The organism is Olsenella sp. An270 (assembly GCF_002159735.1).
In the GTDB taxonomy this organism is placed as follows: Bacteria; Actinomycetota; Coriobacteriia; order Coriobacteriales; family Atopobiaceae; genus Thermophilibacter.
Genome location: NZ_NFJF01000003.1, coordinates 1 through 56,424, shown reverse-complemented (window position 1 = coordinate 56,424; position 56,424 = coordinate 1). Strand labels below are relative to the sequence as shown.

The 56,424-nt window shown below is 67.9% G+C and carries 48 protein-coding genes and 1 tRNA gene (1 of these 49 only partly in view); 15 read left to right on the top strand and 34 right to left on the bottom strand.

Annotation, left to right across the window (positions count from 1 at the left end):
* A protein-coding gene (locus B5F73_RS04340; RefSeq protein WP_087226937.1) for an AraC family transcriptional regulator crosses the window boundary here: on the top strand, positions 1-797 show its 3' portion. Its footprint begins 280 nt before the window's first position; only the last 797 of its 1,077 coding nucleotides appear in the window; its start codon lies beyond the left edge, outside the window; it ends in the stop codon at positions 795-797.
* Here the strand turns inward: B5F73_RS04340 and B5F73_RS04335 are convergent.
* Entirely contained in the window at positions 794-2,407 is a 1,614-nt protein-coding gene (locus B5F73_RS04335) for a peptide chain release factor 3 (RefSeq protein ID WP_087226935.1), read from the bottom strand. The two genes, B5F73_RS04340 and B5F73_RS04335, sit on opposite strands and share 4 nt — an antisense overlap.
* A 385-nt stretch (positions 2,408-2,792) precedes the next feature.
* On the opposite strand from B5F73_RS04335, the gene B5F73_RS04330 reads away from it, so the two are divergent.
* Positions 2,793-3,395 carry a CBS domain-containing protein gene (locus tag B5F73_RS04330; RefSeq protein WP_087226933.1) on the top strand — a complete coding sequence of 201 codons (603 nt, stop codon included), beginning with the start codon at positions 2,793-2,795 and terminating at the stop codon, positions 3,393-3,395.
* A 120-nt stretch (positions 3,396-3,515) separates the two neighbouring features.
* On the opposite strand, the gene B5F73_RS04325 is transcribed toward B5F73_RS04330, so the two are convergent.
* The 4 genes from B5F73_RS04325 to B5F73_RS04310 all read right to left on the bottom strand — a co-directional run bounded on the left by B5F73_RS04325 (position 3,516) and on the right by B5F73_RS04310 (position 7,275).
* The gene (locus B5F73_RS04325; RefSeq protein ID WP_143803132.1) at positions 3,516-4,265 is read right to left on the bottom strand and encodes an energy-coupled thiamine transporter ThiT; all 750 of its coding nucleotides are present in this window, start codon (positions 4,263-4,265) and stop codon (positions 3,516-3,518) included.
* A gap of 9 nt (positions 4,266-4,274) precedes the next feature.
* Positions 4,275-6,137, bottom strand: a complete 1,863-nt coding sequence (locus B5F73_RS04320; protein ID WP_087226929.1) for a hypothetical protein — start codon at positions 6,135-6,137, stop codon at positions 4,275-4,277.
* Positions 6,138-6,669: 532 nt separating this feature from the next.
* A complete protein-coding gene (locus tag B5F73_RS04315) occupies positions 6,670-6,954 on the bottom strand; it encodes a leucine zipper domain-containing protein (protein WP_087226927.1) in 285 nt (94 codons plus the stop codon).
* A gap of 102 nt (positions 6,955-7,056) precedes the next feature.
* A complete protein-coding gene (locus B5F73_RS04310; protein ID WP_087226925.1) occupies positions 7,057-7,275 on the bottom strand; it encodes a hypothetical protein in 219 nt (72 codons plus the stop codon).
* On the opposite strand from B5F73_RS04310, the gene B5F73_RS04305 reads away from it, so the two are divergent.
* The 3 genes from B5F73_RS04305 (at position 7,274) to B5F73_RS04295 (ending at position 9,618) form a co-directional block, all read left to right on the top strand.
* Positions 7,274-7,483, top strand: a complete 210-nt coding sequence (locus tag B5F73_RS04305) for a hypothetical protein (protein WP_087226923.1) — start codon at positions 7,274-7,276, stop codon at positions 7,481-7,483. The two genes, B5F73_RS04310 and B5F73_RS04305, sit on opposite strands and share 2 nt — an antisense overlap.
* An 8-nt stretch (positions 7,484-7,491) precedes the next feature.
* Positions 7,492-8,838, top strand: a complete 1,347-nt coding sequence (locus B5F73_RS04300) for an ATP-binding protein (protein WP_087226921.1) — start codon at positions 7,492-7,494, stop codon at positions 8,836-8,838.
* A gap of 150 nt (positions 8,839-8,988) precedes the next feature.
* The gene (locus tag B5F73_RS04295; protein ID WP_087226919.1) at positions 8,989-9,618 is read left to right on the top strand and encodes a helix-turn-helix transcriptional regulator; all 630 of its coding nucleotides are present in this window, start codon (positions 8,989-8,991) and stop codon (positions 9,616-9,618) included.
* Between the two features lie 31 nt (positions 9,619-9,649).
* On the opposite strand, the gene B5F73_RS04290 is transcribed toward B5F73_RS04295, so the two are convergent.
* From B5F73_RS04290 to B5F73_RS04280, 3 genes are all read right to left on the bottom strand, one after another.
* On the bottom strand, positions 9,650-10,018 hold the full coding sequence (locus B5F73_RS04290; protein ID WP_087226917.1) for a PIN domain-containing protein: 369 nt from the start codon (positions 10,016-10,018) through the stop codon (positions 9,650-9,652).
* Positions 10,002-10,286, bottom strand: coding sequence for a type II toxin-antitoxin system Phd/YefM family antitoxin (locus B5F73_RS04285; RefSeq protein WP_158094760.1), 285 nt, complete (start codon positions 10,284-10,286; stop codon positions 10,002-10,004). The genes B5F73_RS04290 and B5F73_RS04285 overlap by 17 nt, the downstream gene beginning before the upstream one ends.
* Before the next feature lie 96 nt (positions 10,287-10,382).
* Positions 10,383-11,369 (bottom strand): AraC family transcriptional regulator, encoded by a 987-nt coding sequence (locus B5F73_RS04280; RefSeq protein ID WP_239379797.1) that lies wholly within the window; start codon positions 11,367-11,369, stop codon positions 10,383-10,385.
* 134 nt (positions 11,370-11,503) lie between these two features.
* On the opposite strand from B5F73_RS04280, the gene B5F73_RS04275 reads away from it, so the two are divergent.
* The 3 genes from B5F73_RS04275 to B5F73_RS04265 are packed head-to-tail and all read left to right on the top strand — an operon-like array spanning position 11,504 to position 15,764.
* Positions 11,504-13,339, top strand: a complete 1,836-nt coding sequence (locus tag B5F73_RS04275; RefSeq protein WP_204206261.1) for an ABC transporter ATP-binding protein — start codon at positions 11,504-11,506, stop codon at positions 13,337-13,339.
* The gene (locus tag B5F73_RS04270) at positions 13,340-15,073 is read left to right on the top strand and encodes an ABC transporter ATP-binding protein (protein ID WP_087226910.1); all 1,734 of its coding nucleotides are present in this window, start codon (positions 13,340-13,342) and stop codon (positions 15,071-15,073) included.
* Between the two features lie 40 nt (positions 15,074-15,113).
* Positions 15,114-15,764: a DUF6796 family protein gene (locus tag B5F73_RS04265; RefSeq protein ID WP_087226908.1), complete on the top strand. Its 651-nt coding sequence runs from the start codon at positions 15,114-15,116 to the stop codon at positions 15,762-15,764.
* 163 nt (positions 15,765-15,927) lie between these two features.
* Here the strand turns inward: B5F73_RS04265 and B5F73_RS04260 are convergent, their stop codons facing one another.
* The 5 genes from B5F73_RS04260 to B5F73_RS04240 are packed head-to-tail and all read right to left on the bottom strand — an operon-like array spanning position 15,928 to position 20,457.
* Positions 15,928-16,293 (bottom strand): heavy-metal-associated domain-containing protein, encoded by a 366-nt coding sequence (locus B5F73_RS04260; RefSeq protein ID WP_087226906.1) that lies wholly within the window; start codon positions 16,291-16,293, stop codon positions 15,928-15,930.
* 39 nt (positions 16,294-16,332) lie between these two features.
* Positions 16,333-16,719 (bottom strand): YbaN family protein, encoded by a 387-nt coding sequence (locus tag B5F73_RS04255; RefSeq protein ID WP_087226904.1) that lies wholly within the window; start codon positions 16,717-16,719, stop codon positions 16,333-16,335.
* Positions 16,716-17,081, bottom strand: coding sequence for a nitrous oxide-stimulated promoter family protein (locus B5F73_RS04250; RefSeq protein WP_087226902.1), 366 nt, complete (start codon positions 17,079-17,081; stop codon positions 16,716-16,718). The genes B5F73_RS04255 and B5F73_RS04250 overlap by 4 nt, the downstream gene beginning before the upstream one ends.
* Positions 17,081-18,721 carry a thiol reductant ABC exporter subunit CydC gene (gene cydC, locus B5F73_RS04245; protein ID WP_343224995.1) on the bottom strand — a complete coding sequence of 547 codons (1,641 nt, stop codon included), beginning with the start codon at positions 18,719-18,721 and terminating at the stop codon, positions 17,081-17,083. The genes B5F73_RS04250 and cydC overlap by 1 nt, the downstream gene beginning before the upstream one ends.
* Positions 18,718-20,457 (bottom strand): ABC transporter ATP-binding protein/permease, encoded by a 1,740-nt coding sequence (locus B5F73_RS04240; RefSeq protein WP_087226901.1) that lies wholly within the window; start codon positions 20,455-20,457, stop codon positions 18,718-18,720. Before B5F73_RS04240 ends, cydC begins: the two co-directional genes overlap by 4 nt.
* Before the next feature lie 148 nt (positions 20,458-20,605).
* On the opposite strand from B5F73_RS04240, the gene B5F73_RS04235 reads away from it, so the two are divergent.
* Entirely contained in the window at positions 20,606-21,658 is a 1,053-nt protein-coding gene (locus B5F73_RS04235; protein WP_087226899.1) for a hypothetical protein, read from the top strand.
* A gap of 23 nt (positions 21,659-21,681) precedes the next feature.
* Here B5F73_RS04235 and B5F73_RS04230 read toward each other — a convergent pair whose 3' ends face one another.
* Together B5F73_RS04230 and B5F73_RS04225 are read right to left on the bottom strand one after the other, a co-directional pair.
* Positions 21,682-22,887, bottom strand: coding sequence for an MFS transporter (locus B5F73_RS04230; RefSeq protein ID WP_087226897.1), 1,206 nt, complete (start codon positions 22,885-22,887; stop codon positions 21,682-21,684).
* 58 nt (positions 22,888-22,945) lie between these two features.
* Positions 22,946-23,515, bottom strand: a complete 570-nt coding sequence (locus tag B5F73_RS04225; protein ID WP_087226896.1) for a helix-turn-helix domain-containing protein — start codon at positions 23,513-23,515, stop codon at positions 22,946-22,948.
* A gap of 381 nt (positions 23,516-23,896) precedes the next feature.
* On the opposite strand from B5F73_RS04225, the gene B5F73_RS04220 reads away from it, so the two are divergent.
* The gene (locus B5F73_RS04220; RefSeq protein ID WP_239379796.1) at positions 23,897-25,108 is read left to right on the top strand and encodes a putative ABC transporter permease; all 1,212 of its coding nucleotides are present in this window, start codon (positions 23,897-23,899) and stop codon (positions 25,106-25,108) included.
* A 21-nt stretch (positions 25,109-25,129) separates the two neighbouring features.
* Here B5F73_RS04220 and lgt read toward each other — a convergent pair whose 3' ends face one another.
* The 4 genes from lgt to tyrS all read right to left on the bottom strand — a co-directional run bounded on the left by lgt (position 25,130) and on the right by tyrS (position 30,216).
* Positions 25,130-25,945, bottom strand: a complete 816-nt coding sequence (lgt, locus tag B5F73_RS04215; protein WP_087226892.1) for a prolipoprotein diacylglyceryl transferase — start codon at positions 25,943-25,945, stop codon at positions 25,130-25,132.
* A 16-nt stretch (positions 25,946-25,961) separates the two neighbouring features.
* Positions 25,962-26,198: a NifU family protein gene (locus B5F73_RS04210; protein ID WP_087226890.1), complete on the bottom strand. Its 237-nt coding sequence runs from the start codon at positions 26,196-26,198 to the stop codon at positions 25,962-25,964.
* 41 nt (positions 26,199-26,239) lie between these two features.
* Positions 26,240-28,765, bottom strand: coding sequence for a U32 family peptidase (locus B5F73_RS04205; protein WP_087226888.1), 2,526 nt, complete (start codon positions 28,763-28,765; stop codon positions 26,240-26,242).
* A gap of 233 nt (positions 28,766-28,998) precedes the next feature.
* The gene (tyrS, locus tag B5F73_RS04200; RefSeq protein WP_087227226.1) at positions 28,999-30,216 is read right to left on the bottom strand and encodes a tyrosine--tRNA ligase; all 1,218 of its coding nucleotides are present in this window, start codon (positions 30,214-30,216) and stop codon (positions 28,999-29,001) included.
* A 117-nt stretch (positions 30,217-30,333) separates the two neighbouring features.
* Between tyrS and B5F73_RS04195 the strand changes: the two genes are divergently transcribed.
* Both B5F73_RS04195 and B5F73_RS04190 read left to right on the top strand, forming a co-directional pair.
* Complete coding sequence (locus B5F73_RS04195; protein WP_087226885.1) at positions 30,334-32,535, top strand: PBP1A family penicillin-binding protein; 2,202 nt, start codon at positions 30,334-30,336, stop codon at positions 32,533-32,535.
* Positions 32,536-32,649: 114 nt separating this feature from the next.
* Entirely contained in the window at positions 32,650-33,741 is a 1,092-nt protein-coding gene (locus B5F73_RS04190) for a hypothetical protein (protein WP_143803131.1), read from the top strand.
* 333 nt (positions 33,742-34,074) lie between these two features.
* Here the strand turns inward: B5F73_RS04190 and B5F73_RS04185 are convergent, their stop codons facing one another.
* Positions 34,075-35,796: a phospho-sugar mutase gene (locus B5F73_RS04185; protein ID WP_087226884.1), complete on the bottom strand. Its 1,722-nt coding sequence runs from the start codon at positions 35,794-35,796 to the stop codon at positions 34,075-34,077.
* A gap of 139 nt (positions 35,797-35,935) precedes the next feature.
* Complete coding sequence (locus tag B5F73_RS04180) at positions 35,936-38,152, bottom strand: class I SAM-dependent methyltransferase (protein WP_087226882.1); 2,217 nt, start codon at positions 38,150-38,152, stop codon at positions 35,936-35,938.
* Positions 38,153-38,498: 346 nt separating this feature from the next.
* Here B5F73_RS04180 and B5F73_RS04175 point away from each other — a divergent pair, with 346 nt between their 5' ends.
* Positions 38,499-40,745 carry a KUP/HAK/KT family potassium transporter gene (locus B5F73_RS04175; RefSeq protein WP_087226879.1) on the top strand — a complete coding sequence of 749 codons (2,247 nt, stop codon included), beginning with the start codon at positions 38,499-38,501 and terminating at the stop codon, positions 40,743-40,745.
* Between the two features lie 144 nt (positions 40,746-40,889).
* Positions 40,890-44,918, top strand: a complete 4,029-nt coding sequence (locus B5F73_RS04170) for an AAA family ATPase (protein ID WP_143803130.1) — start codon at positions 40,890-40,892, stop codon at positions 44,916-44,918.
* A 47-nt stretch (positions 44,919-44,965) separates the two neighbouring features.
* On the opposite strand, the gene B5F73_RS04165 is transcribed toward B5F73_RS04170, so the two are convergent.
* The 6 genes from B5F73_RS04165 to B5F73_RS04140 all read right to left on the bottom strand — a co-directional run bounded on the left by B5F73_RS04165 (position 44,966) and on the right by B5F73_RS04140 (position 51,434).
* Complete coding sequence (locus tag B5F73_RS04165; protein WP_239379795.1) at positions 44,966-46,417, bottom strand: citrate synthase; 1,452 nt, start codon at positions 46,415-46,417, stop codon at positions 44,966-44,968.
* A gap of 45 nt (positions 46,418-46,462) precedes the next feature.
* The gene (locus tag B5F73_RS04160) at positions 46,463-46,753 is read right to left on the bottom strand and encodes an ACT domain-containing protein (protein ID WP_087226875.1); all 291 of its coding nucleotides are present in this window, start codon (positions 46,751-46,753) and stop codon (positions 46,463-46,465) included.
* A 133-nt stretch (positions 46,754-46,886) separates the two neighbouring features.
* A complete protein-coding gene (locus B5F73_RS04155) occupies positions 46,887-47,387 on the bottom strand; it encodes a CarD family transcriptional regulator (protein WP_087226873.1) in 501 nt (166 codons plus the stop codon).
* A gap of 148 nt (positions 47,388-47,535) precedes the next feature.
* On the bottom strand, positions 47,536-48,201 hold the full coding sequence (locus tag B5F73_RS04150) for a peptidylprolyl isomerase (RefSeq protein ID WP_087226871.1): 666 nt from the start codon (positions 48,199-48,201) through the stop codon (positions 47,536-47,538).
* Complete coding sequence (gene brnQ, locus B5F73_RS04145; RefSeq protein WP_087226870.1) at positions 48,198-49,526, bottom strand: branched-chain amino acid transport system II carrier protein; 1,329 nt, start codon at positions 49,524-49,526, stop codon at positions 48,198-48,200. Before brnQ ends, B5F73_RS04150 begins: the two co-directional genes overlap by 4 nt.
* A 9-nt stretch (positions 49,527-49,535) precedes the next feature.
* Positions 49,536-51,434, bottom strand: coding sequence for a subtype A tannase (locus B5F73_RS04140; RefSeq protein WP_087226868.1), 1,899 nt, complete (start codon positions 51,432-51,434; stop codon positions 49,536-49,538).
* Between the two features lie 116 nt (positions 51,435-51,550).
* Here B5F73_RS04140 and B5F73_RS04135 point away from each other — a divergent pair, with 116 nt between their 5' ends.
* The gene (locus B5F73_RS04135; RefSeq protein WP_087226866.1) at positions 51,551-51,889 is read left to right on the top strand and encodes an acylphosphatase; all 339 of its coding nucleotides are present in this window, start codon (positions 51,551-51,553) and stop codon (positions 51,887-51,889) included.
* Positions 51,890-51,951: 62 nt separating this feature from the next.
* Here the strand turns inward: B5F73_RS04135 and B5F73_RS04130 are convergent.
* The 7 genes from B5F73_RS04130 to B5F73_RS09360 all read right to left on the bottom strand — a co-directional run bounded on the left by B5F73_RS04130 (position 51,952) and on the right by B5F73_RS09360 (position 56,152).
* Positions 51,952-52,027: transfer RNA gene (locus B5F73_RS04130), tRNA-Phe, on the bottom strand.
* A 76-nt stretch (positions 52,028-52,103) separates the two neighbouring features.
* Positions 52,104-52,649: an FHA domain-containing protein gene (locus B5F73_RS04125; RefSeq protein ID WP_087227223.1), complete on the bottom strand. Its 546-nt coding sequence runs from the start codon at positions 52,647-52,649 to the stop codon at positions 52,104-52,106.
* A gap of 15 nt (positions 52,650-52,664) precedes the next feature.
* Positions 52,665-53,024: a hypothetical protein gene (locus B5F73_RS04120; RefSeq protein WP_087226864.1), complete on the bottom strand. Its 360-nt coding sequence runs from the start codon at positions 53,022-53,024 to the stop codon at positions 52,665-52,667.
* A 1-nt stretch (position 53,025) separates the two neighbouring features.
* The gene (locus tag B5F73_RS04115) at positions 53,026-53,496 is read right to left on the bottom strand and encodes a hypothetical protein (protein ID WP_239379794.1); all 471 of its coding nucleotides are present in this window, start codon (positions 53,494-53,496) and stop codon (positions 53,026-53,028) included.
* Complete coding sequence (locus B5F73_RS04110; protein WP_143803129.1) at positions 53,493-55,511, bottom strand: hypothetical protein; 2,019 nt, start codon at positions 55,509-55,511, stop codon at positions 53,493-53,495. Before B5F73_RS04110 ends, B5F73_RS04115 begins: the two co-directional genes overlap by 4 nt.
* A gap of 13 nt (positions 55,512-55,524) precedes the next feature.
* On the bottom strand, positions 55,525-55,998 hold the full coding sequence (locus tag B5F73_RS04105) for a pilus assembly protein (RefSeq protein ID WP_087226860.1): 474 nt from the start codon (positions 55,996-55,998) through the stop codon (positions 55,525-55,527).
* A 1-nt stretch (position 55,999) separates the two neighbouring features.
* Positions 56,000-56,152: a hypothetical protein gene (locus B5F73_RS09360; protein ID WP_158094759.1), complete on the bottom strand. Its 153-nt coding sequence runs from the start codon at positions 56,150-56,152 to the stop codon at positions 56,000-56,002.
* Positions 56,153-56,424 lie beyond the last annotated feature (272 nt).

Genomic DNA, 56,424 nt, shown 5'->3' with positions numbered 1-56,424 from the left:
ACTACCTGGAGCTCGTTGCCATTCTTGACGGAGAGCTCGACTTCACCGTAGAGGGCAGGCGGAGGTGCTATCGCGCCGGGGACTGCAGCATCCTCAACCAGAACGCCTGGCATGCAGAGGGAATGTCCACCTCGTATCTCGCCGCCTACTTTAGCATCAGGCCCTCCCTGCTCAAGGAGCTGATTTCCCGTGACTCCAGGTGCGACGCACTCGCGGCTTTCCTCTCCCGCAACGTCCGCGCGACTGGTGAGGTCGACTACGTCGACATAGCTCCTCGCGACCGAGAAGACAGGGTACGGGAGCTCTCGCTCCTTACCAACCACGTGATCCAGGAGCTGATAGAGCGACTGCCCGGATACCGTAGCGTCGTGCAGGGTTATCTCGAACGACTGCTGGGCACCCTCGGAGACCCGAGAGGCAGCACGCTTGACGAGACGAGGTTCTCCAGCGCCAGCTCGGACGACCTCATGGAGCACATCGTCTCCTACGTGCTTGCACAGCGACGTCGGGTCACACGCAACGAACTCTCGCGCGTATTCAGCTACAACGGGAACTACCTGAGCGATGTGTTCCGTACACGAACGGGAACGAGCCTCGCCGTCTGGTGCCGAGACGCCTGTATGCGCGAGGCCGCGCGAATGCTGCGCGACACCGACCTGCCCATCTCTGAGATAGCTCGAGCACTGGGATACCGCGGCAGGTCAAACTTCTACGCCCATTTTCGTGACAGCCACGGTATGACACCCGCCGCCTACCGCACAATGATACGAAGGGACTGTCCCTTCGTATCATCCTAGAACGTCACGTTGCCAAACTCGGAGAGCCGCAGGTCGGGGTTGCGCTCCGTGGCCCAGTCCAGGTTCCACGGGCTCGTGAACAGGAGCAGGCGCCCGCCGCGCATGTCCTCGACGCGCAGGGTGTCGCGTGTGAGGTTGAGCGAGCGCACGTCCAGCTCGTCGGGCGAGTTGTCGATCCAGCGGACCTCGGTGTAGGGCAGCGCCTGCCGGTAGACGTCCACGTGGTACTCGCTCTTGAGGCGCTGCTCGAGCACCTCGAACTGCAGCACGCCCACCACTCCCACGATCACGCTCTCCATGCCGGCGCCCAGCTCGCGGAAGATCTGGATGGCGCCCTCCTGGGCGAGCTCCTCCATGCCCTTCACGAACTGCTTGCGCTTGAGCGTGTCCACCTGCGAGACGCGCGCGAAGTGCTCCGGCGCGAAGGTGGGGATGCCGGCGTAGCGCACGCGCCGGCCGGGCACGCAGAGCGTGTCGCCGATCGAGAAGATCCCCGGGTCGAAGAGGCCCACGATGTCGCCGGCACACGCCTCGTCCACCGTAGCGCGGTCGTCGGCCATCATCGCCGTGCCCGTGGCCAGCTTGATCTTGCGGTCGCCCTGCACGTGGTAGGCGTCCATGCCGCGCTCGAAGCGCCCCGAGCACACGCGCAAAAACGCCACGCGGTCGCGGTGGTTCTTGTCCATGTTGGCCTGGATCTTGAAGACAAAGCCCGAGAAGGACGGGTCGGTCGCGGGGACCTCCTCGCCCGTGAGGGCGTCCGTGTGCGGGCCCGGAGCGGGCGCCATGCGCAGGAAGTCGCGCAGGAACGGCTCCACGCCAAAGTTGGTGAGCGCCGAGCCAAAGAAGACCGGCGTGAGCTTGCCCGTGCGCACGGCCTCGAGGTCGAACTCGTGGTCCGCGCCGTCGAGAAGCTCGATGTCGTCCATGAGGGTGCGGTGGTTCTCCTCGCCGATGAGCTCGTCGAGGGCGGCGTCGCCGAGCTCCGCCTCCACCTCGGCCACGCGCTTGGTGGCGTTGGCGCGGCCGTCGCCCTCGAAGGCGAGCACGTGGCGGCTCGCGCGGTCAAAGACGCCGCGGAACGTGCGCCCGTTGCCGATGGGCCAGTTCATGGGGTACGTCCCGATGCCCAGGACGTTCTCGATCTCCTCCATGAGGTCAAAGGGGTCGCGCGTCTCGTGGTCGAGCTTGTTCACAAAGGTGAAGATAGGGATGCCGCGCAGCGCGCACACCTTGAAGAGCTTGACGGTCTGGGCCTCCACGCCCTTGGCGCCGTCGATCACCATGACGGCGGAGTCCGCGGCCATGAGCGTGCGGTAGGTGTCCTCGGAGAAGTCCTGGTGGCCGGGGGTGTCCAGGATGTTCACGCAGTGGCCCTCGTAGGTGAACTGCAGCACGGAGGACGTGACGGAGATGCCGCGCGCCTTCTCGATGTCCATCCAGTCGGAGACCGCGTGCTTGGCGCTGGCCTTGCCCTTGACCGAGCCGGCGCTCTGGATGGTGCCGGTGTAGAGCAGGAGCTTCTCCGTGAGCGTGGTCTTGCCCGCGTCCGGGTGCGAGATGATGGCAAAGGTGCGGCGAGAAGAGATCTCCTCCTCAAGGCTTGGCATGCGTTTCCTCCGTTGCAGACGTTTGAGCCCAGCTATTGTAGCGGATGCGCACGTGGTAGCTAGCCCACTGCCTTGCCCAAAAGCGCGCAGTCAACGAAGTTCGACGCAGTAACTAGAGGGACTTCTGCCTTCTAGACCGACTTCTGAATAGTTTTCTACGCGGCATATCCCGAAGGGGCTCCATGAGACGAATCTCAACTGGGGCTTCTTTCGCCAACGAGCCACGCAGAGCTTTCTCGCTCCAGAAATCTATTCAGAAGTCGGTTTTGAAGGCAGGTCATTCCAAAATCAGTCGCAAACCCAGCTCACGGCACGACGCTGAGCTAATTCGGCGTTCAATGCGTTGCAGTGCATATACGCAGATCAGCAACCATGTAAGGAACATTTGACAGCACGACATGGCTCTGCGGGGCCCGGTGTCGCCCACCGCGGCGTCATCTACGTCGCCTACACCGAGGGCTACTACCAGCGTCAGCGCGCCCTTGCCGACGAGGCGCCCGCCGACGAGGCGTCCCTCGCCAAGTACATGGAGCGCGACGTCTTCATGCTGCCTGCAAACGCGACCGTCCGCGAGGCCCTCGCGTACTTCGCAGAGAGGAAGATCAGCGGAGCGCCCATCGTCTCCCCCGAGGGCGCCGTCGTGGGCTACCTGAGCGACGGGGACGTCATGCGCTACCTGAGGTCCGTGGGGCACAACGTGCCGGCGGTCGGGGCGCCCGCACTCCTGTTGGACTGCCTCCGCGAGAGCGGCTCGAAGTTCGAGGCGAGGCTGACGTCAATCATGGACCAGCTGGCCCTCGACGTGGGGTCCGACCACCCCGTCACCATCCCGGTCAGCACCTCGTTCGAGGACATCTGCCGGCTCCTTAGCGAGTCGGACGTGAAGAAGATCCCCGTGGTCTCCGACGGCCAGGTGGTGGGAATCGCCTCCCGCTCGGCGATCACGACCTACCTCGTGCGGCGCTTCCTCGACCAAGCCGGAATGTGATGCCGAACCCGTAGGACGGGGGCGTGTGACAGAGGGGACGGAGGCTTTTGTCACACGCCTCCGGTGTGACAAAAGCCTCCGTCCCCTTTGTCACTTTGTCACACGCCTGCCGCTCGCGAGTCAGAACGAGCGGAGGGTGGGGTCGCCCTTCTCGGTGGTGGCAACAAAGCGCAGGTAGAGTATGGCGTCAAGCATGGGCGGCAGCAACAGGAGCAGCTCGGTGAGCACCGCCTCGATGAGGAGGTAGCTCATGTCGTACGCGACGCACGCGAGGAGGTTGGGAAGCAGGCCCTCGGCCTCGGGCGGGTAGAAGAGCAGCGCCGAGACGACGTAGCACACCCCCATCGCGAGCACGCCGACGAGGTAGCCCACACGAAGGACGAGCACGTCGCCCCTAACGTCATCGTCTTCCTCGCCCTCGTCACGGGCGCCGCTTCCACGCCCCACCCCGCGCCCGCAACCGCACTCGCGGCCGCGCCTCGGCCCGAACCCGCGCAGGAGCAGGCCTCCCACCGCCACGGCCCCGCACGCGACCGGGTACTCGAGCACGATGGCGCCCGGCGAGAAGTTCACCCACTCGCCCACGCCGAAGATGACCGCAAGTCGGGTGAACCCGAAGACCGCGCCGGCCACGCAGCCATGGCGCGGGCCGTAGAAGTACGTGACGAGCCACAGCGGCAGCAGGCTCAGGAACGTGACCGAGCCGCCCTGTGGAAGCGTCACGAACCGAAACGCCGAGAGCAGCACGGACAGGGCGAGAAGCGCGACGGTCCAGAACGCGCGGTTCGCCCAGAGCCAGTCGCCCGGCTCACGCCGATAGACGCGGCGGCCGTCGCCCCGCGCGCCCCCTTTGGACCCTCGCCCTCCCATGCGCACCCCCTAGATCCGGCTTCTCTGCTGGTGCCGGCGACGCCGCTGGTTGATGACAACCACGAGCACGTAAATGGCAACCCCGCCGAACAGGCCGCAGTACGTGGTGGTCTCCGCGTATGTGGCCTCGATCCCGAGCCCCTCGTACACGTCCCGGAGGAGGTCGGCGAAGAAGGGCTGCAGCTGGATGATCGCGAGGATGACGGCGGCCACGTTGATGACCATGCCCGTGCGCCCCTCGACGATGGCGCTCTTCACCGAGACGAGGTGCTCGAGGTACTCCTGGTGCTCGGTGTAGACGTCATGCAGCTCCTGGTTGAGAAACGCCTCGCGCAGGCAGGTGGCCTCGATCTGGGACGAGAGGTACTTGAAGTTCTGCGTCTCCCAGAAGCGCACCGTCCTGCCGTACTCCCGGTCGATCGCGAGCTTGGCCTTCGGCGAGATGTCGTGGTTCGCCTCGAGGACCCTCGTCACGCGCGTGTTGACCTTCTCGAGCGCGGTGTTCTGAAAAAGGACGAGCACCACGATGAAGAGGTAGTTCGCGAAGTCGCTCACGCGGTCCATGGGGAGGTCGCGGAAGCTCTTCGCCACGTAGACGACGGCCCTGCTCGAGAGGTAGAGCTCGTAGTCGTCGAACTGCGCGCGGTTGTCGAGGCTCATCGCGCGGACCTCGGTGCTGTCGATGCGGTACTCGCGCCCGTAGTTGTCGTACGTCTCGGCGGCGAGCATGTCCTGCAGCTCGCGGTCGTTGTCCGGGCGCTCCGAGAGGAACAGCGCGCACTTCGCGCGCCCGCAGCGGTGCAGTCCGAACGTCTCGAGCAGGTAGTCGTAGAGGGAGACGAAGCGGTCGGGGCCCTCCGGGCTGCGTATCTTGAGGTAGTCGTAGGAGACCTGGTCCTCCATCTGCGTGACGGAGAAGGGATACGCCGAAAGGAGCACGGCGAGCACGAACATGTGCGTCCGGCGGTGGCAGACGAGGACGGCGTGCCCGCGCGCGGTGCCCATGACGATCTCCTCGCCGGCATCGCGCGCCGGGTAGTCGTCGGTGGTGTGGAGGAAGTCGAAGCTCCCGAGGTGGGCGAGCTCGAGGTCGCGCACCACCTCGTTGCTGCACTCGTAGGAGAGGTACTCGACGAGCTCCGAGATGACGTGCTCGGCGAGCGCGCGGTCGTCGGCGGTGGCGGGCTCGGCGGGGACGCCTCTGGCACGGTCCTCGAGCAGGTTGTCGACGCGCAGGTTCGCCTCGTGCTCGGCGAGCGGGAGCAGCAGCCAGAGGTCGCTGCGGTAGGTCGCGAAGTGGGCCCTTCCCGCGAGCAGGCGGTCGAGCCGCGGGCCGTCGCAGACGAAGACCGTGTTGCCGTCCTCCAGGTGACGGAGCTCGTGGAACAGGAGGCTGCGCAGGACCTTCGTGCCGTCGCCCGAGACGGCGGTGGCGACGACGCTCGTGACGGGCAGGCCCTCGTCGCGCAGGCGCCGCAGGTAGCCGACGAAGCCGTCGGTGAGCAGCCGGATGACCTCCCCGTCCTGATAGGCGGGGTGGACGGCGATGGAGAGCACGAAGAGGTGGTTCTCGTCGGTACGGTACTGCGCGACCTCGTCGGGGGCGATGTCGTCGTCACGGATGACGGGGCTACGCGAGACGTTGTCCTGGTGGAGGCCCAGCTCGCAGGGGAAGAAGTTGACGTAGCCGGCGAGACGCCCGCTCTCGTCGTCGACGACGAACACGAACGAGCGGCGGTTCCGCTCGTAGCGGGCGACCGTGTTGGCGGGGTCGCCCCAGTAGGCGGGCTCGTAGCAGGCGTGGTCCACGGCCACGAGGCGGTCGAGGAAGGGGACGTCGACGTCCTCCCCATAGAGCACGGTATACGTCATGGCACCCCCTCGGTCGGCCGCGCGGCAACGAGAGCATTATAGGTGCCCGGCGGCGCGCCAGCCTCGCTCGCCGCAAGCGCCCTGCCTAAAGGGCCCCTTTGCCTTGCCCAGTGGTCAGCCGAACGGGCCCCTGGGACGCGAGGCGTCAGACAGAGCCGCGTGTGTCAGATAACGGCTCCATTGTGTGGCAGGAGGGATTTAGCGCCCCTTTCACGCAACTAAAGCCGCAGGATTCGGTCACGCGTACGGGGTCCCTCCCCAATTCACCCTCCCAGACGCACACAACGGAGGCCTCATCTGCCACAGAGGGCTCTCGAATCTGCCCCACGGGAGACTCGGCTCGATTGCCTCCCGAGCGGAAGCCTATGGCGCCCTCGGGCAATCCCGAGAAGGGCCGAGGAGGCCTCGGAGTCGCCCTCCGAGACGTCGGTCGTCGCCCCGTCGCACGCGTACCCCCTCATAGGCACGGGCAGGCCCCGATGTGACACAGGGACACAGGTGGGACAAACTCCTCCGTCCCTGTGTCCCAGGGTCAGAGCTTCTTGCGGGTGACGGTCTCCCAGTGCATCGGGGCGCCCCGGCGCACGAGGCTCGCGCGCATGCGGGTCACGTCGAGGACGAAGCGCAGCACGGTGATCTCGAAGACCGAGAGGAGCACGGCCCGGGCCACGTCGGCCGCGGAGAGCCACTTGCTCGCGGTCTGCCTGCTCACGCCCATCTGGCGGGCGACGGCGGACACGCGCTCGCCCCCGGCGACCCGGGAGGCGAGCAGCTCCCGCCCCCTGGGCGTGAGCCTTGCGTTAGGATGCTGTGACATGAGAGGGCTCCCCTCGGCTGCAGATCTAGGCAATCCACAGCATGCGGGAGCCCTCCCTGTTTGTCACCCTCGGGGCGTAAACAACGTCTTGGCACTGAACAGCTAGTCCCCCACCTTGCCCAGCAGCACGACGAACCTCTTGTCAAACGTCACGACGTCGCGGCCGAGCTCCTGGCGCTCTGCGGCCAGCACGCAGTCGACGAAGTCGAACGAGCCGCCGCTGTAGAGCCCGAGCGCCGCCGCAGCCACGTTCTTGCGTCGGCACGTGACCTGGTCAAGCAGGTAGCGCAGCACGGCGTTGGCATCAAGCAGGGCTTCCATGCTTAACCTCCATCGCCCGGGCAAAGGCGCCATCCTCGAGGCCAACAAGCCCCTCGTCCGCGTACTCTGCGAGATGATACGAAGGGACTGTCCCTTCGTATCATCGTTGGCGGATGCCGACTTCGGTTTCCGCCATAAAATGGTTGATGCCGAAATCGGTTTCCGCCAAAATATGGTCGATACCGAAGTCGGTTTCCGCCAGAAATGAGGTCGGGAATGTATCGCAACGCCATGGCAAAACTCCTCTCGTGGAGCGACAGCCCCAGTCGCAAGCCGCTCATCGTCAACGGTGCCCGTCAGGTGGGAAAGACGTGGCTTGTCCTCGCGTTCGGAGAAGACCGCTACGATTCCGTGGCCCATGTCGTGTTCCTGGACAACGAGGACATGAAGCGGGCCTTCGAGGGAAGCCTTGATTCGGAGCGCCTGCTCACTATCATTGGCGCGGCAACGGGGACGAATCCCCGCGACGGCAGGACGCTGGTATTCCTCGATGAGATCCAGGAGTGCCCGCGCGCCATCACCGCCCTCAAGATGTTCTGCGAGCAGCGCCCCGACGTGCCCGTGGTCGCGGCGGGATCCCTTCTTGGCGTGGCCCTCAGCCGTAAACGCGGGAGGGACGGCACCGGCACGTCATGGCCCGTTGGGAAGGTCGACTATCTTGACCTGCACCCTCTCTCGTTTGACGAGTTCGTGCGCGAGGTTGGCAACCCGGCGCTTGCGGATGCGCTCTCCCAGGGCGACGCCGATCTCATCAGCGTCTTCTCCGAGCGCCTGACCGATCTCCTGCGCGCCTATTACTACGTGGGAGGCATGCCCGAGGCAGCGAAGCGCTACAGTGAGACCGGGGACTTTGCGGCGGCGCGGGCGGTGCAGCGGGCGCTGCTCGCGGACTACGAGCACGACTTCTCCAAGCACGTTGAAAGCTCTGCGGAAGTAGAGCGAATCCGCCAGACGTGGAGGTCGGTGCCCATCCAGCTTGCGCGGGAGAGCGACCTTCGACGGTTCAGCTACGCCTCCGTCCGGGAGGGCGGGCGCGGACGCGACTATCGGGATGCCGTCGCATGGCTTGTCGATGCGGGCCTGGTCACAAAGGTCCCTCGCGTGACCAAGCCTGGACTCCCGCTCAAAGGGTACTCCGACGAGACGTACTTCAAGCTCTACCTGCTCGACGTCGGGCTCTTGGGCGCGGCAACAGGACTTGAGCCACGCGTGCTCGTGGAGGGGGACCGTCTCTTTACCGAGTACAAGGGAGTCTATGCCGAGCAGTTCGTGTGCCAGCAGCTCGTGGCGGGCGGCCTGGTGCCGTATTACTGGTCGGCAGACGGCAAGCAGAAAAAGGGCGAGGTCGACTTCCTGCTCGAGGTTGCGGGACGCCCCATCCCCATTGAGGCCAAGGCAGACGAGAACATCGCCGGGGGAAGTCTCGCCGCGTTCGTACGCGACTATGGGCTCGAGCGTGCCGTGCGCTTCTCGCTCCGCGGGCTGAAGGAGCAGGACTGGCTGGTAAACGTACCGCTCTACGCCGCCAATGCCTTTCCGGGCATTCTTGATGAGCAATTGTAAACTCCCAGTTCAACGACACCGTCAAGACCTTTTGACAGCCGCAGGTGGCCGCCCGGGGCCCGGTGTCGCCCACCTTTGATGGTACGCTCTCCCCCGCAGTGGCACGTTCCTCTCGACAAGGGTCGAGCCAAGACGCAGGAAGGAGGCAGCATGGAGCTGGGAAGTCACATCAAGGCGCGGCGCGCGGAGCTCGGCATCTCGCAGGACGAGCTGGCGGGGCGCATCTACGTAAGCCGTCAGACGATCTCAAGCTGGGAGAACGACAAGACCTACCCCGACGTCCAGAGCCTGCTGCTCCTCTCGCAGGTCTTTGGCACGACCATCGACGAGCTTGTGAGAGGAGACGTAGACGCCATGAAAGAAACGATTGAGAAGGACGTGCAACTGCTTAAGCGGCTGAGCTACGCGATGACGGGCTTCATCGCCCTGATGGTGCTTGCCATGATCTGGTGGGTGGCACAGATGACCGTGTGGGACCTCTCAATCGTGCAGACGCTGCCGACCGCGGCGCTGGCGGTCGTGCTCTGGGGAATCGCGATGTTTGCCTCGGTGTGGGTCGACCGCATCAAGCGTGAGCACGACCTCGTCACCTACCAGGAGGTTCTCGCCTTCTGGAACGGTGAGCCCGTGGACCGCGACACCGAGCGCGGCCGCCGCGAGCGTCTCATCCCCCGCTGGATGAAGGTCATCCGCATCGTAGGCTGGGCGCTCTTTGGGATGGCAGTGAGCTTCTTCATCGGCTACGGGGTCGCATGGCTCATGGAGACGCTGCTCGGGTAAGTGATTCAAAAGGGGTCTGTCCTCTTTTGAATCACTCGACTTTGCCAAGAAGGCCAATGAGCTTTTTATCGAACGTCATGACGTCGCGGCCGAGCTCCTGACGCTCCGCGGCAAGTACGCAGTCGACGAAGTCGAACGAGCTGCCACTGTAGAGCCCGAGCGCAGCCGCCGCAACGTTCCTGCGCCGACACGTGACCTCGTCAAGCAGGATTCCGAGGCTCTCCGCGATGCGCGACCTCGGTACGTGATAGACGCCCGCGAGCACATAGACGCACTCCGCGAGAACCTCGACGGTGACCTCAGCGCCCCGCGCAATAGCCTCAGCAACCGCCTCGGCCTGCTCCTGATTGTCCTCCAATAGGTAGCGAAGCGCCGCGTTGGCATCAAGCAGGGATTCCATGCTTTGCCTCCATTGCCCGAGCGAAGGCGCCCTCTTCGAGGCAGAGAGCGGACTCATCGGCATATTCGGCCAGAATGCCTCGTGCACGGTGTTGTGCCCCTGTCGCACGCGGCAGGGGCACAACAAGCGCCGCCGGCCGCCCATAGCGTTCGAGAATCGCGGCCTCGCCGTTCTTCTCGGCACGCTCGACGATGCTACTGAGATGGGCCTTTGCCTCCGCAATGCCCATGCGCGCGGCGCCTTCAAGGTCGATGGTCAACGTTGTCATCGGGCTCGCCTCCTTCGTTGCGACAAGTATAACCAACATATTGGTCATAACCAAACAACACAGGAGTTTTCTGACCGGGCAGGCATGCCATAGCGCTCAACAAGCTGCTACACGCCCTCTCCACGCACGAGGGGACATGCCCGTGAAGTCGGAGAAGGCGTGGCAGAAGGCCGAGGGGCTTGGATAGCCGAGAAGGACGGCAATCTCGGAGACGGTACGACCCCCGTCCTCGAGGAGGCGGCACGCGTGCTCCATCCTCAGCTGGCGCGCATATGCGCCCACGCTCTGCCCCGTCTCGCGCCTGAACGCGTCACAGAGCCGCGACCGGCTCACGTAGAGCCTGCCTGCGAGCGCGTCGACGGAAGGTGGCGCGCCGCCCTCCTCGACGGCAGCCGACAGGAGCCTCCTCGCGTGACTCACCAGCGCGCCCTCGTCTTGACCGGCGCCTTTCCCGTCTGCCACCAGAGACGCCATGAGAGAGGTGACGGTCGAGAGAATCCCGAGCGACCCACCGGGGCCGAGCGGAGGACTCGCGGGTATGTTGCCGAGCGCATGACGAATCGCCCCCTTGGCCTTGGGACCCCAGGAGCCGTCAAACGCCGAGAAGAGCCCGCTGAACTCCCCCGGATAGCTACGGTCCAGCTCGTCGAAGAAGTCGGGCAGACAGATGACTGAGCGAGAGCGGTAGACGTGGCCGGCGAGCAGGCGACTTGAGAGCGAGCGGGGGCCGCGCTCGACGAACGTGGCCACTTCGTCATGCGGACGGCGCGTGCCGCCCCCGGCGCCGACGAACCTGATCGGAAGTCCGCAGTCCCGCGAGCACGAAACCGCATCGTCCCCCATCGTGCAGGCGCAGGCATACGGCCCGAGCGACCCCTCGAAGAGCGGCATGTCCTCAAGCGGAGTGACGTCGTGGCAGAGCACGAGGCAGTGCGAAACCGGTGCGCAAAGCCACATCGAGCCTGTCGCCACGGAGCCGCGCGTCTCGCCCACCCAGATGCCGCCCCGACGCTCGAGGCGCACGCCAAGCTGCTCGACCTGCGGCTCGAAGAGCGCAACGAGCTCGCGGGGAATGTCTCCCATGCCCGTCATCTTGAGGGTTCGTCCATCTCCCTTGAGGAATCGTCCAAGGTTAGTTAACCGTAGCTAACAAGTAACGACTCCCATGATACGGTGCGGCGGAATGCCAATCAAGACACGAGGGCAAGGAGGCTTCGATGTCTGACTCTCAAGCAACCAGGGCGAGCGACGCCCGCGGCAAGGGCGCCGTGAGCCGTCTGCTCGCCTTCGCCGGTCCGCGCAAGGCGCTCACGTACCTGGGCTGCACGCTCTCGGCCGTCTCTATGCTCGTGAGTTTTGGCCCGTACGTCTGCATCTGGCTCGTGGCGCGCGACCTCATCGCCGTGGCCCCCGACTGGGGCGCGGCCACCGGAATCGCCGCGTACGGCTGGTGGGCGTTCGGCCTTGCGGCCGCGAGCATCCTCATCTACTTCGCCGGCCTCATGTGCACGCACCTCGCGGCCTTCCGTTGTGCGTCCAACATGCGCAAGCGCACCACGGACCACCTCATGCACGCGAGCCTCGGCTACTTCGACACGCACGCGAGCGGCGCACTGCGCCGCGTCGTGGACGGCTGTGCCGCCGAGACCGAGGGGCTTCTCGCACATAAGCTCCCTGACACCGCAGGCAGCATTGCCATGATCGTCGGCATGCTGGTGCTGTTCTTCGTCTTTGACTGGCGACTCGGTCTCGCGTGCCTCGCGGCGGTCGTCATCTCCATTCTCTGCCTGATAAAGATGATGGGCGGGCGCGGCATGGACTTCATGACGCGCTACATGGAGTCGCTCGTCAAGATGAACAAGACCGGCACCGAGTACGTGCGTGGCATCCCTGTGGTCAAGGTGTTCCAGCAGACGGTCTACAGCTTCCGCGCGTTCCATGACGCCATCGAGGAGTTCACACGGCTCGCGCAGGACTACGCCGTCAAGTGGTGCCAGACGCCGCAGTCGCTCTCGCTCACCATCATCAACGGCGTCGCGATCTTCCTCGTGCCGGCGGCGATCCTCGTCGCGCCCGGAGAGGGGGACTTCGCGCGCTTTCTGGCCAACTTCGCGTTCTACGCGATCTTCTCGGCGGTGATCCCCACCGCCATGACCCGCGTGATGTTCATGTCCGAGGCGTTCCAGTCTGCTGCGGACGCGGTCTCGCGCGTCGAGGAGGTGCTGGCTGCGCCCGTGATCTCCGCCCCCGCCGCACCTCGCACGCCCGCGGGCAACGCCATCTGCTTCGAGGACGTGAGCTTTACCTACGAGGGCGCGGACGCTCCGGCGCTCGACCACGTGAGCTTTGAGGTGCCGGCCGGCGCGACGGTGGCGCTCGTGGGCCCCTCCGGCGGCGGTAAGACCACGGCGGCGAGCCTCGTACCTCGCTTCTGGGACGTGGACGCCGGACGCGTGACGCTCGGCGGCGTGGACGTGCGCGAGATGGACCCGCACGACCTCATGGACCGCGTGGCCTTTGTCTTCCAGGCCAACCGCCCCTTCCGCCAGACGATCCTGGAGAACGTGCGCGCCGCGCGCCCCGAGGCCACCCGCGAGGAGGCGCTCGCCGCGCTTGAGGCCGCCCAGTGCGCGGACATCCTGGAGAAGCTGCCCCAAGGCGCCGACACGCTCGTGGGGACGGGCGGCACCCACCTCTCCGGCGGCGAGGTGCAGCGCCTCATGATCGCCCGCGCGATTCTGAAGGATGCTCCGGTGGTGGTGCTCGACGAGGCGACGGCCTTTGCCGACCCCGAGAACGAGGTCAAGATCCAGGCGGCCTTCAAGCGTCTCGCCCGCGGGCGCGACGGCTCGGCGCGCACCGTCCTCATGATCGCGCACCGCCTCTCCACGGTGCGAAACGCCGACAAGATCGTGGTGCTCGACGCCGGACGCGTGGCCGAGCAGGGCACGCACGACGAGCTGCTGGCGGCGGGCGGCCTCTACGCCCGCATGTGGGCCGACTACGAGAAGTCCGTGAGCTGGCGCATCACGAGCGCCACGGAGGTGGAGTAGATGAGCATCCAAGAGAAGTACGCCCTCACCGACGAGGGCATGCGCAACGTCAAGCTCGGCGCCGTGTGGACGGCCGCCTCGAACCTCGTGGTCTTTGGCGGCGTGGGTGCCCTCTACCTGCTCATGGGCGAGCTCGTGGCGCACCTCACCGAGGGCGCGCCGCTGCCGGACCTCCTCCCGTACGCAGCGGGCCTCGCCGCCTTTGCGGTCGCGCTCTTCGTGGCGGAGTACTGGGCCTACTACTACCAGTACGGCGTCATCTACAAGGAGAGCGGTCGTCAGCGCATCGGCCTCGCCGAGCGCCTGCGCAAGCTGCCCCTGGGCTTCTTCGGCCGCCGCGACCTCGCCGACCTCACCGAGACCCTCATGACCGACGTCAAGACCACCGAGCACGCCTACAGCCACGTGCTGCCCGAGCTCTATGGCGCCTACATCACGCTCGCCGTGGCGGCCGTCTGCCTGTTCTCCTTTGACTGGCGGCTCGCGCTCGCGTCGCTCTGGAGCTGCCCGGTGGGGCTCGCGATTCTCTTCGGCGCGCGCCGCGCCCTCCAGCCCATGATGGAGGCCACGCGCATGCGCGGCCTTGCCACCTCGGAGGACATCCAGGAGGCGCTCGAGTGCGTGCGCGAGGTGCGCGCGACCAACCAGGAGGAGCGCTACCTCGAGCACATTCATGCGGACGTCGACGCCGCGGAGCGCCAGGCCGCCCGCTCGGAGATCGCCTGCGGCATCGCCGTCAACGGCGCCCAGATCGTGCTGCGCCTGGGCCTTGCCACCACGGTGCTCGTGGGCGCGGCGCTCATCCTGGAGGGCTCCTGCACGTTCATGACGCTCTTCGCCTTCCTCGTGGTGGTGAGCCGCATCTACGCGCCCTTCGACCAGTGCCTCATGCTCATCGCCGAGCTCTTCTCGGCCAAGACCGCTGCGGCGCGCATGAAGGGCTTCTACGAGGAGCCGCTCGCGCAGGGCGGCGAGAAGTACGAGCCCGTGGGGCATGACGTCGCCTTCGAGGACGTGTCCTTCTCCTACGATCGCGGCGAGAAGGTCCTGGACGGCGTGACGTTCACGGCACGCGAGGGCGAGGTCACGGCGCTCGTGGGGCCGTCCGGCTCCGGCAAGTCAACATGCGCGAGGCTGGCCGCGCGCCTGTGGGACGCCGACGCGGGGCACGTCACCGTGGGCGGCGTGGACGTGGCAGCCGTGGACCCCGAGGTCCTTCTCGGCGACTTCTCCGTGGTCTTCCAGGACGTGCTGCTCTTTGACGACACGGTGATGGGCAACATCCGCCTGGGTCGGCGCGGCGCCACCGACGAGGAGGTGCTCGCGGCGGCGCGCGCGGCCAACTGCGACGAGTTCGTGAGCCGCCTGCCGCAGGGCTACGACACGATGATCGGCGAGAACGGCGCGCGGCTCTCCGGCGGCGAGCGCCAGCGGATCTCCATCGCCCGCGCCCTGCTCAAGGACGCGCCGGTCGTGCTCCTGGACGAGGCCACGGCGTCGCTCGACGTGGAGAACGAGACGCAGGTCCAGGAGGCGCTCTCGCGCCTGCTCGCCGGCAAGACCGTCATCGTGATCGCCCACCGCATGCGCACCGTGATGAGTGCGGACAAGATCGTGGTGCTCGAGGACGGCCGCGTGGCCGAGCAAGGCTCTCCGGAAGAGCTTCTCGCCGCGGGCGGCCTCTTCGCCCGCATGGTCCACCTGCAGACCCAAAGCGCCGATTGGACTATGTGACAAAGGGACAGTCCCTTTGTCACGTTGGATGGGAGGCGTCATGCCGTTGACACTCGTTCTTCTCGCCCTGGGGCTCCTGGGCTCGATTCTCATGTTTGCCGGGGACATGCTGCTCTACTTCACGTCCGGCGCCTACGACATGGACGGCACGCTCAGGCCGTACATGCGCATCATGCGCGACGTGCCCTCCGGCCGCGTACGGGTTGGGGGCGCGCTCGGTCCGGTCGCCGCGTTCTTCTATGTGCCCGGATTTGCGGGGCTTACGCTCACGGCGCGCGGCGAGATGGACTGGCTCGTCTGGCTTGCCGCGGCACTGCTCGCCCTTGCCCTCATCTGCGGCGGCGCCTACCACGCCCAGTACGTCTATCTCTCCGTCATCGCCAAGGCAGAGCGAGAAGAACTGTACGACGAGGTCGCGGACAACATCATGTTTGTCATGCGGTTTGCCACCGTGCCCATGTACCTGGGCTTTGTTGTTCTCGGCGTTGCCATAGTGTTGGGACAGACGGTCTTTCCCACATGGTTTGTCGTCCTCACGCCGCTGGTCACGTCGTTTCTCGGCCTCGTGTGGATGCGCGTGCCGCAGCCGGCGCGCTGCGCCCTCTTTGGCGGGTGGAGCAACCTCGTCTTCACGATCATGTTCGCCGCGATGCTCGTCTGCCTGCACTCCGAGGCGCTTGCAATGGCCTAAAGCCACGTCCTCCAACATCCGTGACATCGAGTGTGCACCAATCGAGAAAGCCGCGCTTTGAAGAGTCATTGATCTCGATTGGTGCACACTCAATATGCCTTAGCAATAGAAACAAGCCCTCGAAAACTCGTTCGCAAATAACACGATCAGATGTCGGCGATGCCTAACCCACCACGCGGTAGCCGGCAGACTCCACCGCGGCGGCGAGCGCGGCGCGATCGATCGGGTCCTTGGAGAGCACGCGCACGCGGTCGGGCAGGGTCGCGCGCGCCCACACGCCGCCGATGCCGTCGAGCGCGGTCTCCACGGCGGCGAGGCAGTGCTCGCAGTGCATCCCCTCGACGGTGAGGTCTGCCGCGTAGGGGTAGTGCGCCTCGTTGGTGTCGGCGACCTGCGGGCGCGCGACGTGGGACTCTCCCCCGCCGGAGCACCCGCACCCGCAGCCGCCCCGGCGCAGCGTCCGCAGGTAGCGACGGGCGGCGAGAAGGACGACCGCCACCACGGCCAGGACGATAATGACGTTAATCATGGCAACCTCCCTACGAGCTCGCGTTCTTCTCGCCGTCGCTCACACCTCAGCCGGCACGCGACAGGTCTTTACGCCGAAGCAGAAGTACAGGATGTGGAACACCCACACGCACGCGAGGACGATCTGGCCCACGCGCACCGCGCGCATCATGACAAAGCCGATGGACATGAGCACGGTCACCGTGACCATCACGCGGATCTTGGTTGCCCAGTCCATGCCCTGGCCGCTCACGTAGCTCTCGAGGTTCTTCTTGTAGAGCTTGGTGCCCGTGAACCACACGTGCAGCCGCTCGGAGCTCTTGGCAAAGCAGAACGCCGCGAGCATCAGAAACGGAAACGCCGGCAGCAGCGGGACCACAGCTCCCACAGCCCCCAGAGCAAGTCCCACGCAGCCTAGCGCAACGAGCAGCACCTTCTTCACTTTCATGCGTCCTCCCTGGACAGTCGCCTCTTCTCGGCCTTGGTTTCGATAACGTGACGAATCGCCGCCACGGGGTGATGGAAGATCATGCGCGGGCCCGAGAAGCGCATGACCTCGCGGATCTTCTCGCGCATCTCAGGCTTGTAGCAGTGCACGCGGCAGTTGGAGCAGAAGGTCTTGGTCTCCATGAAGGGACAGCGGTCGCTGCGCTGCCGCGCGTACTCCGCGAGCTCGGCGCACTCCGGGCAAAGCTCGCCGCCGCGCGTGCCGTGACGCTTGCGGCAGTAGAGCGCGATCATCTCGGAGACCATGCGCTTCTCGCGCTCACGCTTGGCCGCCACGCGCGCGGTGTCGGGCGTGCGCGCCATCAGCTGACCCTCCCGTTCTCAACGCTGACCACGGTGTCGGCGATGCGCATCGTGGACGGCCTATGGGAGACGAGAAGAACCGTCCGCCCGGCGCGCTCCTCGGCAATGGAGCGCAGGATGACGGCCTCGTTCAGGCTGTCGAGGTTGCTCGTGGGCTCGTCGAGCAGCATGAACGGGGCGTCATGCAGGAAGGCGCGCGCAAGCCCTAGGCGCTGGCGCTCGCCGCCGGAGAGGGTGTCGCCGAGCTCTCCGACCGGCGTGTCGTAGCCCTGGGGCAGGCCCATCACAAAGTCGTGGACCGAGGCCTTGCGGCATGCCGCCTCGATCTCTTCATCCGTGGCGTCGAGCCGCGCGATGCGCAGGTTGTTGCGGATGCTGTCGTGGAAGAGGTGGGTCTCCTGCGTGACGAGGGACTCCAGCTCGCGCAGGTTGGCCGTGTCCACGCGCCGCACGTCGCGCCCGGAGACGGAGACGCTCCCCTCGCCCGTGTCCCAGAACCGCATGAAGAGGCGCAGCAGGGTGGACTTGCCGGAGCCGGAGCGCCCGGTGATGCCCACGATTCTGCCGGCGGGAGCCTCGAGCGAGACGTCCGTGAGCACGCGCTCGTCTCCGTAGGAGAAGCTCACGCGGCTGGCTGCGGCGCCGTCAAAGTCCACGTGCTCCTGACCCGCGACCTCCGGCGTCACCGGCTCCTCATCCAGGATGGCGAGCACGCGCTCCCCCGCCGCGAGGGTGGGCTGCAGCGTGGAGCCCAGGTTCGCGAGCGCCACCACCGGGCCGAACGAGCTCATGAGCGCGAGCACGGGGATGAGCACCCCGTCAAAGCCCACGGCACCGGCGCGGTGAAGCGCCGCCACCACGAGAAGCATGACCAGGTCGCAGGTAAGAATGACCGTGTTGGTGAGCGCCGTCGCACGACCGGTGGCGCGCTTCATGCACTCCTCGTCCGCGGCGAGCGCGCGGGACCGCTCGTCCATCTGGGACAGGCGCTCCGCACCCGCACCGTACTGCAGGATCTCGTCCAGGCCGCGCAGGCTCTCCAGTACGAAGCTCGAGAGCTCGCCCGCACCGGCGCGGAAGCGCGCGCCGGCGTCCCCGGCCAGGCGCGCCGCGACCAGCGGGCACGCCACGCCCACGGCGAGATACGACGCTGCGGCCACAACGGCGAGCGCGGGGTGGAAGCTCCCGATGAAGGCGCAGGCACCCGCGCAGAAGAGCAGCGCAATCGCCGTCGGCGAGATGGTGTGCGCATAGAAGACCTCGAGAAGCTCGATGTCCGAGGTGATGAGCGAGATGAGGTCGCCACGGTCGCGCCCCTCGAGCTTGGCCGGGGCAAGCCGGCGCAGCGCCCGGAACACGCGGTCGCGGACGAGCGCGAGCAGCTTGAACGCGATGAAGTGGTTGCACGCCTGCTCGCCGTAGCGCAAAAGCCCGCGCGCCACGGCGCAGACCGCCATCGCCGCGATGAGGCCGGCGAGCGGGGCCGCCGCGCCGTCCGCAAGCACCGCGAGCACGCCGTAACCGCCGGACACCGTGATCGCCGCCGCGCAGACGTGACCGAGAAGCCCCATGAGGATGGCAAGCACCATGAATCCCATGAGCGGGCGCACCAGCCCCACGAGCCGCCGCATCACCCTCATGCGACCACCCCCTTCGTCGTGCCGAATTCCTCGAGCTCGCGCTGGGCGCGCCAGAGTGTTGCGTAGCGACCGCCTGCAGTGACCAGCTCGTCGTGGCGCCCGTGCTCCACCACGCATCCGCCGTCGAGCACGAAGATCTCGTCGGCCCCCACCACGTTTGCCAGACGGTGCGAGATGAGGATCACCGTCACGCGGCCAGCCAGCCCGCGAACGGCGTCCATGATGACGTCCTCGCTCTCCGCGTCCACGTTGGAGGTGGCCTCGTCAAAGACGTAGACCGGCGTCTCATGCAAGAGGGCGCGGGCGATTGCCAGACGCTGGCGCTGACCACCGGAGAGGTTGGAGCCGCGCTCCGCGAGCATCGTGTCCAACCCGTCCTCGCCGCGAAGGAAGGGCGCCAGGCGCGTGGCCTCGAGTGCGACCCAGAGCGCATCGTCGCTCGCACCCGGGGCCGCGACCAGCAGGTTCTCGCGCACCGTACCCTTGAAGAGGTAGCTCTCGTGACCCACGTACGTCACGTGGGCGAGCAGGTCGGCTGTGTCGAGCGCGCTAACCTCCACGCCGCCCACCGTGAGCGAGCCGCGGTATCCGCGCAGCCGCCCCAGCAGGAGCGCCGCGAGCGTGGACTTTCCGCAGCCGGACTCGCCCACCACGGCAACGAAGCCGCCGGCCGGCACGTCCAGATCAACGCCGTCCAGCACCTCGCGCTCGCCGTCGTAGGAGAAACGCAGGTCGCGAGCGCACACGTCGCACCGCGCAGGAAAGCTCTTCCCACCCGCCGGAGGCTCCGGCAGCTCCAGCAGGCGGAAGATCTTCTCGCTCGCCGCCATGCCGTTCATGGCCACGTGGAAGAACGACCCCAGCTGGCGCATGGGAATGAAGTAGTCCGCCGCCAGCAGGATGATGGCGAGGCACCCGCCCAGGCCCACGGCACCCGCCGTCATCTGCGTGAGCGCCACCGCCACGCCAGCGGCAGCCCCGCCGTATGCCACGAGGTCCATGATCGTGATGGAGTTGAGCTGCATCGTGAGCACGCGCATGGTAATGCGCCGGAACTTCTCGGCCTGCTCGTTCATCTCGGCCTGTTTGAACTCGTCAGCCTGATAGACCTTGAGGGTGGTGAGGCCCTGGAGGTTCTCCAGGAACGTGTCGCCGAGCTCGGTATACTGGCCCCAGTAGCGGCCGAGCAGCTTCTTTGCCCAGGTCTGCACCGCGGCGATGGCCACGGGAATGAGTGGCACGCACACGAGCAGCACCACGGCCGCCGGCACGCTCACAAAGGCCAGGGCCACAAAGAGCGTGAGCGGCGCGAGCATGGCGTAGAAGAACTGCGGCAGGTACGCGCCGAAGTAGGTCTCGAGCTGGTCGCACCCCTCCACGGCCACCTGCACGACCTCGGAGGTGCGCACGTCCTCGCGGTAGCTCGGCCCCAGGCGCAGGAGCTTCTCGTAGATGCGATGGCGCAGCGTGCGCTTGACCTCGAGGCTGGCGAGAAACCCCATGCGCGCGGAGCCCACGGCTGCAAGCCCGCGCACGGCGGCCGCCACGACCACGCAGACGGCGAGAAGCACGAGGTCCTTCTCGCCCGCCACGCCCGTACAGAGCGCGGAGAGCGTCCGACAGATGACGAGCACCATGCCCATGTTGGCCACGAGCGACGCCCACTGCAGGGCCACGCTCGCGCCCACGTATCTCATGCTCCCCGGCACGATGCCGATGAGCCGCTTGTCGATCATCACGAGTCGTCGCCCCTCACGTCCGTCTCTATCTGTTAGAGAGAGTAAACTATTTTGGGGCAACTGTTAACCTCAAATAACTTTCAGGCTCCTCGGCTCAGCGCTTCGCGAGATATAATCTGTCCAACCTACGCGCAGGGAGGGCCCCATGAACGCAGACGTCACAGGCTGGGAGCGGCTGCTCGTCCGCTGGTACTACGTCATGGGCCCGCTCGCGCGACGCGGCCTCACCTACATCCTCATCGTCATGGGCGAGTTCCTCTTCCTCAGCATGCTCGACGACCTCGTCTTCCACGACCCCGGGCTGTATCTCGTCGGGCTCTTCACCATGCTCGCCATCGTGATCGCGTTTACGATCGCGATCAGCTATGTCATCCTTGCCACGAACTACAACCTGAACAAGAAGACATGGGGCTCCGTCGCCGCCAAGGCACAGGCGGCGCGCCTCGAGGACCCCTCCCGCGAAAAGGCTCCGGCGCCCTTCACCGCACGGGAGGACAGAAGCGGCTTCCTGCGAGCGTCCTGGAAGATCGCCGAGCCGCTCGGCATCTCGCTGCCCGACCACCGTCGCTTCCCCCGCCGCGTGCTCGCCGCCGCGCTCGTCCTTCTCGCCGCCATGTACGTGCCGCACTTCGTGGGGCGCGTACAGATCATGCGGCAGGAGATGGAGGCCGCCGCCCAGACCACCCGCGCACTCGTGGCCTCCTTTGCGGACGCCGGGCTGGACCCGTTCTGCATTGACCCGACCAAGGGGCACGATAAGGTCAGCTATTACGTGACCGGCGACGTCGTGGACGAGGCGGGCGAGGAGACCGGGAGCAGCATCCGCGTCGACGTCAACAACGACGGGCAGGTCATCGAGACCGGATACCACCTCGCCGTCGATCCCTCCCTGAGCCAGGTGGAGAGCCTCGCACAGGCCGAGAGGGACCTGGAGCTCCTGCACGGTGCCCTCGCCGCGGCGGACGTGCCCGCCCTCGTCCCCGGGCTCGTCACCGCGCACGAGCTGTTCCCGGAGTTCCGCGAGGCCTTTCTTGCGGGCTCGCCGTACGAGAGCATCTCCCTCGACCACTACGACGTCGGCGAGGCGGCGCTCGTCGACGGCGCCGAGGTGGCATGCTACTTCTTCACCGACCCGCTGGACGAGTGGGACGAGCACTCCGAGGCGTACCTGTGGATCCGCGTCGAGCCGGCTGACTGACGAGCTGACGACCTCCGCACAACCTAACGACGACGGATCCCGAGCGCGGCAAGCGCGACCGCAAGCGCCGCGAGGACCGGCCACGCGCCGGCGAGCGTGAGCGCCGCCACGGCCGGCCCGCTCGCCGCCGAGCCCGCAAGGCCGCCGGCGCGCAGGGCGATCGACTGCACGGACGCCATGCCGGAGCGCTCGCGCGAGGGAACGGCGTTGTGGAGCACGGTCTGCTCGATTACGCCGCGCGCGCCGAGGGCGAGGTAGAGCGCCACGTAGACGGCCACGGACACGGGCACGCTCGCCGCAGCCGAGAAGAGCGCCAGGCAGACGATCGCCACCGCCTGCAGCGCCAGGTAGAGCCCGCGTCGCCCGCGCGTACCGGACGCCGCGCTCCCCCAGCGCATCGCCGCCGCGCTGCCGAGCGCCGCCGCGCCCATGCCCGCGCAGTTGACAAAGCCGAGCAGCCACGTGCCGCCCGCGCCCACGAGGCTCTCGAAGGCGAGCTGCCAGTACGTCTCCACGGCGACCATCACCACGCCGGCCGAGGCGGAGGCCGCGAGCACCAGGCGGATGTCGCCCGGCCGGGCGAGCGTCGCGCGCATGTCGGCGAGGGTGGAACGCAGCCGCTCGCACACCGGGACGCCCGAGCGTCCGTCCGGCGGGAAGAGCGCCAGGCCGCCCGCCAGCGCAGCGGCCCCGGACGCGATGATGCAGCCAATGAGCAGCACGTAGCTGGGGTCGAGCGTCGCCAGCACGCCGCCGGCGATGGCACCTGCCCCCATGCCCGCGGACTCCAGCAGCACGAGCCTCCCGTTGAGTGCGTCGAGCGCTGCGAGGCGCTCCGCGGCTTCCGGGTGCTCCGCCACCACGCGGTCCAGCTCGACCGCCTCGAGCGTCCCCGTGCGTGCCGCGAGTGCAAGGCCGCGCAGGACGCCGGAGACCGCCACCACGGCGAGGCTCGGGGTCGCGAGCAGCACCACGTAGGTCGCCACCTGCAGCGCCATCGAGAGCGCGAAGACCCGCCGGCGCCCCAGCACGTCCGCGGCGATGCCGCTCGGCACCTCGCAGAGACACGTGACCACGGTCGTCACGCCCACCACGAGCGGCAGCGTCATCAGCGTGGCGCCGCGGGCGAGCAGCATGAGCGAGAGCACGGGCGCCGCGAGGCCCGTCCCCAGGTGGATCAGCAGGAACACGAGCGCGTGAGAGACGGGCAGAACGCGGTTCTTCTCCATGACGAACCCCTCCCCTGTCGGGCCTTCTACGAGTTAGGTTGTTCGGATAACTTGGCGCCTACGCCGGGAAGCTCCTGTGCGGGTAGCAGGCCACGCTGAACTCCCAGGGCACCGCGCCCTCCTGCGGCTGGTCGTACTTCTCGACAAACGCGCGCACCACGTCCTGGAACTCCCGCGCCGCGTCCTCCGTGAGGTACATCACGCCGCTGAGCAGCTCGCCGTGGGCAAGGCCCAGCTCCTTCTCGCGCTCCACCGCGTCCGACGCCGCGTAGGTGCGCAGCCCCGCAAAGACCTGCTGGTTGAGGTAGTCCACGAGGAACATCTTCTCCTCCTGGAGGTCCCCGCCCTCGTTGGCGCGCAGCGACACGTCCGTGGGCACGGCCCGCCAGTAGCGAGCGGTTATGCCGCGGATGACCTCGGTGTGGTCGAGCTCCACCAGGCCCAGCGACTCGAGCTTCTTCATGTGGTGCGTGACCGACGAGGCGGAGATGCCCATGGCGTCGGCCAGCTGCTTGCACGTGACCGGCCGCGCGAGGACCTGCATTTCGTGCAGCAGGCGCTGGCGCTGCGGGTTCATGTAGACGTCCAGCTGCTCGCGCGTCGTGATGTCCAGCGTCTTCTTGGCCATGGGACCTCCTTCTCTTATCGTTGCACGCTATAGTACGTTACATATTCTGTAATGTCAATCGAGACGTTCCTTCGCGAGGGCGCGCCATTTGCAAAGACTTCTGCCTTCTAGACCGACTTATGAACAGTTTTCCGTTTGGCCTGCCACAAGGAGGCCCCGCCTGACGAATTTCAACTGGGACTTCTTGCGCCGAGAGACCGCGCGGAATCCCTTCACTCCCAAAATCTATTCACAAGTCGGTTTTGAAGGCAGCTCTCCTCAAAATTGACCGCGAGCAATGCCCGTGCGCCAAACGGGCGGGCACCGCTTACCCCCTATCAGGAATGTTTGGCCGCATACACGGGTACGATGGAGCCAGTGCACCCACCCCGAAGGAGCCCCATGAGCAACCGCGAAGCACCCGCGCCCGCAGAGAGCCGCAAGATCTCTGTCCTTCTCAAGGTCTACGGCGTCTACTGCCTAGTGACAGCGGCTGCTGTGCTCGCGCTGATCGCGCTCATCGCGATCCCGCTCCTCCAGTACGGCGCGGACCTCTTCCGCGAGCGTCACGACGTTACGCTCACGATGACGCTCGTCGCCGTCCAGCTCGTCACGATGTTCCTGGCGTCGGTCGGCTACGTCGCCTTCGGCGTGCTCGTGCTCAAGAACCGCCGCCGACACGTGGCGCAGATCGCCTACGCGCTGCTCGGCGTGGGCGTCGTCAACCTGATCCTGGAGATCATGCTCAACGGCTTTGGCGACAACCTCATCTACGACGGGGTGCGCCTCGCCGTCCTCCTCGTCATCTCCGTGACCGTCGACCCCACGCTGATCTCGGAGCGCCAGCTCCAGCGCAAGCTGCGCGACATGGAGACCGAGGAGGAGGCCGAGGCCGGCACGCTCGGCCGCGCCAAGGGCGACCGCGGCTTCATCGAGCTGGACTTTTTCAACCTGTTCTGGGTCTTCGTGGTCTGCTGCGTCCTGGGCCTCGTGATTGAGACCGTCTACCACATGGTCGTCGTGGACCCGGGCGTCTACCAGGACCGCGCCGGCATGCTCTATGGGCCCTTCTCGCCGATCTACGGCTTTGGCGCCGTGCTCATGACCGTGGCGCTCAACCGCTTCTACCGCGCGAACCCCGTGGTCATCTTCCTGGTATCCGCCGTAATCGGCGGCCTCTTCGAGGCGGCGGTCTCCTGGTTCATGCAGGTCGGCTTTGGCGCCGTGGCCTGGGACTACTCCGGCTCCACGATCTTTGGCCTCTTCCCCGACCCGATCGCCGTGCTCTTCCAGGGACGCACGTCCACGCTCTTCATGTGCATGTGGGGTGCGCTGGGCTTTGTCTGGATCAAGGTCTGCCTGCCGTGGCTGCTCAAGCTGATCAACCTCATCCCCTGGCAGGCGCGCTACTCGTTCACCACCCTCTGCGCCATCCTGATGCTGGTGAACGGCGTCATGACGCTGCAGTCGCTGGAGTGCTGGTACCAGCGCGAGAGCGGCCTTCCGCCCACCTCGCCGGTCGAGGAGTTCTACGCCGAGCACTACGACGACGCCTACATGGCGCACCGCTTCCAGTCCATGACGATCACGCCTGAGGACTCCGCCCGCGCGTAGGGTGCGGGCGCGGCGCCTCCCCTAGCCGAGGTAGCCGCGCTGCGGTCGGTTGAGCTGGTGCGCCCCCACTAGGATCGCGATGCCGAGAAGAACGAGCGGCAGGCTCAGCAGCTGGCCCATCGTGATGGGGCCAAAGAGGTAGCCGAGCTGGGCGTCCGGCACGCGAACGAACTCGACCAGGAAGCGGAAGATGCCGTAGAGCGCGAGGAACACGCCCATGAAGGTGCCCTGCGGGCGTGGCGGCACGCGGCGCGACAGCGCGTAGAGCACCACGAAGATCACGATGCCCTCGAGCACGGCCTCGTAGAGCTGCGAGGGATGGCGGTAGACCGCGCCGCCCGTCTCGAACATGACGCCCCAGGGCAGGTCGGTCTCCTTGCCCCAGAGCTCGCCGTTCACGAAGTTGGCGCAGCGACCGAAGAACAGGCCGATTGGCGCGCCGATGACGCCCATGTCGCAGACCGTGGGAATCGAGATGCCGAGACGCCAGCACACGAGCGAGCCCCCCACGACGGCGCCCACGAGTCCGCCGTGGAAGCTCATGCCGCCGTGGTTGAGCATGAAGATCTCCATCGGGTTCTCGAGGTAGTACCCCGCGCCGTAGAAGAGCACGTAGAACAGGCGCGCGCCGACGATGATGCCAAAGACGATGCCGATCATGATCGAGAGCACGTCGTCGAGGGAGATGCCCAGGCCCCAGCGGCGCTGCGTGCGCCACAGCACCACGCCGGCGCAGACGAAGCCGGCCAGGTAGGCCAGCGCGTACCAGCGAATCGAGACGGGGCCTATCGAGATGGCCACCGGGTCGAGCGCGTGATAGATCTCGTCGAGGAACACGTTCTTCTCGCCCGCGCTAGAAGGCGGCCGGCTGGACGCGCGTCACGCCGGGGACGTGCTCCATGAGGATGCGCTCGATGCCCTCGGACATGTCGAGGGAGGAGAGCGGGCAGCCGGCGCAGGCGCCCTGCATCTCGAGGGTCACGACGCCGTCGTCGGTCACGTCGATGAGGGCGACGTCGCCGCCGTCGGCCTGGAGGCTCTGGCGGATGACGTCGAGGGTGGCGTCGAGGAGTGCGCGGTCAACAGCCATGGTGTTCCTTTCGCTAGGCTGGAATGGTTCCGAGAGACATCTTACCCAATGGGCGAGAAGAGATGACCCGACGTGGCCCCCTTCATGCGCGGCGCAGGGCGGCGGCCGTCGCGGACGGCCTCGAGGGCCCGGACCACGCGGGTCACGGCCTCGCCGACCTCGGGGGCGGTCATGAGCTGGCCGTCCACGAGCAGGCGGGTCACTCCGGCCTCGACCAGCTCACCGACCTGCGGCGTCGCGTCGAGCGGGCGGGCGCACCAGATGCGCGAGCGGCCGTTGACGTCCGTGCGGACGGGCAGGAGGTTGCCGTCGATGTCGCGTAGGGAGAGGGCGCGGGCGCGCTCGGGGCAGCGGGCGCAGTCGTGGCGGCAGCGGCCGAGCGCCTGCAGGACGCAGTGCTCGCTCGTCATCACGCGCTCGCGACCCAGGACCGAGAGGCCCACGGGCACGCGGGACGTGCGGGCGAGGGCACAGACCTCCTCGAGCGTGAGCTCCGGCGAGAGCCAGACGCCGGCCGCGCCCGCCTCGGTCAGCGCCGCGAGGGCGGACGCGTTGTGAACCGGGACGCAGGAGCGGACCTCGGGGGCCGCGCCGCGGCTGACGGCGAGGGCGAGCTCGGAGACGTTGCCCACCGCCACGGGCTCGCCGGCGCGCACCCACGGGTCCAGGCGGGCGTGGTCGGCCTCGCGGCAGACCTCGTCGAGCCAGGGGATCACGCCGGACGGCCACGAGCCCCGAGCGAGGTCGTCGGCGGAGGCGTAGATGCGCGTCGCGCCGGCGGCGAGCGCGGCCTCGGCGCACGCCGGCGTCGTCACGACCACGCACACCTGGGTGTTTTGGGGGTCGTTTGGGGTGAAAACCGACAGGTGTGTATGGTCGGGCTCCCCAGCAGAGAGCTCACGGTCGGCATAGGGCGCGAGCAGGGACTCCTCCAGGAGACGGCACGCCTCGGCGCGCACCTTGTGCACGGCCGAGAAGGACATGCCGCAGCCTGCGTCCAGCGCGACGTCCCACTCCATGGGAGCAAACGGGCTCTGGCCCATGCGTCCCACGTGCTCGACGAGGTCCTCCTCGGTGACCGGACGCGTGCGCGCGGCCTCCACGACGAAGCCCTCGGCACGCGCCGCCGCGGCGCCGTCGAGGGTCTCGAGCTCAACCGAGAACGGCTCCCCCAGGCGAGCCGTCACGCGCACCCGCACCGGACGCCGACGCACCACGTCCTTGTCGGCCACCCGCGCCGCCTCGTCGAGCGCCGCCTGCGAGCGGATCACGCGCACGAGCGACCCCTCCTCCATGGGACGCGACGTCCGGCAGGTGATGGTCTCCCCCGCCGCGGCGTCCGCCTCGGCGTGGGCGGTCAGGAACTGGGAGGGGTCGGAGGGCGGGCGGATCTCCAGCAGGTCGCCGGCACCCACCGGCTGGTCGAGAAGAACCTCCACGTCGGCGCGGGTGAGGCGCCGCATGCGTTCGCGGCCGCCGTTGCCGCCGCCGCGCCGCACGACCGCGTCCTCGAGGGCTCGCGAGCCCGTGACGCGTCCGACTAGCTCACCGCGGTTGTTGGAGCGTTCGTAGCTCATCATGTCGTTGTCGGAGCCGCCCCAGAGGTAGCTCTCGGTGAAGTCGCGGTTGAACGCGCGGCGCAGGCGTCGATCCCGCCTCGCGCGCGCGGCGTCGTCGTCGCTGCCGTCGCGCAGCGCGTCGAGGGCGTCGCGGTAGGCCGCCACGACGGAGAACACGTAGTCGGGGGCCTTCATGCGGCCCTCGACCTTGAGGGAGCCCACGCCCGCGTCGTGCATCTCGCGCACGCGATCGACCGTGCGGTAGTCCTTGGGGCAGAGCAGGCGCGTCCCGCCCACGCCGCGGCTCGTCTCGGGGATCCCCTGCGTTGCCACGCCGGGGATCTCCATCACGTTGCCGTCCTCGTCGACGAGGTCGTAGGGCAGCCGGCACGGCTGCGCACAGAGGCCGCGGTTGGCCGAGCGCCCGCCGTTCATCGAGCTCATGAGGCACACGCCCGAGTAGCAGAAGCAGAGCGCGCCGTGGCCGAAGCACTCCAGCTCCACGCCCTCCTCGGCGATGCGGGAGATCTCTGCCAGCGAGAGTTCGCGCGAGAGCGTCACGCGGTCCACGCCCCAGACGTCGCGGCACCACGCCACGCCGCGCGCGTCGTGGACGTTGGCCTGCGTTGAGACGTGCGTCTCCACCTCCGGCCACCGGCGGCGGACCTCGGCCATGAGGCCCCAGTCCTGGATGATGAAGGCGTCGGCCCCCAGCCGCCACGCACGGCGTACCAGCTCCAGCACGCGCGGTAGCTCTTCGGTCGAGATGGCCACGTTGACGGTCACGTAGACGCGCGCGCCCGCGAGGTGCGCGCGGCGACATGCCGCCGCGAAGGACTCGTCGTCGAAGTTCTTGGCGCCGCGACGGGCGTTGAAGTCGTTGCCCAGGCCGCAGTAGATGGCGTCGGCGCCCGCGGCGAGCGCCGCGTTGAACGGCTCCGGGCCGCCGGCAGGCGCCAGCAGCTCCGGAACGCCGTGCGCCTCCAGGAACGTGGTTCTTCTCGCCATCTCTTCCTTCCCGCCAGAACGGTTTGGGTTCACGGTTTTGCTCCCTGCGAAGTATATCGCGACAAAACCGCAGGTCCCCGAACTCCCCTATAACAGCAGTGAACCCAAACCGAAAAGTGGTTTGGGTTCACCAAAAGGGTCACGCGGCGCCGCCTCCTCGCAAATCCCCAGGTGGTGCTCACCGATGCGACGCGCGGGCCGCATGCCGTGAACCCAAACCGGGGAAGAGGGGGCTAGACCAGGCGCGCCCAGCGCTTCTTGCCGGACTGGACCGTCGTACCAGCCGAGAAGAGCGACGCCTCGACGTTGTAGCACTTGGGCGCCACGGCCTCGCCGTTGATCTTGACGCCGCCGCCGTCCACGAGGCGACGTGCCTCGCCGGCGGACTTGGCGATGCCCACCTCGACGAGGAGCTTGCCCAGGTAGACCTTGCCCTCGTCGTTGACCTCGACCACGCTCACGGGGAACTCCGGCATGTCCTCGGGGGCCTCGGCGCGCTTGAACTGCGCGTCGAAGGCGGCGCTCGCCGCGGCGCCGGCGCCCTCTCCGTGGTAGAGGTCCACGATGTTGGCAGCCAGCTCGCGCTTGAGCGCGTACGGGTCGGCGGTGCCGTCCGCGAAGGCGGCGTCGATGGCGTCGAGCTTGTCCATGTCGGCCGTGGAGCAGAGGCGCCAGTAGAGCGGCACCAGCTCGTCGGTGATGGACATGACCTTGCCGTACATGTCGGCCGGCTCGTCGGTGAGGCCCACGTAGTTGCCGTAGCTCTTGGACATCTTCTTGTGGCCGTCGGTGCCCACCAGAAGCGGCATCGTGAGGGCCACCTGCGGCTCCATGCCCATGGCGCGCATGAGGTCGCGGCCGGCGAGCAGGTTAAAGATCTGGTCGTTGCCGCCCATCTCGAGGTCCGCCTTCACCACGACGGAGTCGTAGGCCTGCAGCACCGGGTAGATGAACTCGTGCAGGGCGATGGACTTGCCCTCGGTGTAGCGGTTGTGGAAGTCCTCGCGCTCGAGGATGCGGGCCACGTTGAACTGGCTCATGAGCTTGAGCATCTCGGCGAGGTTCAGGCCCTTCAGCCAGTCGCCGTTGTGGACGATCTGGGTCTTCTCGGGGTCGAGCACCTTCATGGCCTGCTCGACGTAGGTCTTGGCGTTGGCCTCGACCTGCTCCTCGGTGAGGGGCGGGCGGGTGGAGTCGCGGCCGGACGGGTCGCCGATGAGGGCGGTGCCGTTGCCGATGATGAGCGTCACGTTGTGGCCCAGGTCCTGGAACTGGCGCATCTTGCGCAGGGGCACGGCGTGGCCGAGGTGCAGGTCGGGAGAGGTGGGGTCCACGCCCAGCTTGATGTTGAGCGGCGTGCCCTTCTCGAGCTTCTTCTTGAGCTCGTCGAGCGGCACGATCTGCATCGTGCCGGAGGTGATCACCTTGAGTTGCTCGTCGACTGGGAGCATTGCGCTGTCCTCCATAAGGTCTACGTCTCTCTGAACCGCCCACGGGCGGCGGCATAGCAAACTAGCATAGTATAATGTGATGCGATTGTGGCGTTACATCCCGTTTCAGGAGGGCTCATGGGAATCAGAACGCGTCGGGCACGCGCGCACTCGAAGACGCACTTCGTGGGCTTTGGCCTCGCCGGAGTGCTCGGCTTCATCGCGCTTCTCTGCGTGACGCTCGCACTCTCACTGGGAGCGGTGGTGTCCACCTGGCTCGAGGACCTGCCCGACTACACCTCCGCCGACGCCTTCCTCGTGGCCGAGCCCACCCGCGTCTACGACGCGGACGGCAACGAGATCGTTGCCTACTATCTGCAGAACCGTCGCTCGGTGACGCTGGACCAGGTCTCCGATTACGTCATCCAGGGCACCATCGACACCGAGGACAAGCGCTTCTACCAGCACAACGGCGTTGACCCCGAGGGCATTCTGCGCGCGGCGGTGGGCCAGGTCTTTGGCGGCGGCGAGCAGGGCGGCGGCTCCACGATCACCCAGCAGCTCGTCCGCTGGACGGTCCTCTCCGACGAGCAGTTCGAGAACTCGCTGCGGCGCAAGGTCCGCGAGGCGTACATCGCCATCCAGATGGAGAAGACGTACACGAAGGAACAGATCCTCAACATGTACCTCAACACCATCTTCTACGGCAACGGTGCCTACGGCATCGAGGCGGCGGCCATCACCTACTTCAACAAGAGCGCCGCCGACCTCACGCTCAACGAGGCGGCCACGCTCGTGGGCATCCCCAACTCCCCCACCTACTACGACCCCTTCGTGAACTACGAGAACTGCAAGAGCCGTCGCAACCTCGTCCTCTCGCGCATGCTCGAGGCGGGCGACATCTCGCAGGAGGAGTACGACGCGACCGTCGCCGAGGAGATCCCGCTCAACCCCGGCGAGCTCACCGACTCCGACAGCACCTATCCCTTCTTCACCGACTACGTGCGCAACCTGCTGCTCCAGGACTTCTCGTCCGACACAATCGCCCAGGGCGGCCTGAAGGTCTACACCACCATCGAGCCCGCGAAGCAGGCGGCGGCCGAGCAGGCCTGCAGTGACCGCCTGGCAGCCGGCGGCGACCCCGACGCGTCGGCCGCGCTCGTCTCGATCGACAACTCCAACGGTCACATCGTCGCCATGGTGGGCGGCCAGAACTACGGCAACGACACCGAGGCCGGCCAGAGCTCCATCAACATGGCGACCTCGCCGCGGCAGACGGGCTCGAGCTTCAAGGCCGTCGTGCTCACCGCCGCGCTCGAGGCGGGCATGAGCCCCACGGTGCGCATCAACTGCCAGCCCACGATCCAGGTCACGCCCACGTGGGCCCCGAGCAACATCGACCACGCTAACTACGGCATCTGCACGCTGCAGCGCGCGACCGCCGTCTCCTCCAACACCGGCTACGTCCAGGTCGCCGAGGCCATCGGCATGGACAAGGTCGCCGACATGGCGGCGCGCCTCGGCATCGAGTCGACGATCGAGCCCGGCCTCGCCTCCGCGCTCGGCACCTCGCCGGTCTCCCCGCTCGAGATGGCCGAGGCCTTCTCGACCCTCGCCAACGGGGGCGTCCACCGCAACCCCGTCGCGATCACTCGGATCGAGGACCGCAACGGCAACGTGGTCTACGAGCACGAGGACGACCCGGAGCAGGTTGTCGACTCCGCCATCGTCGAGGAGGCGACCAACATCCTCGAGACGGTCATCACCGAGGGCAGCGCCACCAACCTGAGGAGCTACTTCCGCCAGAACCAGCCCGTCGCGGGCAAGACCGGAACGACCGACAACTACAACAACCTCTGGTTCTGCGGCTACACGCCCCAGCTCACGACCGCGGTGTGGGTCGGCTGCATCGAGAGCAGCAACCAGCGCGTGTATTACCAGGGCGCGACCGGCAGGACCGCCACCCTCCCGATCCCCATCTGGGGCACCTACATGAACTCGGCGCTCGACGGCGTGGCTCGCGCGGAGTTCCCGACCTCAGACCACGAGGCCCAGTACAAGCCCAACGACTCCTGGGACTTCATCGGAACCAGCACCTCGGTGAACACGAAGGGCTGGAGCTCGCAGCCCGTCGTGCAGGAGACCCCGGAGGAGGAGGCCCCCGAGACCACCGAGCCCACGACCCCCACCGAGCCGACCGAGCCCACCGAACCGGTCGAGGAGACCCCGAGCGAGGAGCCCGATCCCACGCCCGAGGAGCCCGCCGGGCCGGATACCGGAGAAGACCCGCAGCCCGGTGGCGAGAACCAGGGTTCATCCGACCCGGCTCCCGCGCAATAGGCCCATCGAGCGGGCGCCGCTCCCCGATTGGGGCGGCGCCCGCTCTCTTTTCCCATCTCACTGCCGTATCATGCGATAAGAGATTTTCTGTACCAAGCTCGTCACGGAGGACGCATGACGTACAACGATCGCGACGCACGCTATCGTCAGGGCTCGGGCCAGCGCACGGGCTCGTCTCGCCCCCACTCCCAGGGCTCGCGCGGGCGCGTCCCCTCGCAGGGCACCTACCACGGCCCCCGCGGCACCCGTCAGCGCCCCTCCTCCTCGCGCCTGTCCTCCGGCCCGGGCTACCCGCTCCGGGCACGCAGCATCAACTTCCAGAGTGGCCGCGCGCGGAGGCTCAGCACGAACCGCCGCCTGCTGATCCTCGCCGCCCTTGCGCTCATCATCCTCATCCTGCTGATCGTGGGAATCTCGAGCTGCGTCCGCGGATGCAGCTCGGAGCAGCAGACCACCGAAGCCAACCCCGTCGACGCCCGTGTCGCCGCCGGCGTGGACGAAGACCTGACCAAGCGGTTCGCGTCGGAGCTCGACCGGGACGAGAAGCTCGCGTCGATCGCCGCGCACGCGAACGAGTACGAGAACCAGGGCCTGCTCGAGCTCGCTCTCGCGCAGCCCGACGCCATCGACTTCGTCGCGGCCTATCCCGAGGCGGAGAAGACCGCCCAGCCCTACGACGACGAGGTGAGCGAGGGAACCGTTCCCCAGCTCTACTGCTGGGACGAGCGCTGGGGCAACGTCGACTACGCCGGCTCGCCGCTCGCGCTCACCGGGTCCGGGCCCACCAGCCTCTCGATGGCATACATGGCCCTGACGGGCAAGGGCGACCGCACGCCCGCCGACTTTGCCCAAGCGATCACCGACGCCGAGATGGCGAGTGGGGACTCCCTCATGTCGGGGTCCTTCCTCGGCGACTCACTGAAGGACTACGGGCTCACCTGCTCGACCTACACCTCCAACGAGGAGAACCTCGTGCAGGTCCTCGACACGGGCACCTACCTGCTCGTCGAGGCCGCGGCTGACACCCTCACCGACTCCGCGCACTGGATCGTCCTCGTCACCGAGGACTCCGACGGCTCGCTGGTCGTCTACGACCCCACCTCCCCCGAGGTCAGCTCCCACACCTGGGACCCTGCCACCATCGCGGGCGTCGGCGACACCCTTTATGCGATCAGCGCCGCAGAGGCCGACGACACGGCGGAATAGCGCTCAAGGGGCTGCCACCAAAGGATTGGACGCATAAAACCGCGTCTCGTGCTACATTCGGGCCTCTTCGCTGCATAAAACGTCGATTCGTGTAGCGTCTTTTCCAGGGTTCTGTGAGTAGGCTCGTTACAAAAGGCCAGATAACTACATATATAAAGAAACTTGTTTGAGCAATTTGGCTAAAACTACGCTACACGAATCCCCTTTTTGACCTTCCGGAGCCCTTTTATGTAGCACGAGGGACCGTTTTATGCACGCTTGAGCCAAGTTCGCATGCAAAAAGCCCCGCCTCCCCGATCGGGGAGGCGGGGCTCCGCCTTTGAGAAGGGATTCCTACGACAGGATCTCCTTGGAAGCGGCCTCGAGCTTGGCACGGACGGCCTCGGACTCGGCACGCGTGGCACCCTTGGAGAAGAGGTACGCCTTGACCTTGGGCTCGGTTCCGGACGGACGGAAGATGACCTTGTTGTCGTCCTCAAGACGGAACTCGATGACGTTGGCCGGCGGCAGCACCTGCGCGGCCTCCTTCTGCAGACCGGAGACGCGCGGCATCTCGGGGCCGGTGGCGTAGTCGGTCATGCCGAGGACCTTGTAGCCGGCGATCTCAGTGGGCGGGTTCTTGCGCAGGCCGTCCATGATGCCGGCCATCTTGTCGGCGCCCGCCGCACCCGGGAAGCTCGCGTTGACGGTACCGTTGAGGTAGTAGCCGTACTTCTGGTAGAGGGCGTCCATTGCCTCGTACAGGTCCATACCCTTCTCGGCGTAGTAGCTGGCCATCTCGACGCAGAGCATCGTGGCGACGATGGCGTCCTTGTCGCGGGCGTGCGTGCCGACGAGGTAACCGTAGGACTCCTCGAAGCCCATGAGGAATCGGTCCTCCTCGCCCTCGTCCTTGAGCTGGTCAATCTGGTCGCCGATGTACTTGAAGCCGGTGAGCACACGCCTCATCTCAAAGCCCCAGTCACGCGCGAGGGCGTCGGGCATGGAGGACGAGACGATCGTGGAGACGGCGACCTTAGCCGCCACGTCCTCGCCGCGGTCCTTGGCCATCGTGGCGAGCCAGTCCATGAGCAGGACGCCCATCTCGTTGCCGGAGAGCAGCACGTAGTCGCCGTCGTGCGGGATTGCGGTGCCCATGCGGTCGGCGTCGGGGTCGGTGGCCACGACGAGGTTGGGCTTGACCTCCTCGGCGAGACCCAGCGCCAGCTCGAGCGCCTCGCGGAACTCGGGGTTGGGATAGGTGCACGTGGGGAAGTTGCCGTCGGGCTCCGCCTGCTCGGGGACGACGGAAACCTTCTCGACGCCGATCTCCTTGAGGATGCGGGTCACGAGCTCCATGCCAGTGCCGTTGAGCGGCGTGTAGACCACGGAGTAGTCGTCAGAGGCCTTGAAGCCCGGGACGGAGACCTTCTTGATGTTCTCGATGAAGCTGTCGAGGACCTCCTCGGGCGTCCACTCGATCAGGCCCTTCTCGATGCCCTCTTCGAAGTCCATGATGTCGACGGTGAACGGGTCGACCTTGGCGATGTTGGCCGAGATCTCCGCCGCGGCCTCGTCGGTGATCTGGCCGCCGTTGTCGTTGTAGACCTTGTAGCCGTTGTAGGGCGCCGGGTTGTGGGAGGCCGTGAGCACGATGCCCGCGGAGGTGCCGAGGTAGCGCACCGCAAAGGAGAGCGTCGGGACCGGCTCGATGCGCGGGTACACGTAGACGTGGATGCCGTTGGCGGCCAGGACGCCGGCGGCCACGCGCTGGAAGTCCTCGCCCTTGTTGCGCGAGTCGCGCGCGAGCGCGAGCGTGGGGCTGTCGTAGTGGGCGTTCAGGTAGTCCGCGACACCCTGGGTGGCCTGCGCGACCACGTAGACGTTCATGCGATTGGTGCCCACGCCAAGCGTGCCGCGAAGACCGGCGGTGCCAAAGGCGAGGTCACGATAGAAGGCGTCAAAGAGCTTCTCCTCGTTGCCCTCGCGGCAGAGGTCGTCCAGCTCGATCACGAGATCGGGCTCGGTGACGTTGTCCTGCCAGGCGCTGACCTTGGCCTCGATGCTTGCGTCCATGGTGTTCCCCCATTTGCTCGGGGCGCGGGACGTCCCGCGCCGAATCCGCACGTATGAAGCAATAGTAGTCGCCGAGCGGTCGCCCGCTGGCATCGCCTTGTCCGATGGGCGCCCTGCGTCGGCGGACGGAGGGAGGGTCCTATGCGCGCTCCACGAGATAGGCGTGGTGAATCTTGCGGTTGCGAGAGAAGTCCTCGGGAATGGTCTCGTCGGTGATGTCGGTGAGGCGCACGCCGGCGCGCTCGAGCTTCTCCGCATCCGGCCTGAAGCTGCGCAGGTTGCACGAGAAGATCGCGCATCCGCCCCGCACGAGCAGACGCGACACGCCGATGATCAGCTCGGCATGGTCGCGCTGCACGTCGAAGGAGCTCTTGCGCATGCGCGCCGAGTTGGAGAACGTGGGCACGTCGCAGAAGATCAGGTCCCATCGGTTACGCGTATGCCTCTGCTCGGAGACCCACGCGAGCACGTCCGCCTGAACGAACTCGTGCTCCGGGCCGTCAAAGCCGTTGCGGGCCATGTTGCGGCGCGCCCAGTCCAGGCTCGGGCGCGAGAGGTCGACCGTCGTGGTGTGCTTTGCGCCGCCGTCCGCCGCGTAGCAGGTCGCGGTACCCGTGTACGCAAAGAGGTTGAGGAAGCGCTTTGACCCCTTGGTCTGCTTCATCATCTCGCGGATGCGGGAGCGCGTCTCCCGGTGGTCCAGGAAGATGCCGCAGTCGTGGCGCGCGTCGAAGTTCACCTCGAAGGTGAGGCCGCCCTCGTCCACCAGATGCGACCCCGCCGGCAGCTCCACACCCTGTCGGCGAGAAGAGCGGTCCCGTCCACGGGCTCCACGCTCGGGCACGCGCGCCTCGTCGGCGTACTGCGAGCCGCCGCGCGCTCGTGTCCTCACGCGCACGCTCACGTCCGCCGGGTCGACCCCGAGCACCCGGGGTGCGATCGTCAGCACGTCGAGCAGGCGCCTGCGCGCGAGCTCGGGGTCCACCCCACGCGGGGCGGCGTACTCGGAGACCTGGAGCCAGCGACCCGGGGTCTCGGAGCCCTCGTAGAGCTCGATGGCGACGGCGTAGTCGGGCAGGTCGGCGTCATAGACGCGGTAGCAGGTCACGTCCTCGCGACGCGCCCACTTGGCGCGGAGGCGCGCCACCTTCGCGAGCCGGCGGGCAAACTGGTCGGAGGCGGGCACGAGCACGCTCGCGCGCCCGCCGCCCGGAAGCTCAACCGAGGGCGCAGGTGCCACAGAGTCGCTCTGCTCGTAGACGCGGATGGTCGCCGGGTCGCGCCCGACGATGACCTCGGTCACGGACGCGGGCTCGGAGCGCAGGGCCGCGTCCGGCGCCTCGTCACGGGAGAGGACGACGAGCCGTCGCCCCGCATGCGACGCGAGCTCGGAGAGCACGGCGGCCTCCGTCGCGAGGGCGGTCTCCCCGACCCACGACAGGTCCGCCGCCGCAAGACAACACGAGGGGGGCACCTGCTCACACCCTTGCGGCTCCAGGGCGATCCCGGCGCCGCGCAGGGCCTGGCGACAGGCCGAGAGCGTGCCCGACCGGCCATCCAGCACGAGCAGCGAGCAGGGGTTCTTCTCGCCCGCGGCCGAGCGCGCCTCCGCCTCGGCGAGAAGCGCCTGCCAGGCGTCCGCGTCATGCCCCGCCCAGCCGGCGAAGCCCCAGCGCGAGCGCAGCAGACCCGGCGCGCGGTCCAGCGCGACGCCCGCAGCCTCCACGAGCACGCTCCCCTGCCCCGGCCAGAGCGCCGCGAGCGCGGGCGAGCCGGAGCGGACAGCCTCGTCCCACCCGCCGGCGGCGAGCAGCGCGGCGGCGTAGTCGGGCCGCAGCGAGCTCAGGCGCGCGTCGCCGCGCGTGGCGTAGCCGCGTCGGAAGAGCGGCTCGCCGGCGAGGTCGATCGCCAGCGTGGCACGCTGGCCGGAGAGACGGACGGACACGGTCACGTCCGCGCGCGCCGTGTCCACCATCGGTCGCGCGCCGCGCACGGAGACCAGACGGTCCACGACGGCGTCCTTGGTGCGCAGGGCCACGAACTGCGTGTTGCGAAGCTGGGCGTTGGTGCCGTGGGCGTCAACGGCAAAGGTCGCCCCGGGCGCGAGGTGGTCCTCCCAGGCAATCGCCGAGACCCCCTCGTAGAGCTCGTCGGCATCGGCGGCGCCCACGCGCGCGAGCACGAGCAGCACGCGTGACGCCAGCCTCGACCACAGGCACGCCCGATACGCGTCCTCCAGCCCGCCGCCAAAGCTCACCTGTCCCGCCAGCGGCCTCACCTGCGGCGCTCCCAGCGCGGCAAGCTCGTCCGCCAGCAGTCGCTCAAAGCCCTTGGGGCACGTCGCCACAAACTCCATCGGGTCACCTTTCGCCCGTCGCAACCTACCCCGCCATTCTCGCACGAACGGCGAGCCGGCGTTCTTCTCGCCCGCGCCCGTTTCGCGACGGGCGAGCGCATCCCGCGCCGAGTGTACGAGTTAGCGCTCCGGCACCCGTTATTTCGAGACACGGACCCAACGTTTCCCCAGATAAAAGTTAGCCCAATGTGCCACAGGAACGTCTATCTCGTACACTCGACGCCGAGTGCCGCAGCAAGCGGTTGACGCCGGGCGAGAAGGGCCGCTACTCGGCGAGAAGAACGGCGGAACGTGGCGAGAAACGCTACACTTGACGCGTCTTTAGTAGCCCCGAGTTTGGAGTTCCATGGCCACGAATCTCGCGCCCGCCGCGCGCAAGGCCCGCTACACGGGCATCCCCCTCTCCGCGGCGATGATCCTCGTCACCCTGGGCGTCGTGTACGGAGACATCGGCACGAGCCCGATGTACACCCTGAAGGCGATCATCTCCGGAAACGGCGGCCTGCCCACCATGTCCCAGGACGTGGTGCTGGGCGCCCTCTCGCTCATCATCTGGACGCTCACCCTCATCACCACGGTCAAGTACGTGCTCGTGGCCATGAAGGCCGACAACCACAACGAGGGCGGCATCTTCGCGCTCTACAGCCTGGTCAAGCGCTGCGGGCGCTGGCTCATCATCCCCGCCATGATCGGTGGCGCCGCGCTTCTGGCGGACGGCATCCTCACCCCGGCCGTCACCGTCACCACCGCCATCGAGGGCCTGCGCACCGTCGACTTCATCTACTCCGTCATCGGCGACAACCAGGGCATCGTCGTCGCCATCGTGATCTGCATCCTCTGCGTGCTCTTCTTCCTGCAGAAGGCGGGCACCTCCACGATCGGCAAGCTCTTCGGCCCGGTCATGACGCTGTGGTTCGTCTTCCTCGCTGCCGCCGGCCTCATGAACATCGGCCTCGACCTCAACGTCCTGCGCGCCTTCAACCCGCTGCGCGGCATCACGTTCCTCTTTGACGGCAACCTCAACGCCGCCGGCCTCATGGTCCTGGGCAACGTGTTCCTCTGCACCACCGGCGCCGAGGCCCTCTACTCCGACATGGGCCACGTGGGCAAGCCCAACATCTACGCCACCTGGCCGTTCGTGAAGGTCTGCCTAATCCTCAACTACCTGGGCCAGGGCGCCTGGATCATCGCCAACGCCGGCAACGCCGACCTTGCCTCCGTCAGCGACCTCAACCCGTTCTTCCAGATGCTCCCCGAGCAGATCCGCGTCTTCGCCGTCCTGCTCTCCACCTTCGCCGCGATCATCGCCTCCCAGGCGCTCATCACCGGCTCCTACTCCATCGTCTCCGAGGCGGTGCGCCTGGACCTCATGCCCCACATGCGCATCAACTACCCCTCCGAGACCAAGGGCCAGATCTACATCCCGCTGGTCAACAGCATCATGTGGATCGGCTGCATCTGCGTGGTGCTGCTGTTCCAGACCTCGGCGCACATGGAGGCCGCCTATGGCCTGGCCATCACGGTCACGATGCTCATGACCACGATCCTGCTCACGATGTACCTCTCCCGCGTGCAGCACAAGACCGCACTGGCCGTGCCCTTCGCGATCTTCTTCGGCGCCATCGAGTTCATGTTCTTCTTCTCGAGCCTCACGAAGTTCTTCCACGGCGGCTACGTCACCGTGATCATGAGCTTCCTGATCTTCGTGGTCATGTACGTGTGGCGCCGCGGCACGGCCGTCGAGCGCACGCAGACGGTCTACCTGCCCGTTCGCGAGTACCTGGACCAGATCTTCGACCTCTCCCACGACGACGACTACCCGCTGCTTGCCGACAACCTGGTCTTCCTCACCAACGACTCGTCGTTCGACAAGCTCGACCGCGACATCCTCTACTCGATCCTGGACAAGCGCCCCAAGCGCGCCAAGGCGTACTACTTCCTCAACGTCCAGGTCACCGACGAGCCGCACACCCACGAGTTCATCGTCAACGACTTTGACACCGACTTCCTCTTCAAGGTGCAGCTGCGCCTGGGCTTCAAGGTGAACCAGCGCATCAACACCTACCTCTACCAGATCGTGGCCGACCTCATGGAGCGCGGTCAGCTCGCCCCGCAGAACCACAAGTACTCGATCTACCGCGAGCACAGCACGGTGGGCGACTTCCGCTTCTGCCTCATCCGCAAGATGATCTCCCCCGAGACCGACATCTCGGGCTTCGACCAGCGCCTCATCGAGCTCAAGTACCTCATCCGCAGCTTCTGCGGATCGCCCGCGCGCTGGTACGGACTGGAGAACTCGAGCGTCATCTTTGAGTACGTGCCGCTCTTCTCCAAGACCAAGCGCCAGCACAAGCTCACGCGCCGCCCGCTCGAGGAGGTGGCGCCGCAGGTCGCCGCCAAGCAGGCCGAGGCTCACGAGAGCTCCGAGGACGACGATGACATCTTCTCCGTCCACATGAGGGACGAGCGCGAGGCCCAGGCCGAGGAGGCCATGCGCGGCCTCGTGGGCGGCGACACCGCCACGTTCCGCCCGCTCGTCATCGACGAGGAGGACGACGAGGACACAGAAGTCACCCAGGAGGGCGAGGAGTAGGGTCTCGCCGAGGAGGACGAGAAGGACTAGGACGGCGAGAAGGACCGGCTGTCGCGCCGTCCCACGGAGGTGATCGCGGTGTCCTCGAGCACGTGGCGCCCACCCGCACCGGTCTCAATCTTCGTCTCGAGCACGTTTCGCGACATGCAGCTCGAGCGAGACGCCATCCGAGACCATGTTCTGCCGCGCCTGGAGGAGCTCGCCGCGCGCCACGGGACCACCGTCTCGATCGTCGACCTGCGCTGGGGCATCGACACGACCGGCATTGACGAGGCGGGGCAGGAGCGCAGGGTCATGCACACCTGCCTTGACGAGATCAGGCGCTGCCGTCCCTTCTTCCTAGCCCTCGTGGGACAACGCTACGGCTACGTGCCCGACGCCAACGGCCTCTGTGAGCTCTCATATGACTACCCCGGACTCCCAACGGGCCGCAGCATGACCGAGCTGGAGATCGCCTACGGCCTCGAACAGTCGGAGAAGGACGGACTCACCCTGTGCTGCGTCCGGACCATCTCCAACATCAGCGCGCTCACCGACGCCCAGCGAGAGCGCTTCCTGAGCACGGGCGAGGACCTGCGCCGCCAGGAGGAGCTGCGATCCCGCGTCCGGCAGAGGCCGGATCGCGTCCGCGAGTACCAGATCAGCGTGCGCGGTGACGGAAGCTACGACCTCGACGCGTTCTGCTCGATGCTCACCGAGGTCATCACGCAGCGGCTCGGCGAGCTCTGGGGCCCAGCGCCCGAGGATCCCACCGACGATGGCGTGGAGCGGGGGACCCAGGGGCGCCTCATCGAGGAGGGTGGCCGTCTCTGCATCGCGCGCGAGGAGGAGCTGCGGCGTATCCTTGCCTTCTGCGACAGGGAGACCGCGCAGGGCGACCCCGTGCTGCTCGTCACCGGGGCGTCGGGCATGGGCAAGACGACGCTGCTCGCCCGTGCGGCCCTTGAGCTGAGGAGGAGCCGAGCCGACGCCTGCGTGGTGGCCGCCCTCTGCGGTCGCACGTATCAGAGCTCCAGCGTCGGCGGGGTCACACACTTCTTCTCGCGGGCCCTCTACGATGAGAACCCAGACGTGACCGGCTCGCTTGACTACGACGGACTCCTGCGGAACACAGGGGTCACGCCCCTCGACGCCAGCCGCGACAGGTTCGCGAGGATTCTGGGTCTCGTCTGCCAGCGACGCCCCGTCATCCTGGTGGTCGACGCCGTCGACGAGCTCGAGACGATCGGCGACGATCCCCTCGCGTGGCTGCCGGACCTCCCCGACGGGTGCCGCGTCGTCTGCTCGGCTGAGACCGAGCACGGGCTCGCCTCTCTGTACCGGCTCGGCGGCACGACCCTGCCCCTGACGCCTCTCGACGCACAATCCGCCCGTGAGGTCGCTCGCGGGCTGGCGCGCGAGGCCCACAAGACGCTTCCCGAGGCCGTCCTCGACGACGTGGCCGCCCTTGCCAGCGGTCAGGCGCTCACGCCGCTGCACCTCGCGCTCTGCCTCCAGGTTCTTCTCGCCCTGGACGAGCGCGACTACGCTTGGGCGGACGAGCGCGCGGCGCGCGGGGACACCGCCATGGGCGCGCTCACCGAGCTCCTGCGAGGGCGCCTCGCCGACCTCCCCTCCCACGACGAGGAGCTCCTGCTGACCCTGCTCGAGCGCGCCTCCACAGTCACCGGCCTCCGGGAGGAAGCCCTCTACACGGTTCTCGTCTACCTCGCGGTCACGCGATTCGGGCTGCGCGACGAGGACCTCCTCGCCCTGTTTGGCCCGCAGGGACTCACCATGCCCGACCTCACGTGGTTCCGGCGCCTCATGGGCCCCGTCCTCGTGCAGCGCGAGAGCGGCAAGTGGGACCTCTCCGAGAGGGTGTTCCGCACGGCTATCATGGGCTGGCTCAGCGAGAAGGACCGTGTGGTCGTCAGCACAATCCTTGCCGGCCACTTCCTGAGGAGGCTCCGGGGCGCCACGTCGGAGACGTTGTCCTCTCCCCTGGTGTGGGAGGCTAATCGCGAGGTGCTGCGCCTGCTCGTGGCCGCCCGGCGCCACGTGGACGTCCCGGTGGCCCTCATCCACATGAACAGCGAGGTCGCAGCCGCTGAGCTCGCCCGCGCCGTCCGCGAGGAGCGCGCGACGCGGCCGCAGGACAGCTTCCTGTGGCCTGTGATCGACGCGTCGTTGGACCAGGGCCCCGATGCGCTCATGCGCCTTTCCGCCCTCATGGTCGTCTCCACGCATCGCACCCTGTACGAGGCGCACACGGAGTCGTTTGCCAGTGAGATCATGGGGCGGCTGCTCACTGCCCTCGAGGCCGCGCGACAGACCCCCCTCGCCCTCGTACGCGAGGCGGAGGTGCTGAGGATTGTGGCGCAACGCCAGGACGACGTGGAGCGGGGCCTCGCGCTCATGGAGAGGGCGTCCGAGCGGCTCCAACGCGCCCTCAAACCCGACACGGCAACCGGTGAGCAGGTCGGGGGCGACGAGCTCACCATCTCCCTCACCAACATGAGCGTCACGCTGGCGGCCCTGAGCGCGCGAGCGGGCGACCATGCGGCGGCCGCGCGCGCCTACGGCACCGCCATCGACGCCATGCGGTCCGCCTACCAGAGGAAACCCTGCCCCGATACGCTCGGCGGTCTGGTGGGAATGCGCTTCAACGCGGCAGACGACGCCCTTTCTGCGGGAGATACGCACGCTGCCCTGCTCCAGACCCGCGAGATGTCCGACTTGCTGAACGGTGCGCGCGAGGCAATGGGCACGAGCTTCCTCTTCATCCAGAGCCTCTGCCTCCTGCTAGTCACGACGGCGCGCTGCATGGAGGCACTGGGCGGCGCGAACGATGCCCGGCCGGCCGACGAGGAGCTCATCACCACCCTCACCCTGCTCGTACAGGCGTCCAGCACGGCCCCCGTTGACCCCAACATCGCCAAGGGGTTCGCCGCCGCATGCCGCCGCCTTGCCGACGACCCCGAGGGCCGGGCATTCCTCGCCCAGCACGAGCGGGACGTCACGCGAATCCTGCTCGACCGCCGGCTGCTCGACCAGCCGATCGACGCGACGGCCGACTTCTCGCTGGGACGTCTCGGGGACGTGATCTCCCTGCCCGGCGAGCGCCTCGCCGCACTCGACCGACAGGCTACCTCGCGCTCCGCCGGCGGGGCGGCGGAGCAGACGGGCAACCCCATGGACCTTCTCGTCCGCCGAGTCCGCCTGCTCAACCAGCGCGCCGCCGAGAAGGACCAGGACGGCGTGCGGGTGGCCTGGAGGGAGCTGCGCGAGACTCTCGACGCGCTCCGGGCGCAGGCACCCACCTACAACAGCTACCTGAACCTCGTGCGCCTGTCGGTAGTGTACGCGACATGGCTCGAGGCCAACGGAGACCGGACGGGCGCGCTCGCGACCCTGGACGACGCCCTCTCCCTTACCGACGCATGGCTGGGGTCGGGGACGGCTACGGGGGTAGAGGAGGAGCGGGACCAGCTCGGGTGGGAGCTCCTCCGGGCACGCTCGAACGCGGGGACGCTCTGCCTGGCTCTGGGCAGGCGCGACGAGGCTCGCTCGAGGTTCAACGCCGCGCTCGGCGACTACGAGCGCCTGGGGGCAGACGAGCCCGGGAACAGGGCGGCGCTGCTGGGCAACCTCGCGCGGACGTTCGAGCCGGTGGCCGACGCGGACAGGTCGCAGGTCGAGCTGCTGCTCCTCGCGGCCATCGGGGACATGCGGAGGGTGATCTGCGGCCAGCCTCCCGAGCAGGCGCGGCAGAGGGTACCGATGACGCTGGGCCTCCTGGAGCAGCTCGCCAGCACCTACTGCGACGGACGCCTGCTGGACCATGTCAAGCCGTGCACCGCCGCACAGGTGGTGGACGACTGCGAGGCGATCGCGGATCGCCTTCCCGAGGAGGGGCGCATTCGTCGCTACGAGCTCGAGCTGGGCTCGCGCACGGTCCTGTACGCCAAGCTCCGCAAGGACACGGACACCGCACTGACCATCGGCCTCAAGGTGGAGCCCCTCTACGATCTCTACGCCTCCGTGCCGGAGGCGGTCAAGGAGCACCTCTCGCTCCTCGACGATCTGGCCGGCTGGGCGCGCGTGTCGACGCACGGGCTGAGTTGGGAGCTCAAGCGCTACCTCAAGGGGCGCGCGGCCGAGGCCAGGCGTCGACAGGCGCGCCTCACCTGAACCGGCACCCGATCGCCGGGTAACGGCGCGTCGCCGATGCGACCCCACTACCGCTCGTCAAGGGGCACGTAGTCGCCGCCGTGAGGCATGACGGAGTTGTAGGCCGGACGGATGATGCGACCGGCGCCGTAGAGCTCCTCCATGCGGTGCGCGGTCCAGCCGGCGAGACGCGCCATCGCGAAGATCGCCGTGTAGAGGTCCGGCTCGATCCCCAGCATCGAATAGATGAAGCCCGTGTAGAGGTCGATGTTGGCGCAGATGGCCTTGCCCGAGCCCTTGACGTCACGCATGACCTGCGGTCCCAGACGCTCGATGCTCTCGATGAGGTCAAAGCGCTCGAGCAGGCCCTTCTCGGCCGCGACCTTGCGTGCGTAGGTCTTCACGATCTGGGCGCGCGGGTCGGAGAGCGTGTAGACCGCATGTCCCAGCCCATAGATGAGGCCGGTCTTGTCGAAGGCCTCCTTGCGGACGATCTTGGCGAGGTAGCTCGCCACCTCGTCCTCGGAGTCCCAGTGGCGCACGTGGGAGGCCACGTCGTCGATCATGCCGCTCACCTTGAAGTTGGCGCCGCCGTGCTTGGGGCCCTTGAGCGAGCCGATCGCCGCGGCGTACGCGGAGTAGGCGTCGGTGCCGGACGACGACAGGACGCGCGTGGTGAACGTGGAGTTGTTGCCGCCACCGTGCTCGGCGTGCAGGATGAGCATGACGTCGAGCAGCATCGCCTCGTCGTGCGTGAAGCCGTCGTCGCTGCGCAGGACGTCGAGGACGGTCTCGGCCATGGAGTATCCCTCGCGGATCGGAGGCACCACGAGCTTCTCGTCCGCGATCTCCGCCTTGTGGGCAGCGTGCGCCACGGCCGCGGTGCGCGGCCAGCGGCCGAGCAGGGAGAGCGCCACGTCGATCTCGTGCGTGGGCGAGGTGTCGTCGGGGTTGGGGTCGAAGGCGTAGAGAAGAAGCGTCGCGCGCTGCAGCACGTTCATGATGTTGTGGCTGTAGGTGGCGCGCGGGAAGATCCCGAAGTAGCCCTCGGGGAGCTGCTTGCGGGCGTCGACGCGGGCGCGGAAGTCGTCAAGCTCCTCGCGTGTGGGCAGCTTGCCGGCGATGAGCAGGTAGGCGACCTCCTCGTAGCCAAAGCGGTCCTCGGCCTGAGAGGCGCCGATGAGGTCGGCCACGCGGTAGCCGCGGTAGATCAGGTCGCCCTCGTCGGGCTCGACGCCGTGGTCGGTCTTGTTGTAGCCGTGGACGTTGGAGATAGTGGTGAGGCCCACGAGCACGCCCGAGCCGTCGGCGTTGCGCAGGCCCCGCTTGACGTCGTACTTGGCATAGAGCTCGGAGGGCACCACGTCCACGTCCTCGTACCCGTGGTAGAGGCCGTCCGAGACGGGAGGGAGCCCCAGGCCCACCGACGGCATGGGGTAGGCGTCGGCCACGTGGTCGAAGGCGGGGGTGTCTCGCGGGGTAAGAATGGGCCTCCCGCCACCCTTGGGCAGGTGAATCATGGGAACCTCCTCCCGGGGCCGGGACTCCGGCCCGCTCGAGCGGCGCTAGAGGCGGTACATGTACCGGAAGACGTCCTCGCGCTGCAGCATGATCTGCACGCCTAGGCTCTCCGCGAGCTCGTCGAGACGGGCCTTGAGCTCGGAGAAGTCGGCCTCGGCAAGGTCGACCAGCATGGTCATCGTGAAGATGCCCTGCAGGATGGTCTGAGAGATGTCCAGGATGTTGGCCTGGCGCTCGCTGAGCGCGCCCGCCACCGCGGCGACGATGCCCGGACGGTCGCTGCCCAGCACGGTGATGACGGCCCTGCTCCCGCGGGCCTCCTGATCGGACGTCATCGTGATTCCTCCCTGTGACGGGTCCGTTGCGTGCGCACCATTGTACGGGCTGGAGACAAAAACTCACAGCCCCCACACGAGACGGAGCGCAAACGGTAACCGTGAGGGACCCGCGCGGGACCGGGCCGAGACGCTAGTTCTGCTCGGCGGCCTCGTCCAGCCTGCTCTGGAGCAGCAGCGCGACGTCCTCGGGCGTGGAGTCGAGGGCGACGGCAAGCTCCACGCTGGAGCGTTCGCGCGCCTCCTTGAGGATGCGCTCGTAGGCGACCGGCGGGCGCTTGTTGCGGGCCGCCAGCTCGGCGATGCGGATGCGGAACGTCTTCACGATGCGCACGGAGTCCCGGCACGAGCCCTGGCGCATCTCGTTGCGGTAGTGCTCCTCCTCGAGGGAGTTGTTGCGCGCCTGGAAGCTCTCGACCTCGATGGTGGGATAGTCCTCGATGATCTGCTCGGCCTCGGCACGCGAGAGCACGGGACGAAGGCGCCGCTCGTTGGCAACGGGGAAGCTGATGTGGATCGGATGGCGCTTCCCGATGGGAAGCAGCTGGTAGACCGCCTGGGGACCGTCCGTCACATCCTTCACCTGACACACGCCCTGGCCCGGATGAACGAGATAGTCTCCCACGGAATACATGACCCGCTCCTTTCACGTGGGTTGAGTATACCACGCAAAAAGTGGATTTAGCGCCGTTTGCGGAAAGGGTATTGTCAAGAACTCCACATATGAGTAAGTTTTTGCGTTTACCTTTACATAGGCTGCCAGCCACGCAGAGCCCAGGCCATCAGTCGATGACCTCGATCGTGGAGATGACAGGCTGGTCCTCGGGCGCCACCAGCCCGCTCGCCTCGTCAGCGACCGGCACCTTCTCGCAGATGGCGTCGACGACCTCCATTCCCGAGGTCACGGTCCCAAAGGCGGCGTACTGTCCGTCGAGCGAGGGCGTGGTCTCCTGCATGATGAAGAACTGCGAGCTCGCGGAGTCGGGGTCGCTCGCGCGCGCCATCGAGATGGTCCCGCGGGTGTGCGGGATGCTGTTTGCCACCCCGTTGGCGGAGAACTCCCCCTTGATGGCCTGGTCCGAGCCGCCCGTCCCGTCGCCGGCGGGGTCGCCGCCCTGGATCATGAAGCCGGGGACCACGCGGTGGAACGTGAGGCCGTCGTAGAAGCCCTCCTCGGCCAGGTGGCAGAAGTTGGAGACCGTGATCGGCGCCGCGTTGGCGTTGAGCGTCACCTCGATCGAGCCATAGCCCTCCACGTCGATGCGCGCGTGGTGGATCCCGGTGGCGTAGGCGTCGTCCGGGTCCGCGGTCTGCCGGACCTGAGCCTGCCCGTCGTCGTCGGTGACGGACTGGGACCGCACACCGCCGGCACAGCCCACCAGGCCGATCGCAGCGACGAGCAGGGCGAGAAGGACGAGGGGGAAGGTCCCCCTTCTCGTGAGGGTCATGAGAGCTCCCTTCGGACGAAGGAGGGCAGGAGGAGGGCGAGAAGCGCCGCGACGAGGGTGGGGCACACCCACCCGAGGCCGAGGCCGGCAAGGGGAAGGGGACCCGGCGGGAGGCCGAGGGCGGAGCGGGCCGCGTCCGCGACGCTCACGACGGCGGCAACCGCGACGGTCCAGCGCCAGACGCGCGGGGAGCGGTCGGCGAGACGTCGCGCCATCCCAAGGGCCACGAGCACGATGGCGACGGGATACATCGCGGAGAGCAGCGTCGCTGAGAGGTCGAGGATGGCATCGAGGCCGAGGTTGGCCGCCGCGCACGAGAAGGCGGCGAACACGAGCGCGCAGCCACGGTAGCTCACGCGCGGAAGCTCGCCGGCGAAGTACGTGCCGCAGCAGCTGATGAGGCCGATGCAGACGTTGAGGCAGGCGAGCAGGAAGATGACGGCCACGACCACGGTCCCCGCGACCCCAAAGTGCGCGGTCGCCGAGGCAGTGATGACGGCTGCGCCGTTGGTCGCCCCGGCGAGCGCCTCGCACTGCTCGAAGCCGACCACCGCCAGGCCGCCGTAGACCGCGACCAGGAGCACCCCCGCGACGACGCCGGCCCGACAGACCTCGCGCATGACGCCGCGCTCCCCGGCCACGCCGAGGTTGCGCACGTTCTTGGCGATGACGATGCCAAAGGTGAGCGAGGCGAGCAGGTCCATTGTCTGGTAGCCCGTGAGGAAGCCCTGGACGGGAGCCAGCGCGTCATAGGGGGCGACGGGCTCGGCGGCCGGGAGCGCGGGCGCGCCGGCGAGGGAGGCGACGGAGGCCCCCACGACGAGCACGATGAGCAGAATGAGGGAGGGTCCCGTCAGCCTGCCGAGCAGGCGCGTGAGGCGTCCCGGGCGCAGGGCGAGAACGTACGCCGCGACGAAGAAGAGGACGGAGAACGCAAGACGGGCGACCTCGGTCGGCCACGAGTCGGGGAGCAGCGGCGCAAGCATCTCGAAGGCCGTCGAGGCCGTGCGCGGGATGGCCAGGCACGGACCGATGGCAAGGTAGACGAGGGCGACAAAGACGCGCGCGAACGCGGGGTGCACGCGAGACGCCAGGTCGCGCAGCGTGCCCGAGAGCGCCACCGCGACGATGCCGAGCACCGGAAGCCCCACGCCGGCAACGAGAAAGCCCAGGAGCGCCGGCACGACGTCATTGCCTGCCTGGACGCCCAGGAGCGGCGGCAGGATCAGGTTGCCCGCGCCGAAGAACATCGAGAAGAGCGTCACCCCCACGAAGAGCGACTGCCTCGGGGAGAGCGCCGCCTCCCCCTGCGCGTCCGCACCCATGCCGAGCCCCTACGACGCGCAGCAGGCGACGACCCAGTCGAGCAGGTTGGACGTCGCCGTTCCGGAGCGTTCCGCCAGCACGTGACCCTGGCCCCAGACCGGGGTGTGGGCGACGTCGGCGACGCCGTCGTACTTGCGCAGGGCGAAGACGATGTTCGCCGCGGTGGCCAGCGAGGTGTCGGTATCGAAGAGGCCCTCGTTGACGCGCCAGTGGGGCGCGACCTCGGACTGGCCGTAGCCCTCGTAGTGGCCGCTCAGCCAGGTGAGCGGGTTCATCAGGGCGACTCGCTCCGACATGGGGGTCCCGAGCGCGTCGACCTTCTCCAGGTCGTCCGCCCACGCCGTCTCATACGCGAGGCTCCAGTCGTCGCAGTCGGCGTACTCGTCGGCATGCGCCGCCACCGTCTCGGCGACGCGGGCCGAGAAGTGCAGGGTCGACTCCTCGCCCACGCCAAAGAGCTGGTTTGCCCTCGAGCTGCGGTCGGGACGGTCGAACGGCGCCGCCTCGAGGCGGGCGGGACGCAGGTGCATGACGAAGTCGCGAAGGCTCGAAACCGAGACGGCCCCCGAGCGGTGGTTGTAGTTGATCCACAGGGCGGAGTCGTTGAGCGCGGCAAAGTAGCTCTGGGCGGAGTCGTAGATCGTGGACTGCACCTGGGCCACGCCCGCAATCTGCCCCGAGGCGTCCGCCGACCCGGGCTCCCGCTCCCCGGTCCCGTCGGCAGTCGCCTCGCCCTGGGGCGTCGCGTCCGCCGCGCGCGAGCTCGCGAGGTTGGGGTCGCCGGGGAAGGTGGGGTCCTCGAGCCTCTGCGGGGTGTAGGTGTAGGGGAACGCGGTGTTCTGGACGAAGTGGGTCGCAGCCTCGTCGACCTCGTCGAGGAGCGCCTGGGCGTAGGAGCCCATCGCGTAGACGCCCGCCTCCGTCTCGTCGAGCGTGAGCTGGACGTCGTCGGCGTCACGCAGGTCCATCTCGTTGATCCAGGCGCCGTACGCACCCGCCAGGTCGCGCGAGAGCAGCTGCGTCCAGGTGCCGTCGGCGCGCGAGGGGTCGGCGCCGTACTGGCCCTGGCACCACTCGTAGGCGGCGTCGGCCATGTCGTAGGAGGTGACGGGACACCATGAGGCACTGCCGGCGATGGCATCGGACACGGCGGCGCCCGCGGCGTCATGGGTGACGGCGCCGATCTCGGCAAGGTACGGCTCGAAGAGGGGCGAGTCGCCCGAGGCGCCGAGGACCGCGGAGAGGCCTCCGCCCGCGCCGAACCCAAAGACGAAGGTGCGACGCGCGTCGCAGGGCAGGCACGCCGCGTTGTAGCGCAGGTAGCGGATCGCCGCCTTGAGGTCCACGGCCGGCCAGGGGGACCCGCCGGGGATGAGCTCGCTCGATCCGGTCGCGGTGTCGACGGCGGCGGAACGGCCGCGGAACCCGGCATAGACGTAGACGCAGCCCTCGCCCAGATAGGGGGCGAGGCCCTCGTACCCGTAGGCGGTGGGGCTCTCCTGGGCGGCGAGGGTCCCGGAGTTCACGGGCATGAGAATCGGGGCGGTCGCCGGCGTGAAGCTGCCGACGACGGCCTTCTCGTTGACGGTGCAGGTGTAGGTGTCACCGTTCTTCTCGGCGTTGAAGTAGGCGCCGGGGACGAAGATGGCAAGCGACTCGTAGGTCTCGGTCGCGGGATTCAGGCAGTAGGTGAGGCCGAGCTGGTAGTAGACGTTGTTCTCGCTGTCGAAGCGCCATGCGGACGTGTCGAGCGCGAGGCCCTCGAACTCGGAGGCGTCCACCTCGGGCTCGGGCGCGGCGTCGCCCGTCTGCGTCTCGGGGACCCGCTGCGTCGGCGTGCAGCCCACGGCGCCGGCGATCGTCCCCATGGACGCGAGGGCGAGGAACTCTCTTCTTGTGCAGCCCATGGCCCCTCCTCGGATTACAGCGTGAAGGCACGGGTACCATTGTAGCAACGGGCCGCAGGGGCGCCCGTCGCCCATGCGACCACCACATTCTTGACGTCCGCCCGAGGGGAGGCAGCATGTCGCCGTTCTGGAGAGGGAGGCCCGAGCCCGACGTCCCCACGCCCGAGAACGCCCGACGGCTGCGCGTGCGCTTCGTCGGGCGCGTGCAGGGCGTGGGGTTCCGCTGGACGGCCGCGACGGTCGCGCGCGGGCTCTCCGTCACCGGCTGGGTGAGAAACGAGCCCGACGGCTCGGTCACGGCCGAGGTCCAGGGCGAGCCCTCGCACCTGGGCGCGTTCTTCTCGCGCATGCTCGAGGAGATGGGGGTGCGCGGTGTGCGCTCGAGCTACACGATTGACCAGCGCGACGAGATAGCCGTGGTACCGGGCGAGCGGGGCTTCGAGGTCCGCTACTAGGGCGGTGCGCCGAGAAAAACAAAGCAGGTCGGAGACACATGGCCTCCGACCTGCGAAAGTTCTGGTGGCGGGGAAGGGAGTCGAACCCCTGACACGGGGATTTTCAGTCCCCTGCTCTACCAACTGAGCTACCCAGCCATTTGGTGCGGGAATTACTATACCAAACTCGCCCATCGTGTCAAAGACTTTTTCTCGGGGCGGGCCGGGCGCCGTGTCATGTCTCTCGGCAGGGCTCCTGCAGAGAAGGACCGGTCATGGTGAGGACGCAGCCGCATACGTCGACGGAGTCGCCGTAGGGGACGATGACGGACCCGCGCACGTCACGTCCCCGATAGCGGGTAGGGTTCGTCGCGCCCAGGTCGCTCGCCTCCATGCCGTCAGGGGTGGGGGCCAGCCTCAGGTGCCTGCGGGATACCGCGCGGGAGTGGAGCACGACGTCGTTGCCGTCGTCCCGTCCCACCGTCACGCCCCGGGAGGGGACGCTCACCCACACGTCCACCGACGGCGTCCTCACCAGCATCCCCACCTCACGTGTGGAGCAGGCCTCGCCGTCGGCGAGGTCGAGCGTCTCGTCGGGACCTCCCGCCGGCGGCTCCGGTGGGATTCCCGGCGGCTCGGGCAGGCGCGGGCGCGCCGCATCCCGCGCGAAGTCGTACAGGCACCCGTAGCACACGCTCATGTCCGCGTAGAGCTCCGCGCCGCAGCGCGGGCAGACCCTCGTCTCGTACCCTCCGGTGACACCCTTCGTGAAAGCCGTCATATCCCTCTCCCTCTCTCAGCGACCCATTGCATCGGGTCCGACCGCCACGACCCACAGGTGCTCCCCCTCCTCGATCCACTCCCCCTCCGCCGCAGGGCGCTCGATGGCGCAGCAGGCGTCCGGATGGGCGAGAAACTCGCGCGGGGGCAGCCCCCTGCGGACGAGCAGGACCTCGCCCAGTTCCCCCACCAGCGCCACGTCCAGCGGGTAGCGCATGCCAAACGTGTGTATCGACGGGCAGCGCGCGAGCATGACGGGGGCCGCTTCCGGGCCCGTGCCCAAGAGGCCGCGCAGCCGTTCCGCCCACGTGGTGAGGACCCTGAGCTCGAGCACGCGTTCCGGCCGCTCGTCGGACGACAGTCGCGCAAGCCCCATCTCAGATCACCACCCCGGGTCGGTGACGGTCCACCACGAGCTCGCACTCGTGGGTGAGCGCGAGCGGCGCCTCGTAGGTGACGCCCGGAAGGCGCAGCAGGCGAGGCCACGGCCGGTACGTCAGCGTGCATACGTAGCGCGTGAGCAGCGGTGACACCGCGAACGTGCCGCCGTCTCCCCACGACACGCCCTCCGAGCGCACCTCCACCTCGCAGCGGTCCTCCCTTCCGACGAGGTCGGCGATGGCAGCGCGGACCTCGTCGACCGCCGCCGCGCCCTGCTCGCCGGCAGGAGACACGCCCTGGGTGAGCACCGCATCCCGCGCCGCCTGGTCGAACGCCGCGCACGCCTCCACAAAGCCCATGAGGTTGAGGATGACGAGGGCGACGGCGATGACGACGGGGGCCACCACGGCGAGCTCCACGGTCATCTGCGCGTCCCTCGAGCGCAGCGCCCTTGCGGCGGCCCTCATGGCGAGCCTCCCGCGGCCGAGAGCTCCACGGTGAGGGGAATCGTGAGGTCGGTCCCAGGAATCGGCAGCTCGGCCACCGTGAGCGAGCCGGCGCCGATCGCATCCCCCAGCTCGACGCCCAGGGCACGGGCCAGGTCCGCCGCAGACCCGGAGTCGGGGAGTCGCGCCACCAGCTCGCGAACCGTCGAGACCTGGTCGTAGCCACCCCGGTCGAGCACATCCTGGGTGTTCGTCAGGACCGGCTTTCTCAGGCGCATATCGACCGGCTCGAGCCCGAGGTCGTGCATGACGCCCTTGAGCTGGTCTCTCAGCCACGCCCCCACGGAGCCGCCCAACACGCCGTCAAGCCGGTCGAGGAAGCCTCCCCCGACCTCCGCCACCCTGCCGTAGGCCGACCCGTAGCCAACGAGAAGCGAGCCCCAGAGACCCATGACGCCGTCGAGCGCCCCTCCGAGCGCCGAATCGGACACGGAGAGGGAGTCGAAGAAGCTCGCCAGGACGTTGTTCTCGGACGTCGCCTCGTCGGGAGCGAGGACCGCCGCCGAGACGGCCGCGCCCGCGGGCAGCTCGGCGGAGGAGAGAAACGACGCCGTGAGCTCGGTCGGGACAACCGTCCCCTCCGCGCGGGAGACGACGGCGACGCAGCCCCACGCGCCCGGCGGGCACAGCACGGGGCGCTCGGCGGAGAGCTGCCCCAGAGCATCCTCGAACGCGCGCTCGCCCTCCTCCGCGAGCTCGCGGGTGCGAGCCTCCGCGGCGGCGAGGTCGTCGCGCGCCGCCTCGTAGTCCTCGGACGCCTCGACGATGATGCGCCAGTGGTGCTCGAACCCGTTCTCGATCGAGGTCGAGGCGGCGGCCACCCGCCCCATCTCGCCGACGTCCATCCGACACTCGGGGCACGGGGCGACCGAACCGCTGTCCAGCTGCGCGAGCGTGGCAGAGCCGGAGGGAGCGCCGGTCGCGCCCGGACAGTCGGCCGAGGAGTGTAGCGTCCTGCCGCCCTCCTCGTCCGTGCACGGCCACAGGGTCTGCGTATAGAGCGCGCAGGCGCGGGTCTCGGCCGCATTTCTCGGCAGGCTGGGGAGGTCGGCCTCGACCGTCCCGTCCTGCCGCTCCGTCCAGGACCCTGCGCGCACCTCCCCCAGCGCATACTCGTAGAACGCCCTCCGGCATGCAGCGTCCGTGAGCTCCTCCGCCGTGGGTCCCGCCACGTCCTCCGCAGAGAGTCGCGCGGCGTAGTAGGCGCGCGCCCTCATGAGCGGGACCCCGAAGCTCCATGTCTCGGGAGAGGCATGGTAGGGGTTCTCCGCGCCCGACAGTCCCGCGAGCGTGCCCGCGCGCTCGAACAGCGAGTAGGGCTTGGAGCCGCAGTCCGCCATCCACCCCCGCTCGAGTGCCTCGTCCGCGCGCTCGCGCGCCTCCTCTGCCTCCAGCGAGACGGCCCGCATCTGCTCCGAGAGATCGTCCAGCGGCTCGTCGTCCACGTCGGCCAGCAGCGCCGAGAAGTCCGATTGGGACGTCGCGGGCACGGGCAGCGCGCAGCCCGAGTAGGAGAGCCCCTCCCCCTCGTTCGCCGCGACGCACGACGCCGAGTTGGCCACGACGAGCGCCGGCAGCGCCGCCTCAAGCCTCTCGAGCCCGCTCGCTGCCGTCCGCGCGAGACCTCGCCGAGCCTCGAGGATCTGTCCGCCTGCGGCGCACATCCGCGCCCCGACCGTCGTGAGGCCCGGGACGCACGAGGCGACGAGCCCGGCCCCGTAGACGACCATGCCCGTGAGCCCCAGGCTCAGAACGCAGGCGTCGAGCACCTGCGCGACCGTCGCGAACGAGGCGACCGAGTTGGCGCCCGCGAGCGCGGCGGCGTCGGCGACGTCCTGGACCTCGGAGGAGCGCGAGGCGACCCATCCCGCCGACGCCGCTGCGAAGACGAGCGTCAGGCTCAGGAGGAGCGCCACCGCCACGGCGACCGTCGTGAAGCCGCCCTCGTCGTCGCGGAAGGCGGACAGCACGGTCACGGGACGCCCCACGCTAGCCCCACATCTCGACCCAGTCGTCATAGCTCCCTCCGATCCACTCCGCGCGAAGGCGTCCGGATGTCTCCACCCCGAGCTCCACCGTGCCATCCCCCGACGTACCGAGGGCGGCGACCAACGACCCGAGCAGGGGAAGGGGACGGACGCGCCCCGACAGGGCGACCGTCACCACGCCCGCCTCGTCGGGACCCGTCACCTCGACCTCCCAGTCCCTCTCCCCTCCCTCGTGAAAGACCGCGAGGTCGGGAACGGCACGCAGACGGCGCAGCGCGTAGTCCCTCAGCTCGTCGCCCGACCCTCGGTCCGTCAGGGCGAGCCGGGCGAGCTCCCCCGCCGTCGCGGCCATCACCGCCCGCGTGTAGAGAACGCACGCCGGCTGGGCGAGAAGGGCGACCAGGGCGAGGACGACCGGGAGGAGCAGGGCGGCCTCGACGCTCATCTGGCCGGACCGGTCCGCGGCTCGACCCATCTCAGTACCCCAGGACGTCCTTGAGCAGGGCGACGGTCCCCTGTCCGGTCCCGTGGGACGCGCTCGCCGTCGCGAGCCCCACCAGCACCCCGTCCCTCCCCGCGTGCCAGAGCAGGCCGAGGGCCCCTATCGCCGCGACGAACGCCGCGAGCACGAGCAGGTACTCGACCGTCGACTGTCCGCGACAGCCCCCTACTCCCCCGACAGGCCGACGAGGTCGGAGGCGAGCATGTGCCACGTGACGACCGAGCTCCCCTCGCCGTCGCCGCCCTCGGAGACGAGGCAGACCTCCACCCATCCGCTCCCCTGGAGCACGCATGTTGATGTGCAATAAGAAATGGTCCGAATGAGCACCGGTTTCTGAGCAACGCGTGCACCGAAAAATGAGCAGTTTGAGCATGAGGGCCGCGCCCCCTTGGACCAGGG

What these genes read in the sequence shown, in the direction of transcription:
- B5F73_RS04335 (WP_087226935.1), bottom strand. Translation starts at nt 2,407, where the DNA reads ATGCCAAGCCTTGAGGAGGAGATCTCTTCTCGCCGCACCTTTGCCATC.
- B5F73_RS04135 (WP_087226866.1), top strand. Translation starts at nt 51,551, where the DNA reads ATGTCGCCGTTCTGGAGAGGGAGGCCCGAGCCCGACGTCCCCACGCCC.
- B5F73_RS04150 (WP_087226871.1), bottom strand. Translation starts at nt 48,201, where the DNA reads ATGACCCTCACGAGAAGGGGGACCTTCCCCCTCGTCCTTCTCGCCCTG.
- B5F73_RS04220 (WP_239379796.1), top strand. Translation starts at nt 23,897, where the DNA reads ATGAGCAACCGCGAAGCACCCGCGCCCGCAGAGAGCCGCAAGATCTCT.
- B5F73_RS04210 (WP_087226890.1), bottom strand. Translation starts at nt 26,198, where the DNA reads ATGGCTGTTGACCGCGCACTCCTCGACGCCACCCTCGACGTCATCCGC.
- B5F73_RS04195 (WP_087226885.1), top strand. Translation starts at nt 30,334, where the DNA reads ATGGGAATCAGAACGCGTCGGGCACGCGCGCACTCGAAGACGCACTTC.
- B5F73_RS04255 (WP_087226904.1), bottom strand. Translation starts at nt 16,719, where the DNA reads ATGAAAGTGAAGAAGGTGCTGCTCGTTGCGCTAGGCTGCGTGGGACTT.
- B5F73_RS04235 (WP_087226899.1), top strand. Translation starts at nt 20,606, where the DNA reads ATGAACGCAGACGTCACAGGCTGGGAGCGGCTGCTCGTCCGCTGGTAC.
- B5F73_RS04170 (WP_143803130.1), top strand. Translation starts at nt 40,890, where the DNA reads ATGCAGCTCGAGCGAGACGCCATCCGAGACCATGTTCTGCCGCGCCTG.
- B5F73_RS04250 (WP_087226902.1), bottom strand. Translation starts at nt 17,081, where the DNA reads ATGGCGCGCACGCCCGACACCGCGCGCGTGGCGGCCAAGCGTGAGCGC.
- tyrS (WP_087227226.1), bottom strand. Translation starts at nt 30,216, where the DNA reads ATGCTCCCAGTCGACGAGCAACTCAAGGTGATCACCTCCGGCACGATG.
- B5F73_RS04125 (WP_087227223.1), bottom strand. Translation starts at nt 52,649, where the DNA reads ATGACGGCTTTCACGAAGGGTGTCACCGGAGGGTACGAGACGAGGGTC.
- B5F73_RS04240 (WP_087226901.1), bottom strand. Translation starts at nt 20,457, where the DNA reads ATGATCGACAAGCGGCTCATCGGCATCGTGCCGGGGAGCATGAGATAC.
- B5F73_RS04155 (WP_087226873.1), bottom strand. Translation starts at nt 47,387, where the DNA reads ATGTATTCCGTGGGAGACTATCTCGTTCATCCGGGCCAGGGCGTGTGT.
- brnQ (WP_087226870.1), bottom strand. Translation starts at nt 49,526, where the DNA reads ATGGGTGCGGACGCGCAGGGGGAGGCGGCGCTCTCCCCGAGGCAGTCG.
- B5F73_RS04265 (WP_087226908.1), top strand. Translation starts at nt 15,114, where the DNA reads ATGCCGTTGACACTCGTTCTTCTCGCCCTGGGGCTCCTGGGCTCGATT.
- B5F73_RS04120 (WP_087226864.1), bottom strand. Translation starts at nt 53,024, where the DNA reads ATGGGGCTTGCGCGACTGTCGTCCGACGAGCGGCCGGAACGCGTGCTC.
- B5F73_RS04305 (WP_087226923.1), top strand. Translation starts at nt 7,274, where the DNA reads ATGCTTAACCTCCATCGCCCGGGCAAAGGCGCCATCCTCGAGGCCAAC.
- B5F73_RS04230 (WP_087226897.1), bottom strand. Translation starts at nt 22,887, where the DNA reads ATGGAGAAGAACCGCGTTCTGCCCGTCTCTCACGCGCTCGTGTTCCTG.
- B5F73_RS04310 (WP_087226925.1), bottom strand. Translation starts at nt 7,275, where the DNA reads ATGGAAGCCCTGCTTGATGCCAACGCCGTGCTGCGCTACCTGCTTGAC.
- B5F73_RS04300 (WP_087226921.1), top strand. Translation starts at nt 7,492, where the DNA reads ATGTATCGCAACGCCATGGCAAAACTCCTCTCGTGGAGCGACAGCCCC.
- B5F73_RS04280 (WP_239379797.1), bottom strand. Translation starts at nt 11,369, where the DNA reads ATGGGAGACATTCCCCGCGAGCTCGTTGCGCTCTTCGAGCCGCAGGTC.
- B5F73_RS04115 (WP_239379794.1), bottom strand. Translation starts at nt 53,496, where the DNA reads ATGAGGGCCGCCGCAAGGGCGCTGCGCTCGAGGGACGCGCAGATGACC.
- B5F73_RS04320 (WP_087226929.1), bottom strand. Translation starts at nt 6,137, where the DNA reads ATGACGTATACCGTGCTCTATGGGGAGGACGTCGACGTCCCCTTCCTC.
- B5F73_RS04285 (WP_158094760.1), bottom strand. Translation starts at nt 10,286, where the DNA reads ATGACAACGTTGACCATCGACCTTGAAGGCGCCGCGCGCATGGGCATT.
- B5F73_RS04175 (WP_087226879.1), top strand. Translation starts at nt 38,499, where the DNA reads ATGGCCACGAATCTCGCGCCCGCCGCGCGCAAGGCCCGCTACACGGGC.
- B5F73_RS04290 (WP_087226917.1), bottom strand. Translation starts at nt 10,018, where the DNA reads ATGGAATCCCTGCTTGATGCCAACGCGGCGCTTCGCTACCTATTGGAG.
- B5F73_RS04180 (WP_087226882.1), bottom strand. Translation starts at nt 38,152, where the DNA reads ATGGAGTTTGTGGCGACGTGCCCCAAGGGCTTTGAGCGACTGCTGGCG.
- B5F73_RS04225 (WP_087226896.1), bottom strand. Translation starts at nt 23,515, where the DNA reads ATGGCCAAGAAGACGCTGGACATCACGACGCGCGAGCAGCTGGACGTC.
- B5F73_RS04140 (WP_087226868.1), bottom strand. Translation starts at nt 51,434, where the DNA reads ATGGGCTGCACAAGAAGAGAGTTCCTCGCCCTCGCGTCCATGGGGACG.
- B5F73_RS04190 (WP_143803131.1), top strand. Translation starts at nt 32,650, where the DNA reads ATGACGTACAACGATCGCGACGCACGCTATCGTCAGGGCTCGGGCCAG.
- B5F73_RS04185 (WP_087226884.1), bottom strand. Translation starts at nt 35,796, where the DNA reads ATGGACGCAAGCATCGAGGCCAAGGTCAGCGCCTGGCAGGACAACGTC.
- B5F73_RS04260 (WP_087226906.1), bottom strand. Translation starts at nt 16,293, where the DNA reads ATGATTAACGTCATTATCGTCCTGGCCGTGGTGGCGGTCGTCCTTCTC.
- B5F73_RS04165 (WP_239379795.1), bottom strand. Translation starts at nt 46,417, where the DNA reads ATGATTCACCTGCCCAAGGGTGGCGGGAGGCCCATTCTTACCCCGCGA.
- B5F73_RS04105 (WP_087226860.1), bottom strand. Translation starts at nt 55,998, where the DNA reads ATGGGTCGAGCCGCGGACCGGTCCGGCCAGATGAGCGTCGAGGCCGCC.
- B5F73_RS04205 (WP_087226888.1), bottom strand. Translation starts at nt 28,765, where the DNA reads ATGGCGAGAAGAACCACGTTCCTGGAGGCGCACGGCGTTCCGGAGCTG.
- B5F73_RS04315 (WP_087226927.1), bottom strand. Translation starts at nt 6,954, where the DNA reads ATGTCACAGCATCCTAACGCAAGGCTCACGCCCAGGGGGCGGGAGCTG.
- B5F73_RS04160 (WP_087226875.1), bottom strand. Translation starts at nt 46,753, where the DNA reads ATGACGTCCGATCAGGAGGCCCGCGGGAGCAGGGCCGTCATCACCGTG.
- B5F73_RS04295 (WP_087226919.1), top strand. Translation starts at nt 8,989, where the DNA reads ATGGAGCTGGGAAGTCACATCAAGGCGCGGCGCGCGGAGCTCGGCATC.
- cydC (WP_343224995.1), bottom strand. Translation starts at nt 18,721, where the DNA reads ATGAGGGTGATGCGGCGGCTCGTGGGGCTGGTGCGCCCGCTCATGGGA.
- B5F73_RS04270 (WP_087226910.1), top strand. Translation starts at nt 13,340, where the DNA reads ATGAGCATCCAAGAGAAGTACGCCCTCACCGACGAGGGCATGCGCAAC.
- B5F73_RS04325 (WP_143803132.1), bottom strand. Translation starts at nt 4,265, where the DNA reads ATGGGAGGGCGAGGGTCCAAAGGGGGCGCGCGGGGCGACGGCCGCCGC.
- B5F73_RS04275 (WP_204206261.1), top strand. Translation starts at nt 11,504, where the DNA reads ATGTCTGACTCTCAAGCAACCAGGGCGAGCGACGCCCGCGGCAAGGGC.